This is a genomic window from Dehalococcoidia bacterium, assembly GCA_041653995.1.
Lineage (GTDB): Bacteria > Chloroflexota > Dehalococcoidia > GIF9 > UBA5629 > CAIMUM01.
In genome coordinates, this window is record JBAZEK010000001.1 from 1,211,102 (window position 1) to 1,268,772 (window position 57,671).

The 57,671-nt window shown below is 55.0% G+C and carries 51 protein-coding genes and 1 other RNA gene (2 of these 52 running past the window's edge); 16 read left to right on the top strand and 36 right to left on the bottom strand.

Annotated features, from left to right (window positions below):
- The 5 genes from WC359_05890 to WC359_05910 all read right to left on the bottom strand — a co-directional run.
- Window positions 1-59, bottom strand: partial view of a VTT domain-containing protein gene (locus WC359_05890; GenBank protein ID MFA5399948.1) — the 5' portion only. 541 nt of this gene lie to the left of the window's left edge; the window shows 59 of its 600 coding nt (coding positions 1-59); it begins with the start codon at window positions 57-59; its stop codon lies beyond the left edge, outside the window.
- Window positions 52-915, bottom strand: coding sequence for a 4-(cytidine 5'-diphospho)-2-C-methyl-D-erythritol kinase (gene ispE / locus WC359_05895; GenBank protein MFA5399949.1), 864 nt, complete (start codon window positions 913-915; stop codon window positions 52-54). The genes WC359_05890 and ispE overlap by 8 nt, the downstream gene beginning before the upstream one ends.
- Window positions 909-1,760: a 16S rRNA (adenine(1518)-N(6)/adenine(1519)-N(6))-dimethyltransferase RsmA gene (rsmA, locus tag WC359_05900; protein MFA5399950.1), complete on the bottom strand. Its 852-nt coding sequence runs from the start codon at window positions 1,758-1,760 to the stop codon at window positions 909-911. The genes ispE and rsmA overlap by 7 nt, the downstream gene beginning before the upstream one ends.
- Before the next feature lie 30 nt (window positions 1,761-1,790).
- An RNA gene (gene ffs / locus WC359_05905) (signal recognition particle sRNA large type) lies at window positions 1,791-2,052 on the bottom strand.
- A 41-nt stretch (window positions 2,053-2,093) separates the two neighbouring features.
- Window positions 2,094-2,825 carry a metallophosphoesterase family protein gene (locus WC359_05910; protein ID MFA5399951.1) on the bottom strand — a complete coding sequence of 244 codons (732 nt, stop codon included), beginning with the start codon at window positions 2,823-2,825 and terminating at the stop codon, window positions 2,094-2,096.
- Window positions 2,826-2,899: 74 nt separating this feature from the next.
- Here WC359_05910 and WC359_05915 point away from each other — a divergent pair, with 74 nt between their 5' ends.
- Window positions 2,900-3,307, top strand: coding sequence for a gamma-glutamylcyclotransferase family protein (locus tag WC359_05915; GenBank protein ID MFA5399952.1), 408 nt, complete (start codon window positions 2,900-2,902; stop codon window positions 3,305-3,307).
- 9 nt (window positions 3,308-3,316) lie between these two features.
- Here the strand turns inward: WC359_05915 and WC359_05920 are convergent, their stop codons facing one another.
- Together WC359_05920 and WC359_05925 are read right to left on the bottom strand one after the other, a co-directional pair.
- Window positions 3,317-3,946 carry a peptidylprolyl isomerase gene (locus tag WC359_05920; GenBank protein ID MFA5399953.1) on the bottom strand — a complete coding sequence of 210 codons (630 nt, stop codon included), beginning with the start codon at window positions 3,944-3,946 and terminating at the stop codon, window positions 3,317-3,319.
- Between the two features lie 101 nt (window positions 3,947-4,047).
- The gene (locus tag WC359_05925; GenBank protein MFA5399954.1) at window positions 4,048-4,416 is read right to left on the bottom strand and encodes a zinc ribbon domain-containing protein; all 369 of its coding nucleotides are present in this window, start codon (window positions 4,414-4,416) and stop codon (window positions 4,048-4,050) included.
- A gap of 38 nt (window positions 4,417-4,454) precedes the next feature.
- On the opposite strand from WC359_05925, the gene thiL reads away from it, so the two are divergent.
- The 3 genes from thiL to tsaB are packed head-to-tail and all read left to right on the top strand — an operon-like array spanning window position 4,455 to window position 6,699.
- On the top strand, window positions 4,455-5,525 hold the full coding sequence (gene thiL, locus WC359_05930; protein ID MFA5399955.1) for a thiamine-phosphate kinase: 1,071 nt from the start codon (window positions 4,455-4,457) through the stop codon (window positions 5,523-5,525).
- Between the two features lie 8 nt (window positions 5,526-5,533).
- Entirely contained in the window at window positions 5,534-6,034 is a 501-nt protein-coding gene (gene tsaE, locus WC359_05935) for a tRNA (adenosine(37)-N6)-threonylcarbamoyltransferase complex ATPase subunit type 1 TsaE (protein ID MFA5399956.1), read from the top strand.
- On the top strand, window positions 6,019-6,699 hold the full coding sequence (gene tsaB / locus WC359_05940; protein ID MFA5399957.1) for a tRNA (adenosine(37)-N6)-threonylcarbamoyltransferase complex dimerization subunit type 1 TsaB: 681 nt from the start codon (window positions 6,019-6,021) through the stop codon (window positions 6,697-6,699). The genes tsaE and tsaB overlap by 16 nt, the downstream gene beginning before the upstream one ends.
- A gap of 13 nt (window positions 6,700-6,712) precedes the next feature.
- Here the strand turns inward: tsaB and WC359_05945 are convergent, their stop codons facing one another.
- Complete coding sequence (locus tag WC359_05945; GenBank protein ID MFA5399958.1) at window positions 6,713-7,219, bottom strand: CvpA family protein; 507 nt, start codon at window positions 7,217-7,219, stop codon at window positions 6,713-6,715.
- A gap of 136 nt (window positions 7,220-7,355) precedes the next feature.
- On the opposite strand from WC359_05945, the gene ndk reads away from it, so the two are divergent.
- Window positions 7,356-7,805, top strand: coding sequence for a nucleoside-diphosphate kinase (ndk, locus tag WC359_05950; GenBank protein MFA5399959.1), 450 nt, complete (start codon window positions 7,356-7,358; stop codon window positions 7,803-7,805).
- On the opposite strand, the gene rsfS is transcribed toward ndk, so the two are convergent.
- A complete protein-coding gene (rsfS, locus tag WC359_05955) occupies window positions 7,795-8,145 on the bottom strand; it encodes a ribosome silencing factor (GenBank protein ID MFA5399960.1) in 351 nt (116 codons plus the stop codon). The genes ndk and rsfS overlap by 11 nt on opposite strands.
- A 296-nt stretch (window positions 8,146-8,441) precedes the next feature.
- Between rsfS and WC359_05960 the strand changes: the two genes are divergently transcribed.
- Window positions 8,442-8,915, top strand: a complete 474-nt coding sequence (locus tag WC359_05960; protein MFA5399961.1) for a MarR family transcriptional regulator — start codon at window positions 8,442-8,444, stop codon at window positions 8,913-8,915.
- Between the two features lie 175 nt (window positions 8,916-9,090).
- A complete protein-coding gene (gene ftsH / locus WC359_05965) occupies window positions 9,091-10,935 on the top strand; it encodes an ATP-dependent zinc metalloprotease FtsH (GenBank protein ID MFA5399962.1) in 1,845 nt (614 codons plus the stop codon).
- 6 nt (window positions 10,936-10,941) lie between these two features.
- On the opposite strand, the gene WC359_05970 is transcribed toward ftsH, so the two are convergent.
- Genes WC359_05970 through rsmI form a run of 4 tightly spaced genes read right to left on the bottom strand, consistent with a single transcriptional unit; the run spans window position 10,942 to window position 14,826 of the window.
- A complete protein-coding gene (locus WC359_05970) occupies window positions 10,942-11,904 on the bottom strand; it encodes a polyprenyl synthetase family protein (protein ID MFA5399963.1) in 963 nt (320 codons plus the stop codon).
- A complete protein-coding gene (gene metG, locus WC359_05975) occupies window positions 11,901-13,574 on the bottom strand; it encodes a methionine--tRNA ligase (protein MFA5399964.1) in 1,674 nt (557 codons plus the stop codon). The genes WC359_05970 and metG overlap by 4 nt, the downstream gene beginning before the upstream one ends.
- A gap of 26 nt (window positions 13,575-13,600) precedes the next feature.
- Window positions 13,601-14,038 (bottom strand): hypothetical protein, encoded by a 438-nt coding sequence (locus WC359_05980; protein ID MFA5399965.1) that lies wholly within the window; start codon window positions 14,036-14,038, stop codon window positions 13,601-13,603.
- A 2-nt stretch (window positions 14,039-14,040) separates the two neighbouring features.
- Complete coding sequence (rsmI, locus tag WC359_05985) at window positions 14,041-14,826, bottom strand: 16S rRNA (cytidine(1402)-2'-O)-methyltransferase (protein ID MFA5399966.1); 786 nt, start codon at window positions 14,824-14,826, stop codon at window positions 14,041-14,043.
- Window positions 14,827-14,904: 78 nt separating this feature from the next.
- On the opposite strand from rsmI, the gene WC359_05990 reads away from it, so the two are divergent.
- A complete protein-coding gene (locus WC359_05990; GenBank protein ID MFA5399967.1) occupies window positions 14,905-16,050 on the top strand; it encodes a GuaB3 family IMP dehydrogenase-related protein in 1,146 nt (381 codons plus the stop codon).
- Between the two features lie 47 nt (window positions 16,051-16,097).
- Here the strand turns inward: WC359_05990 and WC359_05995 are convergent, their stop codons facing one another.
- The 4 genes from WC359_05995 to WC359_06010 form a co-directional block, all read right to left on the bottom strand.
- Window positions 16,098-17,303, bottom strand: coding sequence for an MFS transporter (locus tag WC359_05995; protein ID MFA5399968.1), 1,206 nt, complete (start codon window positions 17,301-17,303; stop codon window positions 16,098-16,100).
- Between the two features lie 13 nt (window positions 17,304-17,316).
- Window positions 17,317-17,931, bottom strand: coding sequence for a LysE family transporter (locus WC359_06000; GenBank protein MFA5399969.1), 615 nt, complete (start codon window positions 17,929-17,931; stop codon window positions 17,317-17,319).
- A gap of 45 nt (window positions 17,932-17,976) precedes the next feature.
- Complete coding sequence (locus WC359_06005) at window positions 17,977-18,774, bottom strand: hypothetical protein (GenBank protein ID MFA5399970.1); 798 nt, start codon at window positions 18,772-18,774, stop codon at window positions 17,977-17,979.
- A gap of 81 nt (window positions 18,775-18,855) precedes the next feature.
- Complete coding sequence (locus WC359_06010) at window positions 18,856-19,776, bottom strand: hypothetical protein (GenBank protein ID MFA5399971.1); 921 nt, start codon at window positions 19,774-19,776, stop codon at window positions 18,856-18,858.
- A gap of 125 nt (window positions 19,777-19,901) precedes the next feature.
- Here WC359_06010 and WC359_06015 point away from each other — a divergent pair, with 125 nt between their 5' ends.
- Both WC359_06015 and WC359_06020 read left to right on the top strand, forming a co-directional pair.
- Window positions 19,902-21,593 carry an FAD-dependent oxidoreductase gene (locus WC359_06015; GenBank protein MFA5399972.1) on the top strand — a complete coding sequence of 564 codons (1,692 nt, stop codon included), beginning with the start codon at window positions 19,902-19,904 and terminating at the stop codon, window positions 21,591-21,593.
- A gap of 43 nt (window positions 21,594-21,636) precedes the next feature.
- Window positions 21,637-23,898, top strand: coding sequence for a PfkB family carbohydrate kinase (locus WC359_06020; protein ID MFA5399973.1), 2,262 nt, complete (start codon window positions 21,637-21,639; stop codon window positions 23,896-23,898).
- 26 nt (window positions 23,899-23,924) lie between these two features.
- On the opposite strand, the gene WC359_06025 is transcribed toward WC359_06020, so the two are convergent.
- The 17 genes from WC359_06025 to WC359_06105 all read right to left on the bottom strand — a co-directional run bounded on the left by WC359_06025 (window position 23,925) and on the right by WC359_06105 (window position 49,632).
- Window positions 23,925-25,613, bottom strand: coding sequence for an AMP-binding protein (locus tag WC359_06025; GenBank protein MFA5399974.1), 1,689 nt, complete (start codon window positions 25,611-25,613; stop codon window positions 23,925-23,927).
- A 45-nt stretch (window positions 25,614-25,658) separates the two neighbouring features.
- A complete protein-coding gene (locus tag WC359_06030; GenBank protein ID MFA5399975.1) occupies window positions 25,659-27,320 on the bottom strand; it encodes an AMP-binding protein in 1,662 nt (553 codons plus the stop codon).
- Window positions 27,321-27,408: 88 nt separating this feature from the next.
- Window positions 27,409-29,052, bottom strand: a complete 1,644-nt coding sequence (locus WC359_06035) for a long-chain fatty acid--CoA ligase (GenBank protein ID MFA5399976.1) — start codon at window positions 29,050-29,052, stop codon at window positions 27,409-27,411.
- Window positions 29,053-29,127: 75 nt separating this feature from the next.
- On the bottom strand, window positions 29,128-30,816 hold the full coding sequence (locus tag WC359_06040) for a long-chain fatty acid--CoA ligase (GenBank protein MFA5399977.1): 1,689 nt from the start codon (window positions 30,814-30,816) through the stop codon (window positions 29,128-29,130).
- A gap of 93 nt (window positions 30,817-30,909) precedes the next feature.
- Window positions 30,910-32,601 (bottom strand): long-chain fatty acid--CoA ligase, encoded by a 1,692-nt coding sequence (locus tag WC359_06045; GenBank protein ID MFA5399978.1) that lies wholly within the window; start codon window positions 32,599-32,601, stop codon window positions 30,910-30,912.
- Window positions 32,602-32,664: 63 nt separating this feature from the next.
- On the bottom strand, window positions 32,665-34,365 hold the full coding sequence (locus WC359_06050) for a long-chain fatty acid--CoA ligase (protein ID MFA5399979.1): 1,701 nt from the start codon (window positions 34,363-34,365) through the stop codon (window positions 32,665-32,667).
- A gap of 36 nt (window positions 34,366-34,401) precedes the next feature.
- Entirely contained in the window at window positions 34,402-36,108 is a 1,707-nt protein-coding gene (locus WC359_06055; GenBank protein ID MFA5399980.1) for a long-chain fatty acid--CoA ligase, read from the bottom strand.
- Window positions 36,109-36,251: 143 nt separating this feature from the next.
- A complete protein-coding gene (rlmN, locus tag WC359_06060) occupies window positions 36,252-37,301 on the bottom strand; it encodes a 23S rRNA (adenine(2503)-C(2))-methyltransferase RlmN (protein MFA5399981.1) in 1,050 nt (349 codons plus the stop codon).
- A gap of 436 nt (window positions 37,302-37,737) precedes the next feature.
- On the bottom strand, window positions 37,738-38,697 hold the full coding sequence (locus WC359_06065) for a glycyl-radical enzyme activating protein (GenBank protein ID MFA5399982.1): 960 nt from the start codon (window positions 38,695-38,697) through the stop codon (window positions 37,738-37,740).
- Entirely contained in the window at window positions 38,688-41,084 is a 2,397-nt protein-coding gene (locus WC359_06070; GenBank protein MFA5399983.1) for a pyruvate formate lyase family protein, read from the bottom strand. Before WC359_06070 ends, WC359_06065 begins: the two co-directional genes overlap by 10 nt.
- A gap of 32 nt (window positions 41,085-41,116) precedes the next feature.
- Window positions 41,117-43,762: an FAD-dependent oxidoreductase gene (locus tag WC359_06075; GenBank protein ID MFA5399984.1), complete on the bottom strand. Its 2,646-nt coding sequence runs from the start codon at window positions 43,760-43,762 to the stop codon at window positions 41,117-41,119.
- Window positions 43,763-43,809: 47 nt separating this feature from the next.
- On the bottom strand, window positions 43,810-44,610 hold the full coding sequence (locus WC359_06080; protein MFA5399985.1) for an enoyl-CoA hydratase: 801 nt from the start codon (window positions 44,608-44,610) through the stop codon (window positions 43,810-43,812).
- A 53-nt stretch (window positions 44,611-44,663) separates the two neighbouring features.
- Window positions 44,664-45,806: a nitronate monooxygenase gene (locus WC359_06085; protein ID MFA5399986.1), complete on the bottom strand. Its 1,143-nt coding sequence runs from the start codon at window positions 45,804-45,806 to the stop codon at window positions 44,664-44,666.
- 17 nt (window positions 45,807-45,823) lie between these two features.
- Window positions 45,824-47,524 carry an AMP-binding protein gene (locus WC359_06090; GenBank protein ID MFA5399987.1) on the bottom strand — a complete coding sequence of 567 codons (1,701 nt, stop codon included), beginning with the start codon at window positions 47,522-47,524 and terminating at the stop codon, window positions 45,824-45,826.
- Window positions 47,525-47,698: 174 nt separating this feature from the next.
- Complete coding sequence (locus WC359_06095) at window positions 47,699-48,529, bottom strand: arsenite methyltransferase (GenBank protein MFA5399988.1); 831 nt, start codon at window positions 48,527-48,529, stop codon at window positions 47,699-47,701.
- A gap of 33 nt (window positions 48,530-48,562) precedes the next feature.
- Window positions 48,563-49,270: an aromatic aminobenezylarsenical efflux permease ArsG family transporter gene (locus WC359_06100; GenBank protein ID MFA5399989.1), complete on the bottom strand. Its 708-nt coding sequence runs from the start codon at window positions 49,268-49,270 to the stop codon at window positions 48,563-48,565.
- Window positions 49,270-49,632: a metalloregulator ArsR/SmtB family transcription factor gene (locus WC359_06105; GenBank protein ID MFA5399990.1), complete on the bottom strand. Its 363-nt coding sequence runs from the start codon at window positions 49,630-49,632 to the stop codon at window positions 49,270-49,272. The genes WC359_06100 and WC359_06105 overlap by 1 nt, the downstream gene beginning before the upstream one ends.
- 218 nt (window positions 49,633-49,850) lie before the next feature.
- On the opposite strand from WC359_06105, the gene WC359_06110 reads away from it, so the two are divergent.
- The 6 genes from WC359_06110 (at window position 49,851) to WC359_06135 (ending at window position 57,057) form a co-directional block, all read left to right on the top strand.
- Complete coding sequence (locus WC359_06110) at window positions 49,851-50,279, top strand: MarR family transcriptional regulator (protein MFA5399991.1); 429 nt, start codon at window positions 49,851-49,853, stop codon at window positions 50,277-50,279.
- A gap of 52 nt (window positions 50,280-50,331) precedes the next feature.
- Window positions 50,332-51,510, top strand: coding sequence for a 4Fe-4S dicluster domain-containing protein (locus tag WC359_06115; GenBank protein MFA5399992.1), 1,179 nt, complete (start codon window positions 50,332-50,334; stop codon window positions 51,508-51,510).
- Window positions 51,511-51,618: 108 nt separating this feature from the next.
- A complete protein-coding gene (locus WC359_06120; GenBank protein ID MFA5399993.1) occupies window positions 51,619-52,626 on the top strand; it encodes a hypothetical protein in 1,008 nt (335 codons plus the stop codon).
- Window positions 52,627-52,774: 148 nt separating this feature from the next.
- Window positions 52,775-53,023: a DUF6504 family protein gene (locus WC359_06125; GenBank protein ID MFA5399994.1), complete on the top strand. Its 249-nt coding sequence runs from the start codon at window positions 52,775-52,777 to the stop codon at window positions 53,021-53,023.
- A 19-nt stretch (window positions 53,024-53,042) separates the two neighbouring features.
- A complete protein-coding gene (locus WC359_06130; protein ID MFA5399995.1) occupies window positions 53,043-56,210 on the top strand; it encodes a DNA polymerase III subunit alpha in 3,168 nt (1,055 codons plus the stop codon).
- Between the two features lie 52 nt (window positions 56,211-56,262).
- Complete coding sequence (locus WC359_06135; GenBank protein ID MFA5399996.1) at window positions 56,263-57,057, top strand: methyltransferase domain-containing protein; 795 nt, start codon at window positions 56,263-56,265, stop codon at window positions 57,055-57,057.
- 78 nt (window positions 57,058-57,135) lie between these two features.
- Here WC359_06135 and WC359_06140 read toward each other — a convergent pair whose 3' ends face one another.
- Window positions 57,136-57,264: a hypothetical protein gene (locus WC359_06140; protein ID MFA5399997.1), complete on the bottom strand. Its 129-nt coding sequence runs from the start codon at window positions 57,262-57,264 to the stop codon at window positions 57,136-57,138.
- Between the two features lie 296 nt (window positions 57,265-57,560).
- A protein-coding gene (locus WC359_06145; protein ID MFA5399998.1) for a hypothetical protein crosses the window boundary here: on the bottom strand, window positions 57,561-57,671 show its end. It continues 639 nt past the right edge of the window; 111 of the gene's 750 nt are visible here — the last part of the coding sequence; the start codon falls outside the window, past its right edge — the gene reads right to left on this strand; the stop codon is at window positions 57,561-57,563.

Below are 57,671 nucleotides of genomic sequence, written 5' to 3' on the forward strand. Positions count from 1 at the left end.
AGCCCCTCCTTGAGCCACTTCACCCACCAGCCGGTAGGCCTGGCACCCCCGTCAGCCAATCTCTTGCCTTTTTACTGACGTCACTATGTACGACTCCATATGACGAGACAGGAGATAGGCCTGGATATCGGATGCCTGCTTGCTGCTATCCAGCATGGTGAAAAGCACGGGCCCCGATCCGGCCAGATGTACCTCAGATACCCCCGTCCGGTGCAACTCCTCTAAATACCTGTCCAGACCCGGGAACGCCGCGAGCATCACTCTCTCAAAAACATTGAAGAGCGACAGCGGCCTTCTTTCAGCCCCGCTTTCGAATTGCCTTCGAACGGTTGTGGAGAAGGCGCCGTCGGAATAATGGGCCTGTTTGAGCAGGCTGTAAAGAGCGGCTGTCTTACACGACGATACCGGCACTTCAGGCCGGAGTAAAACAAACCAGGTCTGTTGCAGGTCGGCCAGGGGGGTAATCCGTTCACCCCTCCCCTCGGCCAGGCAGGTGCCCCCGTAAATAAAAAACGGTACATCCGAACCGAGCCCGGCCCCGATTGCCGCCAGTTTCTCTGACGTTAATCCGAGCCGCCAGAGGATGTTGAGGCCACGCAGCACGGCTGCGGCGTCGCTGCTTCCACCACCCAAACCGGACCCCATCGGTATATGCTTCTCCAGGCCGATAACAACGCCCCGCTTGCAGCCGGCAGCCTCGCCCAGCGTTCGAGCCGCCCGCAAAGCAAGATTGTCCCGGTCATCGACACCCGGCAGGCTGTATTTCAGTCCAATACGGTCGGAGGGCTCCAGGGTCAATACATCATGCAGGCTGACGGTCTGCATAATGCTGGATATATCGTGATAGCCGTCGCTTCGCCGGCCCAGCACTTCGAGCACGAGGTTAAGCTTGGCAAATGCCTTCAGAGTCAGCACTTTTCTCCTCCTGCCGCAAGGTAAAGGGCCGACCATTCCTCAAGCGAGAGCGATCCGGGGCGCCTCCCGGGATCTATACCCGATCTGCGCAGCATACTCTCCGCCTGCGCTGTTTCGATCTTCAGGCCGATGGCCAGCGAATTGCGGAGCTGTTTGCGCGGCGACGAGAATCCGCAATGAACCAGTTCGAAAAACCCGTCGATGTCGGCGATCTTCAAAGCCGGCACCGGGAGCATGTTGAATTTAACAACGGCCGAATCCACTTTAGGCACGGGATAGAACGAGGCCGCAGGCACTCTGAGTATGATCTCCGGATTGCTGAAAAGCCGCATACTGACCGCCAGGAAACCCATTTTCCCTTCCGGCGCAGTTACCTCCCTGGCCACTTCCTCCTGCATCATGATAATCATCAACTCCGGCCTTTTACCGGCTCGCGTGAAATAACGCAGGATGGGAGAGGTGATGTAATACGGGATATTGGCCACGACTTTGTAGGAGGAATCCTCTACCAGGCTATGCAAATCCTGTTTGAGGATATCCGCATGAACTATAGTTACGTTGTGATGAACGGCCAGCTTCTTCCTGAGCCTGGACACCAGCCCGTCGTCGAGCTCGACGGCGATAACGCGGCCGGCGCCGGCCGCGAGCATCTCCGTGAGCGCTCCCAGGCCGGGGCCCACCTCCAGCACGGTATCGTCCGCCGTAAGGGCGGCAGCTTCTATAATAGCCTCCCCGACGGAATCGACCACGAGGAAGTTCTGCCCGAGGCTTTTGCGTGCCCTGAGCCCCCGGCTTTTCAGCCGTCTCTGAAAACTGTTTCCGGTCTCTCTATACTTGTATGGCAACAGCCCGCTGCCTGTATGAAAAATAAAGGGCCGTGCACCGGCCTTCGATAGTGTCCTTCAGCTTGCTTCCGCCAGCCGGCTCCGGCCAGGTGACCCTGCGTCACCCGGAGTTCACTATTTACCGCTGCTTCCTTCCGGACCTGACGGGATTCATAGCCCTCCGCCGCGCAAGACCCAACCTTCAACACCGCTTAACAGTTGTAGTTCTGAAAAACAAAACCTCGAGCCGGGATTCAGCCCCGCTATAGCGGATCTCGGGTACAGGGCACCGCTGGTTCCCCGCCTAGCACGGCCCAACTCAAATACTACAATTAAAGAGCCTTCTTTTCAAGATTAAACGCCCCTGGCTATTCTGGCTATCAGGAATTCGGGCAGGCCCTCTTTTTCCATCTTGGCCTGCGTGGACTCGATATCGTAGGCTACTCTATAGTGGTAGATGGCGCTTTCTTCGGAATCATATATGGCGTAGCTGGCCCGAGGGTCCCGGTCGCGCGGCTGTCCCACCCCGCCTGGATTGACGATCAACCTGCTGCCGCCGAGCTTGAGGATATCTCCGTTTCCCATATATCCCTCATTGACCGATATCCCTTCCTGCTCAAATACGAAAGGGACATGTGTATGCCCCACCAGGCAATACCTGGTATCGAAGCATTCGAAATTGTCGGAGGCCGTGAAGGCGTGCGCGATATATTCCCACAGCGGCAGCCTGGGACTGCCGTGTACCAGGGTGAATTCATCACGCACCAGCACATCCGGAAGGTCGAGCAGGAAATCGCGATCATCATCGCTCAGCTGTCCGGATGTCCAGCGGTTGGCGCCTGCGGCCTCCGAGTTGAAATCACCTATATCGATTTTACCCACCGCCGCCAGGTCGTGGTTTCCGCACACGCAGGCCGGGTCAAGCGTCCTCAGCAGGCCGATGCAGGCCGAAGGATCGGGACCGTAGCCGACCACATCGCCCAGGCACCAGACATGGCCGAAACCCCCGTGGTTACAGGCGTCCTCAAGCACCGCCTGGAAGGCCTCGAGGTTGGCGTGTATATCTGCGATGACGAGGTATTTCATGAAAAACTGATTATATCATACACATGGCGGCCGGCCGGTTGTGCCGGAATATGCATGCAGTGTATATTAACAGCATGGCTATGTACTATTTCGCCTATGCCTCCAATATGAGCCGCAAACAGATGTTGGAACGCTGCCCCGACGCCAGAGCTGTTGCTTTAGCCACTCTGCCCAATTTCAAGCTGATATTCAGTGGCTACTCCCGTTTGCGCAAAGGCGCGGTGGCTACAATCAGAGGTTCGCAGGGCGACAGGGTCATCGGCGCAGTCTATGAGATAAGCGAAGCCGGGCTGCGCAAGCTGGACAAATACGAAAACTATCCGGTCGAATATAAGCACATGGAGGTGCGCGTTTATACCGACGGCGGCGATATGTACGATGCTATAACGTTCATTAAAGCCAGGCAGGAGGAGGAGGGAAAGCCTTCGCCCGAATACCTGGCCGTGATACAGCAGGGCTTCCGTGACTGGGGCATCATCTGAAACGCCGGATCAATTGCTCTCGGTGATCACCACTTCGATCATCTTGTCGCCGTTCACCAGATTTTTCAACACATCCATGCCCTGCGTAAGCTGCCCGAAAACGGTGTGCTTGCCGTTCAGGTGTGGTTGCGGCGTATAGCAGATGAAAAACTGGCTGCCGTTGGTATTCGGGCCGGAATTGGCCATCGATAATGAGCCGGCCTGGTGTGTTCTGGAACTGAACTCGTCCTGGAATTTATATCCCGGCCCGCCTGTGCCGTTGCCGCTGGGATCTCCGCCCTGCGCCATGAAATCGGGTATCACGCGGTGAAAGGTCAGCCCGTTGTAAAAACCCTTTCGCGCCAGCGTGACGAAGCTATTGACGGTGACCGGGGCGTCCTGGGGATACAGCTCCAGCGCCAGGTCTCCTTTGGCTGTCTTGATGAGGGCGGTATATTTCTTGTTAACATCGATCGTCATGGGAACCGGTGAATTATAGCTTTTAGGCTGTTGTGCGGGCATTTTAATCACTCCTGTTATAAACAACGTTAGAAATACTGCTATCAGCACCACCGCCGTGACCAGCGGTATCATGACGGACTTATTTTTGTACCAGGCCTTTTTTACAACTTTGGTTTTCTTGTTCCGTTTTTTTGACATAGCAGGTATCGCCATCCTTCACATTCAGTATTTACCCCTGTTATAAACAGGGTGCTGCCGTGCAGCAGCACCCCGGGTGATACATTACACAGATTAATATTCTACCAGCTTCCGAACACCGAAGTGTAGCCCAGCGCCAGCCTCACCAGCATATACACCAGGAAGATGACGCCCGAGACAAAGATCCACAGGCATAGCATACGCCAGAAAAGACCCCAGGCCAGGCCCCAGGTAGGTTTGACATCGAGTTGCCGGTGATAATGTGCGTCGGGGGCTACTGTTGGCGTCACCGGCTGCTGGGGCATCGACATGCCTGTGATCATAGGGGCAGGGGTAGCTATGCCGGTTACGATGGGCATATGGGGAATTTGGCGCTGGTTATTCCCCAGGTGCGATCCGCATGATACACAGAACTGCTGGTTGGCGGCATTCTGTGCGCCGCAATTCTGGCATGTTACCATCTGCTGCATATTTCACCGCCTGAGCTTTACTTTCCTGCATTATATACGTGGTGCAACACTATAGCAAGACCCGCCGCCTACCTGGCACAGGCCTGTGCTATAATCACAGCATGCGCATAGCGGAAATAGGCGAATTCGGGCTTATCTCAAAAATAGCGGCTCTTATCGATGAAAAAAGCGACGGGCAGTCGCCGGCCCGCAGGGATTTACTGTTAGGCATCGGCGATGACGCGGCTGCCTGGAAAAGCCCCGGCGGTATCGAGCTTATCACCACGGATATCCTTGTGGAAGAGGTGCACTTCGATTTCGCTTATACAGACTGGAAAAATTTAGGCTGGAAAGCCATGGCTATTAATATCAGTGATATAAACTCTATGGGCGGCAGGCCGCGCTATGCCCTGGTTTCACTGGCGTTGCCCGGTCGCGGCGAGGCCGCGGATGTACTTGATCTCTACCGCGGGATACTGGAGATATCCAATACCTACGGTATAGCTGTGGCCGGCGGAAATATCTCTGCTTCAGATAAAGTCGTTATCAATATCACTTTAACAGGGCTCGCAGATGGGAATATAATGACTCGTTCCTCGGCCCAACCCGGTGACCTGGTAGCCGTTTTCGGTTTCCCGGGCCTCTCTTCAGCCGGGCGTAAGACGCTCTCGCAGTTTATTGATCTGGATGCCGATGCGCTGCAGCTATTTAAGAACGCCCATCTCCGTCCTTCACCGGATTTTAACAGCGGCCCCCTGCTGGCCGGCCTCGGTGTCAAAACGGCAATCGATATCAGCGATGGGCTGGCAGCAGATCTTACACATATCTGTATGGCCAGTGGAGTGGCGGCCACCCTGCACTTAAATAATCTGCCCATCCATCCTCTGCTGAAAAGATATTTCGGCCGCGACAGCCTTAAAATGTGCCTGGCCGGCGGGGAAGATTACCAACTGCTTTTAACAGCTGCACCGGATGTACTGCAAGGAGTTAATGCCGCATTCGATCAGGCTCCTGTCGTTATAGGAGAGATAACGGAGGGGCAACCATACGCCGTATCTTTACTCGACGAAGGTGGAAATCCCGTTCACATCGATTTCAGCGGCTGGGATCATTACAAACATCCTAATTGACCATTGATATGCCAGGTTTTACAGTTACCACGCAAAGCCCGGAACAAACCCGCAGACTCGGCCAGGTCATCGGCGGACTGGCGCGGGGCAACGACCTTTACCTGTTGAAAGGAAACCTCGGGACAGGTAAAACCCACCTGGTTCAGGGCATCGCCTTCGGATTGGGCATCAAGGAGTACGCCTGCAGCCCTTCTTTCATGATAGCCCGTGAGTATCACGGCCGGCTTCCTCTCTACCATCTCGACCTTTACAGGCTGGACCTTATCGAGGAGATAGCCGGCCTCGGGCTGGACGAATATTTCCGTGATGACTCCGTCTGCGCCATAGAATGGGCCGAAAAAGGAGCGCCCGTTTTGCCCGGGGACAACCTGACCATCAGACTGAAGCACCTGCCGGGCGAAAGGCGGGGTATATCCTTCATCCCCCATGGCAAAAGATACGATGAACTGGTCGACCGTTTGAAAATCGCTCTGCGGAACGACGGGGAAGCTACATGGAACTTGCAGTAGACACTTCGACCTCCTGGGGAGGACTGGCGATCTCACTCGAGGGCAGCCCGGTTGCAGAGCTGACCTGGAAACCGGGCCAGAACCATACATCCGAGCTTCTACCCAACATCGGAAGATTGCTGCAAACAGTGAAATCGGACTTCAGGTCGCTGTCCGCGGTGTTCGTTGCCATCGGCCCGGGCAGCTTCAACGGGCTGCGCGCCGGCATCAGTGCGGCCAAAGGCCTGGCCTTCTCTCTTAACCTGCCGCTGGTCGGCGTCAGCACACTGGAGGCTGAGGCTGTTATGTTTGCTTTTACCGGCCTGCCGCTGTGCCCCGTGCATGATGCGGGCAGGGGAGAAATCGCCACCGCGCTTTACCGTTATGCCGATGGCTGGCAGCAGCTGAAAGAGGAGCATCTCACCACAGTTGAAGCGCTGTGCGAAAAAATCGGTCAAAAGACTCTGTTTTGCGGCGAGATTCCCCCCGCTGCAATTGAAAATATCCGTGCGTCGCTGGGAGATAATGCTTTGATTCCTGAATGGGAGCAGCGCCTCAGGAGGCCGGGAAGTATCTCTTACCTGGGTTGGCGTCGGCTGAAATCAGGGCAATCCAACAGCCCTGCTGCGCTTCAGCCCCTTTATTTGAGACAGCCTCCCATAACACAGCGCAAAAAGAAATACTGACTGCCGGCGCCCGTCAATATGTCCCTGTCATATGCATCAAATACAGGATACCCGAACCTGATATCGATACCAGCCAGTCTAAAATGCTCGAGGCTGCAAGCAGATCGTTCAACCAGCCGAGCACCGGATAAATTCCCAGCAGCAACACCATCAACACCAGTCCAAGTGCCGCGTTGATCACGCTGAAGATACCGCCCAGCGCACTCCAGAAAAATCCACCGCTCCATATCTTGTCCAGTAAGTGGCGCGGCAACAGCAGGGCCAGGTGCATGATGATCATTATTATGCCCATGGTAATCAGGAATGTTAACAACGACCGCCATAAATGATCCGAGGCAAAACTCATCCAGACAAAGACATAATTTGCAAAAGCGCCCGTAATAGACAGCGCGACGATAAAAGCCAGCAGCCCGCATAATTCCCTGGGCGCTCCCTGTTTCAAACCGCCAAGAAAACTGAAGACCAGTACCAGGGCCACTATGATGTCGATGATGACAGCCGCGTAAACAGGCACTTCCATACCGATAATCCCTATTTTTCTCGCGTAATAGTCTATATGATTGAGGCGCGGACAACAATCTGAGAATAGCAAAATAACTGCATTAAAGATAAAATAAGTATCCGCTTACGGGCAATAAATGAAGCTTGGAGAAGAAATGGAAAAAACACTGGTATTGGTCAAGCCTGACGGAGTACAACGGTGCCTGGCCGGAGAGATATTATCCAGACTCGAAAGACGCGGCCTGAAAATAGTCGCATTGAAGATGCTGCGCATGGACAGGGCGCTGGCCGAGAGGCATTATACCGTTCACAAAGAGAAGCCTTTTTTCAAAGACCTGGTAAATTTCATCACATCCGGCCCGATCATAGCAGCCGTGCTGGAGGGGGAGAAGGCGATCGAGTCGACCAGGCAGACCATGGGAGCCACAGACCCCAAGAAAGCGGCGCCCGGCACCATCCGGGCGGACCTGGGTATAAATATGGAGCATAACCTGATCCACGGTTCCGATTCAGCGGAGAACGCAGAAAAAGAAATAGTCCTCTTCTTCAAGCCGGATGAGATACTGGGTTATACCAGGGATATAGACAGGTGGCTCACTGGATAGTCAGCAGCCGCACGGCCTTGCCGTAAACGTTTTCCAGATCATAGAAATGGCGCATCTCTTTTGAGAAAATATGTATCACTGCGCCCAGATAATCGAGCAGTATCCAGCCTGAGTCGGAATCCCCTTCACTGCGATAGGGCGAAGCTGATTCTTTCTTGAGCGAATTCAATATCTCGCGGTGGATGGCGTCCACCTGGCGATCGCTGTCGCCGCTGCAGATAACAATATAATCCGTGAAGGAGCAGGCCTGCCTCATATCCAGCAACACCACATCCTCGGCCTGCTTATCCGAGGCCAACTCGACTGCCCTTCGGGCTATTTTCAGTGGCTCCAGATTTATCTCCTCTTTAGTACTATAGTACCGGTTCTATATCTCTATATCTGATTATAGCACAGGGAAGGCGTCCCCGGCAGCAGGGCAACTCATATCCGGGCCATAGCGTCGTAGTGATGACCACATACGTTTGGGAATGCAAGAAGGTCGGGTTTGACTTTTTCACAATAATTGTCATAATTAACTCAGGCTTATGGCCTTGATCAATCAGATGCTGTGCCAATATCAGTGCAAGCGCAAAATATGTTGGCTCTCGATAGTAAAAATTAGGATAGAAAACATCAACGGAGGTTGATTTAATAATGGTACAGCAGATTAAAGCGGACAAGGATTATACTCTTGTCACGCAGATTATGCAGGTAGCCGACATATTCGTGAAAGTACGGGAGAGGGAATTACTCCCCCAGAACCTGTCGGCAACCTCGGCCGCCATCCTTTTTCTCGTAGACGCTATGGGGAAAGATGTCACCCCCGCCAGGATTTCCCGCATGCTGCTGCGCGAGCCTCACTCCATATCCGGCATCCTCATGCGCATGGAAAAGCAGGGCTTGATCAAACGAACCAAGAACATGGAGCGTAAAAACTTGATCCGCATCACCCTGACAGCAAAGGGAGAAAATGCCCTGAAACAGGCCATGAAAAAAGAGGGGACCAAGCGCGTCCTGTACAAATTGAGTGCAGAACAGCAGAGGCAGCTCAAGGCGACTCTGACCATGCTTAAAGAGGCGGGCATGAAGGAGTTACACCTCAGTCCCAAAGCTCTGCCCTGGCCTTAACTTTGATTATACGATACAGCAGGCGCCCGCGCAGTATTAATTACGGCCGGGTGCTTTGCTGTAACGGCAAACATGTTGATAAAGGATGATCCCTATACCGTTCTTATACGATTTTTCCTTTATCATCCCTGTATCATTTGATATAATTAGCGTACTGTCTAAAATTAGGTAATATATGAAAGCAAGATGGTGGCAAGGTAGCCTTCTCTACCTACTGATCCTGGTGGCGCTGCTCGCACTGGCATTCAGCTTCTTCCCCATCAACAAAGGACCAAAAGAAGTTGATTTCTATACTTTCATCGACAATGCCAATAAAGGCCAGATCAATACCATCCAGCAGGACGGAAACTCAATCATAGGGCTCAAGGACGACAAGCCGGTGGTTAAAGCTGCCTATGTGGGCAGCACCAAGGAGTTGATGGACAGCCTGAAGGATGCGGGCGTCAAGCTGGGGGACGACGGTATTAAGTTCGATGTGAAAACCGGCGGCTTTGACTGGGGCAGCATCATGCTGAGCTTCTTACCCCTGGTGCTTTTCGGCGCACTGCTGTTCTTCCTCTTCCGCTCAGCGCGCGGCGCCAATACTCAGGCCTTCAATTTCGGTAAAAGCCGGGCCCGTCTGGCTTCGGGCGACAAGCCGACCGTCACATTCGCCGACGTGGCCGGCATAGATGAATCAAAGGGTGAGCTCCAGGAAGTGGTGGAGTTCCTCAAATCGCCGCAGAAATTCCTGGCCCTGGGCGCCCGCATACCGCGTGGCCTGCTGCTGGTCGGCCCGCCGGGCTGTGGAAAAACGCTGGTCGCCAAGGCCACTGCGGGCGAGGCAGGGGTGCCCTTCTTCTCCATCAGCGGCAGCGAGTTCGTCGAGATGTTTGTCGGCGTGGGCGCCTCGCGTGTGCGAGACCTTTTCGACCAGGCCAAACGAAATTCACCCTGTATCGTCTTTGTGGACGAGATCGATGCCGTGGGCCGTCACAGGGGAGCAGGCCTGGGCGGCGGCCACGACGAACGCGAGCAGACGCTGAACCAGATACTGGTGGAGATGGATGGTTTCGACAGCAACACCGGCGTCATCGTGCTGGCAGCCACCAACCGGCCGGACATACTCGACCCCGCCCTGCTGAGGCCGGGCAGGTTCGACCGCCATATCGTTATCGACCAGCCGGACATAAACGGCCGCAGCGCCATACTGGCAGTCCACGCCAAGGGCAAGCCGCTGGCCAAGGAAGCCAAACTTGAGGTGATCGCCCGGCAAACCCCTGGATTCAGCGGCGCCGACCTGGCCAACCTGATCAACGAGGCGGCTATTTTAGCCGCCAGGCGAGACCGCAAGGATATCGGGCAAAAAGAGCTGGAGGATTCCATTGATCGCGTCATCGCCGGGCCTGAGAAAAAAGGACGCGTTATAACCAGGAGTGAGAGGGAATTGATCGCCTATCACGAGACCGGCCATGCTCTGGCGGCCAAAATGCTGCCCAACGCTGATCCGGTGCACAAAATATCCATCGTGGCCAGGGGCATGATGGGCGGCTGGACCAGGTTCCTGCCAAGCGAGGAGCGCCATCTTGAAACCTACGAGCGCTTCAAGGACATGATGATCATCAGCCTGGCCGGCAGGGCGGCTGAACAGGTCTCACTGGGCGAATTGACCACGGGCGCGCAGAACGACCTGGAGAAGGTCACTCTGATTGCCCGCCGCATGATTACAGAGTTCGGCATGAGCCAGAAATTGGGGCCGCGCACTTTCGGCAAAAGGGAGGAGATGATCTTCCTGGGCAAGGAGATACACGAGCAGCAGAATTACAGCGACAAGATAGCACAGGAGATAGACGAGGAGGTGGAGTCCCTGGTCAAGGAAGCCTACACTAAAGCGCTGGAGATCATGACGGAAAATAAGCCCAGGCTAAAATACATAGCCGATTACCTGATTGAAAAAGAGACTATAGACGATCTAACCTTCGAAAAGCTGCTGAAGGACCCCCTCCCGGCGCCCGGCCTCGAGGCTGCGCCGGCTTCATGACGCCGCCTACTTATTTCTCTCGATAACGAAGGCTACTAGAGCTTTGAGCGACCGCCGCGCATCACAATCCGGCAGATTATTAAGTGAAAGGCTGGCCTTTTGTGAAAATCCCTGGGCGATGGACCTGCATTCATCTATGACCCCGGATTCGCGCACCTTTTCCACTGCGCCCGGCACAAGGTCTTTGCGGTGGTCCACGATAATGGCCTGGATCAGACTATTGTTTGGATGCTTCTCCGCATACAGGATGGACGGCAGGGTAGCGGCGCCCTCACTCAGGTCCGAACCAACAGGTTTCCCCAGCGATGAAGGATCTCCCACGAAATCAAGTATGTCATCGATGATCTGGAAGGCCAGCCCGAAATTGAGCGCATATTCTTTGAGGGCCTTCACCTGTTCCTCGGGACAGCCGCTCAGAACCGATCCGCACTCTGCAGCCATAACAAACAGGCAGGCTGTCTTGTCGCTGATCCATTTATAGTAGTTGTCCCTGGCGACGGCCATGTCGAAGGTATGACTGCCCTCCCTGAGCTCGCCCCCGGAGATAGTCATCAGTGTCTCGCTGAAACGCCTGATAACCCTGAGGTTCTCCGTGGTGGAGGCCAGGCTGCCCGCCCTGGAGAATAAATAATCCCCCAGCAACAGGGCGCTGTTCTGTCCCCAGGTGCGGTAAATAGCCGGCTTGCCGTGGCGCATATCGGCATTATCGATGATATCATCGTGTACCAGTGTGCCTATATGAAGCACCTCCGCGGCTGCGGCCATGGGGATAAGTGTCTCGAGGTCGTAATGGTAAAACTTGCCGCTGAGCAGTGTAAGAGCAGGTCTGACCCTTTTGCCGACTTTCAGAAGGGCATACTGGAGCAATTGCGCCAGCAGGGGTATCTCATTACCGGAGATCTCCTCCAGCTTCAATTCCACCAGATCGAGGCCGGGCCTGACCGGGGCATATATCTGATCGAGGTTCATGCCGTTTCGCCGCTCCCCAGCCTGGCCATCTCCTCCTCCACCAGGCTATCATCCAATTTGGTGAACAGCGCCTGGGGTTGAGGCAGAGCGCGGCCGGGTTGAGGAATCTGAAAGTCCCAACCTGCATCGCGTATATCCCCCTCGAAGCCCAAATAGGAGTGCAGCTTCTGCGATGTGAAAGGCAGGAAGGGATAAAGCATGGTTTTCAACGCCGATATGACGGCGATGGCTGTATATACCGATCTCCCGGCAGCCTGGCGGTCCTGTTTGATCATCTTCCATGGCGCGGCATCATCCAGGAAGCGGTTGACATCCTGCGCCAGGGCCATGGCGATTTTGAGACCCTCCTTGAAATGGCAGCGGTCAAGCTGGCTGCCGACCTGTTCCAGTGTGTTGCGGGCTTTCTGAAGCAGTGCCTTGCCGGCCTCATCCATATCACCCGGCTCAGGCACGGAGGCATTGAAATTGCGATGGTTGAAGGAAAGCACACGGTGCACCAGGTTGCCGTAGGTTGCCACCAGCTCGTCGTTGTTCTTGCGCAGGAACTCGTGCCATGAGAAATCCATGTCGCCCGTCTCAGGCATATTGATAGACAGGTAATAACGCAGAGGATCAGGATCGTAGCGCGATAGGAAATCGGGCACCCACACAGCCCAGTTGCGGCTGGTGGACAGCTTCTTGCCCTCGATTGTGAGGAACTCGTTGGCCGGTACATCGTAGGGCAGGTTCAGACCGCCATAGCCCATCAGCATGGCCGGCCAGATAATGGTATGGAAGGGGATATTATCCTTGCCTATAAAATAGTAGGCCCTGTTCTGCCCCGTCCAGAAACGTTTCCAGGCGTCGTTATCTTTCTGAGATGAGGCCCACTCACGGCTGGCCGACAGATACCCGATGACCGCCTCAAACCAGACGTAAATACGTTTTTTTTCAAATCCCGGCTGCGGCACCGTGACGCCCCACTCGATATCGCGTGTGATGGCCCTGTCCTTGAGACCTCCCTCCAGGAATCCCAGCGTAAATTTCTGTACGTTCTGGCGCCAGAAATCCTTATCTCCCACCCACTTCCTGAGCTGCTCCTCAAATACGCTCAGCTTGAAGAAAAAATGCTCCGAGTTCTCAAACCTGGGCGTGGATGAGCACGTGCGGCAGCGCACATCTATCAGGTCGCTGGGATTCAGTGTGTGGCCACAGTTGTCGCACTGGTCGCCCCTGGCAGCATTGAAATTGCAGTGGGGGCAGGTGCCCTCGACGTAACGGTCGGGAAGCGAGCGCTTACAACTGGGGCAATACGCCTGAGGCATTGAGCCTTTATAGATGTAGCCTTTCTCCAGCAATTTGAGGAAGATGTCGTGCGCAACCGATGCATGGTTGGCCGTATCCGTGGTGGTGAAAAGATCAAACGAGATGCCCAGTTGCTGCCAGCTCTCCAGAAATTCTTTGTGATATCTGGTGGCCAGCTCTGAAGGTGGAATGCCCTCCTGCTCGGCGCGCAGGGTTATAGGTGTCCCGTGCTCATCGCTTCCGGATACCATCAACACATTATTGCCGCGCAGGCGATGATAACGGGCGAAGATATCGGCGGGTAAATAGGCCCCGGCGACATGACCGAGGTGGAGCGGGCCGTTGGCATATGGCCAGGCTACAGCAACAAGGATGTTCTCAGGCAAGTAAATATCTCCTGTTTCGTATTGTATTATTTAAGCGTTTTCGATGGGAAAAAGGTGAAAACCTTGTCCCCCTTCTCCTTCTTTTCCATGCCGGCCTTTCGCTTCTCGCAGCAGGCCTGGCAGAAACGCAGCTCTTGAGATTCCTGAGGCGATTTCCTATATTCGGTTACGCAGCCGTAATTCTTTTTCCTGTATGCTTCGCCGCCCTTTTTCTTATAGCAGGCCGGACAATAGCACTTCTCGCTATCGCCATCAATGACGAAGAGGTATTCGTCACCGCTTTCTATCCTTTTGTCGCATTCCGAGCAATCCAGATCGTCGATATAAATCACCTCTTCCTTCAGTTTATCCGAAGGCTTCTCGTCGATAGCCAGATATACATCACCGTGATGTATGGTGCTGTCGCAGCCATTGCACCTGGCCGGTCCAATGGAAATTGCACCCCTGCGAAATCTTTCCTGCATGACTAAACTCCCATTTTAGATTTGTCCCTTGCCTTACACAAGGACTTTTTTACCTTACCGATGCCCTGTATAACGATCGTGAATTCACCGCGCGGCCTGTTGAAATGCCTGACTGCCGCGCTCAGCGGTCCGCGAAATATCTCCTCGTGCAGCTTGCTCATCTCCCTGCACACTGCTACGTTGCGGTCACCCATCATCTCCAGCATGGCCGACAGTGAATCGACCACCCTGTAAGGCGACTCGAAACAGATCATCGTCCTCGGCTCCAAGCTGACCGATCCCAGCAACCGCCTTTTCTCCCCCTTCTTGCGCGGTAAAAAGCCCAGGTAAAGGAACTGGTCCGACGGCAGGCCTGAAGCAGCCAGGGCAGTGATCACCGCCGAAGGCCCCGGCAATACCTCGACTTTAAATCCTTTCTCAATAGCGCCCTTGATCAGCTCGTAGCCCGGATCGCTGATGCCGGGAGTACCGGCTTCCGAGATAAGGGCGATGTCCTGTTCCTCCAGCATTTTCAGCAGGGCAGGCATCTTGCTTTTTTTATTGTGCTCGTAATAACTGGCCAATCCGGTCTTAATATTATACCTGCTGAGCAGCTTGCGTGAGGTGCGCGTATCTTCTGCTGCTATCAACTGCACTTCACCCAACACCCGCAGGGCTCTCAGCGTGATATCCTCAAGGTTACCGATGGGTGTGGCTACAACATACAGAACAGGCACAATAACGCAGTAATTATATCCCAGTTTACGCTTGGCGGTAAACTTTATGTCGTACTCGAGCGCAAATGGCATATATCGATATTCCTCCAGGCTTGACTTGAAACACTCCGTTTTGATATAGTTTCCGCTAATCACCCCCCGAGGCTTGACATGCCAATACCTAAATTCAAAGAGCTCGAACGAGCATATGGTTTCGATGAAGTGGCAATCGTGCCAGGGGACGTCACGGTCAATCCCGACCAGACCAACATCGAATTTAAAATCCGCGATATCACTTTCGCCATCCCGATAGTAGCCGCCGCCATGGACGCCGTGGTGGACCCCGATTTCGCCATAATATTCAACAAGGCGGGAGGATTGCCCATCATCAATATGGACGGAATTCAGGTCAGATATGACAATCCCCGCGCTGTACTGGATGAGATAATCAACGCGCCTCAGGGAGAGGTCACTGCCCTGATGCAGAAGATCTACAGCCAGCCCATCAAGGATTCGCTTATCGCACAACGCATTCAGAAGATTAAGAAGGCCGGCGCTGTCTGCGCCGTATCCATGATACCCGCCACGACCAAAAAGCTGGCCCCCGTAGCAGAGGAGGCCGGCGCCGACATAATTGTGGTGCAGACCACGGTAACCACAGCACGGCATATCTCCAAGAGCTATCGCGGCCTGAGCTTCTCGGACATGTGCAAACAGCTCCGCATCCCGGTGGTGGTGGGCAACGCCGTAACTTACAGTGCAGCCCTCGAGCTGATGCGGACGGGTATCGACGGCCTGCTGGTAGGTATCGGCCCGGGCGCCGCCTGCACGACACGCGAGGTGCTGGGCGTGGGAGTACCGCAGGTTACGGCCACCATCGATTGCGCCGCTGCGCGCAACGTTTATTTCAAGGAAACCGGCCGCTATGTCTCGATCATAACCGATGGCGGCATCCGCATCGGCAGCGATATGTGCAAAGCCTTTGTCTCGGGCGCCGACGCCGTGGTATTCGGCTCCATCCTTACCCGCGCCGGGGAAGCGCCGGGCAAGGGATATCACTGGGGTATGTCCCAGCCATCCGCCACGCTTCCGCGCGGCACGCGTATCAAGACCGGCGTCAAGGGTTCGCTTGAGAAGCTGCTCTTCGGGCCCAGCCACGTTACCGACGGGACGGAAAACTACGTGGGCGCTCTGCGCAACGCCATGGGCGTATGCGGGGCGCTGAGCATTAAAGAGTTCCAAAAGGTCAAACTGGTGATCGCTCCCTCCATAAAGACAGAGGGTAAATACTTCCAGTCCACTCAACAGAGCTGCTGACAGCGAATAACGCCCGCGGCCGGCGATCCACTACAACTGCAGAATTATCATATTTTACGGGCAATAAAGATCGTGACGATAGACGTGGCCAGGCTGATGACACCTACGATGAGAAAGACACTGGAGATGCCGGCCATATCCATGAACACACCATATACGGGCTGCAGCAGGCTCTGCCCCTGCTGCCCAATACCAAAATAGATACCGAAAACTATCCCGTGCATACGCAGCGGTGTTCTCTCCATCAGATATGTCTGGACTGCAGTTTCCCTCATTGTCCACACGATCCCGATGACAATCATTAACACGGCCAGGGCGGGAAAATAGTTAACTGTGGTGAAGAGCAGTATGGCCGGACCTATGGCTATCAATGTCAGCAGGACGGTCTGTCTGTTACCCCACCTGTCCGAAAGCCATCCACCCAGCAGACTCCCCAGAACTCCTGACGCTCTCAGTACGCTGGTCCAGACTGCAGCCATGGTTGCGGTAAGGCTGTAATGGTCGACAAGATAAAGCGGTATGAAAGGCAGCAGGGAGCCGGAGGTAAATGTGACCACGACCACCAGGATAATGACTGTAGATACCTTCTTCAGCACCTGCCAGAGCGACGGCGAATCGGCGCCGGCCTGTTTCCCCCTGCCTTCCGTAATTTCAGCACGGGGTATATCGGGTTCAATTTTACGCAGCCAGAAGGCAACGCTGAACCCTGCAACCAGGGCGGGTATAGAAAGCAGAAGAAAGGCCATGTGCCAGTTGATAGTTGCAGCGATAGCCGTGCCGATAAACGGGCCGACGCCGAAGCCTAATGCGCCTCCGATCATATGCAGCCCTATGGCCTTTCCGCGCCTGTCCTCGAACAGGCTGCTGATGGCGGGCACGGCCGCAGGATGGTAAGCGCCGGCAAAGATGCCCATAGATACCATGGCTACCAGCAATGATTCATAGGTCGGCATCAGGCCTGCGGCAATGCCGCTGATGCCTACTCCGGTCAAACCCATTGTTATCGATATCCACCTGTGCTTGATGCGGTCACCGACCCATCCACCCAATATCTGCGAAAATCCCGAGGTGACGCTGTACGCAGAGACCAGCAACCCCGCCTGAAAGTAATTAAGCATCATATCCTGCCGGATAAACGGCAGCATCGTGATAAGCAGGCCGGTCATCAAATCCTGGCTGAAGTGTGTAAAGCAGAAGAAGAGGCTTACACCACCTCCCCATTGATTGAGATGCTTTTTAAGCGTGTCGAACAATTTAAATATCCGCTTATATAAAGACCGATGCCCCATACCAGATGCCGAAACCTATCAACACCAGCGCGCAGATACTGAATACAATTTTCTGCACTTTCGGCGTCCATAGGTGTCTTGTACGGAATACGGTCATCGAAACGATCTGGTCCCAGGTGATGTCACAGGCAAGATGGACGACCGTAAAAAGCGCCAGGCCCATAATACCGAAGGTGACGGCGCCTGTTATCAATGCCACGCCTATGGTAGCCCACCAGAGATAGATATATGGATTACCGCCGGTCATCACCATGCCCGTCACAAGGGGACTGTACGGCATAACGGCCCCTCCCTCAACCGGTTTCTTGAAGGTAAAGAAGATAAGCAGCCCCATTATTATTAGCAGCGCTCCTCCGGCCAATCCGGTGACCGTTTTCACGACTGGATCGTTGAGATAGGAAGCAAAACCGAAATAAATGAGGGCGATTATAGGTATCTCAATGATCCCGTGTCCGATACCGATCATAGCCCCGGCGTTCCTGTCTTCATACCCTTTGGCGATGGTGGCGGCCGTCAGCGGTCCGGGCAACATAACACCTGAGAGTGATATACCGGCCGCGGAAAGCAAAAAGATCCACAGATTCTGGGTCATATTAATTGAACCTTATACGGGCACTAACGCAGAAAAAAGCTTTAATCAGTCATCATTATCGCCATCATCGTCTCCGCCGTCACCTTCGTCCTTTTTGGGCGCCGGTGACAGCCCCATCCTGGGTACGATAGCGATGCCCCTTTTGTCCTTCTTTTTTTCGGGCCTGGGCAGGGCGTGGATATCATCGATAAGCGAGCCTATCTCTGCCGCGCTTGAACCTGCAGGCAACACCAGACATTTGACCCCGGCCTCGCGCAAAGCCGTCAGTTCGGCCATTGTAAGTCCGGCGCCTGTCAGGGCTATAACGGGCTGGCCCGAGAAATCAGCCGCCCGCCGGCATTGCATCAGAGCTTCCACGGTAAGGGCAGGCACACGAAGGTCCACCATGACAGCCTCTATGGCAGGATGGAGGCCGTTCACCGCCCGCATCAGACCGGCCTCGATCGACATATCCAGCCTCAATACCCTGCCGACCGATTCCGGCTCATTTCCCGCCAGCGATTTGACCGGCAGGTTAGCATCGAACACCACGAAGTCGATATCGCTGCCTTCCGGCTTGGCCCCCGTGCCGGTTTTACCGCCGCTCAATACCAGGCCCACCGGTATATCAACCTTTGTTTTAAGGTATTTTACGATGGCAGCGCCTGTCAGGCCGGCAGGATCGAGTATGCCTGCACAGGCGCCTGTGGTGGCAACTTCCTTCAACTCATCCTCCGGTTTTCCGGCCAGTTCAACAGCAACCAGCATCGATACAGACCTGTCACCGCCGCTTCCGGCATGAAAGCCCATAGCAGGGGCCGCAGCCTTATTCAGATTATCTAATTTATCGATGAATTTACTCATGCGTCACCGCTCCCTTGGATATAAGATAAACATATTATCTCACGGAAAGGTCTAAATAATCTCTGCGGGAGACCGGCCCGGTTACCAGTATGGCGGGATATCTATGGACACCACCCTGCCCATGCTGGGCCAGCGCTGCATCTGGCCGGGCTGCGGGAAAATAGCAACCGGTTCGTATTCCTGGCCGACTTCTACATTGACCTGTTTGTCGGCGTAATAGCCCTGCGAAGAGGACGTCGTATCTATATATACCAGTCCCCTGTCCGTCGTCTGAAAAGCGTCTAAAGAATGGTTGGTGTAGCCTTCAACCATACCTGGTGGCAGTAGCTTGACGGCAACGATGGCCGCCCGTATACCGGCAGCCTCGGCGTTGTTATGCAGCAACTCGGAAAAGTCGCCGCAGGTGAACAGGCCGCTCATATAAGCACGGCGGTCGGTCTGGTCGGTTTGCAGGAAAGCCTTCAGCTCTTCCCAGCTCGGATTGCGGGCGGCCGCATTATTGCGCAGCACGATGTAATGACTGTCAGCCCCCACCATGATGGCTCCCTGAAAAAAAACGTAGGATTCGTTTTCCTTCAGAGCCGGCAACATATCGGCAGGGATATTCGACGGGATACCGTTCGAATCAACGGCCGGGCTGGAGGGAAGGCTGGCTGTTTTAACCACCGGCACGACATTGACAATGACGGAACTTACAACGGCGCCACCCTGGCTGACAGCCGTCAGATTATAGGCCGTTATCTGTGACGGCGTGACGCTAACCTCACCGCTTGCCTCGACCTGCCCGATCCCATGGTCGATGACGATGCTGTCGGCGCCATCGACGTTCCAGCGCAGCGTTGCAGCCGTGCCGCTATCTATCCTGGAATTGTCCGCCCTGAAAAAGAGAACCTGGGGTGGTTCAGCGGGAGCAGCAGCAGGCATGGACAGCAGCGAACCGGAGCATGCGCTCAGACCGAGGACAATAACGGCGGCCAAGCCGGCCATGAGCCTGATATTCATTTTCCCTGCTGTTACCTGCCTTGCCTTAAAAGTATAGCTTCAGGTGGTTTTGCAGGCAATTTATTTCGATTATAATTACTTTTACCTGCTATTAAAAAATGGCATGTGTCAGGAGGATAGTCGGTATGGCGAAGCAGTTGAAAATCGTGATTATCGGCGGCGGAGCCTGCGGTCCCAAGACCGCCGCCCGCGCGCGCAGGCTGGATGCATCGGCGCAGATCACTATGGTGCAGGATGAGGAACTGATATCCTACGCCGGCTGCGGATTGCCGTACTATATCTCCGATGTGGTCAAATCCCGCAACGCCCTCCTGGTACGCGATGCCGCCGCCTTTAAAAAGATCAGCAATGTGGATGTACTGACAGCCACCCGTGTGGACCGCATCGACCGGTCCGCACACAGGATAGACGTAACTGCACTGGCCGAGAATCGGCAATATTCCATCGACTATGACAAGCTGGTGATAGCCACAGGTGCAAATCCGGTGGTTCCACCTATAAAAGGCATCGACTTCAAAGGTGTGCACGTGTTGAAACGCGTCCCTGACGCGGATGAGATAAAGGTCCTCATAAATGAGTCGGCCTCTAAAAAGGCCGTTGTTGTAGGCGCCGGACTGATCGGAATTGAGATGGTCGAGGCGCTATCGGCACGCGGATTGAAGGTCAGCGTGGTCGAGGCGCTGGATAAAGTGCTGCCGGGCATACTGGACGAGGAGATCTCGGACCTGCTGGCCGACCATGTTAGAAGCAAGGGAGTGACTCTCAAGCTGGGGCAAAAAGTGGTGGAATTCAAGGGTGGTAACAATAGAGTAAGCCATGTCATCACGGACAAGGAGACGCTTGAGGCAGACGTGGTCATCTTCGCCATAGGCGTGCGCCCGAATTCAAAGCTGGCAAAGGAAGCAGGCCTGGAGATCGGTCCATTCGGCGATGTCGTTGTCAACGAGTATTTGCAGACAAGCGATCCCGACATCTATGCCGGCGGCGACTGCGTGGCCAATATCAGCATTGTCACCGGCAAGAAGGCATTCGTGCCCCTGGGCTCCACAGCCAACAAGCACGGGCACGTGATAGCGGCCAACATCACCGGCGGCAGCGAAAAATTCGCGGGCATCGTAAGCACCGCCTGTGTGAAGGTATTCGACTTCAACACCGGGCGTGTGGGACTGGGAGAGCAACAGGCGCGTGAAGCAGGTTTCGATGTGGTCACTGCCCTCATACCCAATCCGGATAAGCCGATGTATTACCCCGGCAGCAAGGAGGTCATCATCAAGCTCATCGTGGACAGGAAAACCCGACGTATACTGGGCGGGCAGGGCACCGGACCCGGCGATGTCATCAAGCGCATCGATGTGCTGGCCACGGCCATCACAGCAGGTATGATAGTAGATACGCTGGCCGACCTGGACCTGGCCTACGCTCCCCCCTACAACACGGCGCTGGATGTCCTCCACCACGCGGCCAACCTTGTGCGAAATAAGCTGGAGGGAAGGACGACGGGCATCAGATACGCCGAGGTAAAAAAAAAGATAGACGCGGGGCATGATTTCGTACTTCTCGATGTGCGAAGCAAGTACGAGAGCGATAATACCTGGTTGGAGACACCCCAGGTACATTTATTACCGCAAGCGAGACTGTACGACGAAATGGATAAACTTGACAAGAAAATCGAGACAGTGGTCTTCTGCCTGCGGGGCGGACGCGCCTACCAGGCCTGCTGCACACTCAAAGGCGCCGGCTTCAAGGATGTTAAATTCGTTGAGGGAAGCCTGACCTGCTGGTGCGCCGATGATATTTGCGGCGAGCCCGTGCTCTAAACGTGTATAATAGCTGTTAAACGGGCACGAAACTCATATCCTCATGGCAGCTGACAGTTCACATATACGACGGCAAGCTGCGCGCAGCGGATTCACTCTGTGCGAGGCTATAATACGGTCGTTCTCCCGGCTATCGATCAAAGAGGGCGCGCCCTGGCGCACACTGCTGGCCGTTTCGGCCAACTCTCAGGCCGTGGTTGAGGCGGCCCTGCTTGCGGCCAGGCAGGCGGAATGCCCCATATTTTTCGCAGCTACGCTCAACCAGGTCGACATCGATGGGGGCTATACTGGTTGGGATCATGCGAGCTTCGCTACCCTGGTACGGCGCACTGCCGGAAAAACGGATTTCAAAGGCCCCATTCTGCTCGGGGTAGACCATGCCGGACCCTGGCTGCGCGACAGGCACACCAGTGAAAAATGGCCTTACAGCCGTACAATGAAAGCGGTCGAAATATCTCTGGAATCGGCTATTGCAGCAGGATTCGACCTGCTTCATATCGATCCCACCGTTGACCGGGGCCTTCATCCCGGCGGAACACTGCAACTTAACACGATCATTGACAGGACCGTCCAGCTGATCAAGCACTGCGAGTCCTTCCGCATCAAACACAGACTGCCCCCGGTGGCATACGAGGTAGGCACCGAGGAGGTCAAGGGCGGGCTGGCAGATGAAAACATGTTCAGCAATTTCCTGTCTGGCCTGCGTATAAGGATGACGCAGGAAGGACTGAGCCGGGCATGGCCGTGCTTTATCGTGGGTAAAGTTGGAACGGACCTGGACACGACCCTGTTCAGCCCGCAGATGGCGCAGGAGCTTTATGATATCGCACGCCACTATAACCTGGTGCTGAAGGGACATTACACCGACAACGTGGAAAATCCGGTCGCCTACCCGGCCAGCAGAATGGGGGGCGCCAACGTCGGACCCGAATTTACCGAAGTCGAATGCGATGCCCTTTTCGAGCTTGAATCGAGGGAAAAGTCTGCCCATGTCAGGAACGCTGCAGAGCCTTCGATATTTAAAGAATCTCTCGCACAGGCTGTGATCCGGTCCGGCAGATGGCGTAAATGGCTTCACCCGGAGGAGGCCGGCAAGCCGTTCGACGCGCTACCCGCCGAAAGGCAAAACTGGCTGCTCAAGACAGGCGCGCGCTACATCTGGACGGACAGGAAGGTAAGGGAAGCGCGCAAACGCCTGTATGCAAATCTGGTAAAAGACGGTTTCGATCCCCACCGGTATGTGGTCGAGCGCATCTCGCAGCAGATATTGAAATACTTCCGCGCCTTCAACCTGTATGGCTCAATCCCCGTGCTTGAAAAGGAATTCGAGCGGCGCAGAAGGCTCCCGTTCTGGGACGAAGGGCAGGTGCTGGCCGCGGGAGAATTGATCGTAGAGATCATGCGCCCGTCGGTGGACATGCCTCTGGATACAACCGGACGATTCGTGGGGCCATTCCCCAGCGGCGCACCCGCCATCTTCGCGGATGCCTCCGCGCGTATAGGGAAACGGACAGGCTTTGTGGGTTCGCTGGGACAGGACGGCTTCGGCCGTCTGCTACTGAGTAGGTTCACGAATGACGGCATTGACCACAAACTCATAGCTTCAATCAAGGGCCGGCCCACGGGCTGCGCCTTTGTGGCCTATGACAGGGATGGCGGGCGTAACTTTATCTTTCACATCGCGGGCACCGCCTCCGACCGCCTGCCTTCTATCTCACGGGCCGTGAAATATGCAAGGTCTTTCCGCCACCTGCACCTTATGGGCTGCTCGCTCTCCATAAGCAGCGCCATAAGAGAAGCCTGTATGGCGATGGCGGAGGCTATCAAAGAGTCTGGCGGCAGCGTCAGCCTCGATCCCAATTTACGGCCGGAATTGCTCTCAGCCGGGGAGTGCAGAAACATACTGTTGCCCGTTGTTCGCCTGGCAGATATCGTTCTTCCCAGCGGGAACGAGGCCGGCCTGCTGGTGCATGAACCCGATATCGATACTGCCTGCCTCCGCCTGATCGAGTTGGGAGTGAAGATCGTGGTGCTTAAAAAAGGCGACAGCGGCTGCCGCGTGTTCACCCGCGAATCCACCTTCGACGTCCCAGGTTTCAAAGTAAATGCCGTCGACCCCACCGGCGCGGGCGACTGCTTCGATGCCGGTTTCATCAGCGGCTACCTCGATAATCTGCCGCTTTACGAGACAGCCAGACTGGCCAATGCCATGGGCGCTCTGGCCGCATCCAGACTGGGACCGATGGAGGGCGCCTTCAGCCTCAACGAGGTTATGAACTTTATAAAAAAACAGCGGCGGGATTAATAATCCCGCCGCCGTCCCTTCGGCGTTTATTTGCCCTTTGCCCGGTCCTCCTCCTGCAGCACGCGCCGCAGCACCTTGCCCACCATAGTCTTGGGCAGAGCATCGCGGAACTCCACATGCTTGGGCACCTTGTAGGCAGTCAGCTTCTCACGGCAGAAGACCTGTATCTCCTCGACCGTGCATGATTGGTCTGTTCTCAATACCACCCATGCTTTCACGGCTTCGCCCTGCGCGGCATCTGGCACGCCGGCCACACCCACCTCGAGCACGGCGGGATGCTGAGCGATGATCTCCTCGATCTCCACCGGGAAGACCTGATGGCCGCTGGGCTTGATCAGGTCCTTCTTGCGGGATGTTATAAAGAGATATCCGTCCTCATCCAGGTAACCTATATCGCCGGTATACAGCCAGCCATCGCGCAGCATCTCTGCAGTAGCTTCAGGACGGTTCCAGTAACCCTGCATGATGTGTGGCCCCCTGGCTATGATCTCGCCGGCGTCACCGGCCTGGAGTTCAGTTTTTCCCGTATCTATATCGACTATCTTGATGACGGTATCAGGGGTGGGCATGCCAACCGCCCCCTCCTTCCATTTGCCCAGGAACGGACCCATAGCGAGCACGCCCGATTCCGTAAGGCCGTAAGCTTCCACAATCTTGCCGCCCGTGACCACCTCCCACTGCCGCTTGGTCTCAGGCAGAAGGGGAGCCGCAGCAGCCACCGACGACTTCATGGTCTTGAAATCGATCTTGCCCGACTTGACCTCGGGCCTGTTCATAAGCCCGATGAAGATGGCCGAGATGGCGGGGAAGAAGGCCGGTTTGACCTTTTTAATCGTGGCCAGAACATCCTTTACCTCGCGAGGATTGGGGATAAGAGCCGTGGGATAACGGCCTGCGATGGCTGTAGACAGCAAAATTACATTGCCGTAAACATGGAAGAAAGGCATTAGCAACACGAGCACATCCGTCCAATCCGTTGCCAGCGGCTTGGACCAGGAATGTATCTGCCGGCCGTTCATGAATATGGCCTCATGGCTCAGCATCACGGCTTTGGGCGTGCCCGTCGTGCCGCCACTGAACAGCAGCAGGCCGGTATCTTTACCGCTCACCTTGACGTCAGGTTTCTTATCGCCGGCATGTTTCTTCATCAGGTCCTGCAGCCAGATGTCGTTTCCCTGCACCTTTTCCAGATATTGTCCCTGTTTTTTCTCCATCAGCAGAGTGAACATCAGTTTAATAAAAGGCGACAGGTATTCTTTGACGCTGGTAACGATAAGCAGTCGCAGCTTGGTGCGTCCCTGGATTTTCTTCACCAGGTCGTAGAATGCAGTCAGCACAATTGCAACTTCGGCGCCGCATTCCTTGAGCGCAAATTCGAGCTCCGCCTCGCTGTAGAGCGGGTTAACCGGCACGGCGATAGCTCCGGCTTTCCAGATGGCAAGCTGGCTAATGACTATATTGGGTGAGTTGGGCATCAGCATGACAACGCGGTCGCCCTTCTTAACCCCCTGAGCCGCAAGGCCGGCAGCCAGTATATCGCTCAGGTGGTCGACTTCCTTGTAGGTCATCCACCTGCCCTTGAACCAGATCATTTTATGCGCGGGCCTCTCCCGGGCAACATCCGCGACGTCTTCGAAAAGCTTCTTATCGGGATAGGGTTGTAAAGTTTTGGGTACACCCTTGTCGTAATGCTTGAACCATGGATAGTCTGCCATTAAGATCTCCTCCATTATTTATGTTTATTATTTATAAGTGTGCTGCTACGATGGTTTTTTAGCCTTTTCCTCCTCCTGCAACACCCTCCTCAGTATTTTACCAACGAGTGTCTTGGGCAATGCGTCGCGGAACTCGATAAACTTGGGCACCTTGTAGGCTGTTAATTTGTCCTTGCAGAAAGATTGAAGCTCTTCTGCAGAGACATTCTGTCCCGGACGCAGGATCACCCATGCCTTAACAGCCTCAACCTGTTTCGGATCCGGTATCCCCGCCACGCAGGCCTCTGCTACAGCGGGATGAGTGGTGAGTATCTCCTCCACTTCCTTCGGCCAGACCTGGTGGCCGCTGGGCTTGATGAGATCTTTCTTGCGCGAGGTCAGGTAGAGGTAACCGTCCTTGTCCATATAGCCGATGTCACCCGTATACAGCCAGCCGTCCCTGATCATCTCCGCTGTGCCTTTGGGATTGTTCCAGTAGCCCTGCATGATCTGCGGGCCTTTGCCGACTACCTCGCCTTCCTCGCCGTAAGGTAACTCCTTATCAGGATCCGCGACATCTACGAATTTAATTATGACATCGGGCAGGGGCAGGCCGACCGCGCCTTCCTTCCATTGACCCTTGAGCGGGCCGACAGTAAACACAACTGTGGATTCTGTAAGGCCATAGGCCTCGAGAATGGGGGCGCCCGTCATAGCTTCCCAGCGCTGCTTGGTTTCGACCATCAGCGGTATGGCCCCTGAGAGGCAATATTTCAGGCAGGTGAAGTCCACCTTCCCCGCCGCGACTTCAGGGTGCGCCATCAAGCCGATGAACAACGTAGGCACACCGGGCATAGAGCCGGGCCGAACCTTCCTGATGGTGTCGATCACGTCATCGAGGTCACGCGGATTGGCCACAACTGCCAGCGGGCTGCGAACACAGAGGGAACTGGCGATAACCCCGTTAAAGCCATAGGCATGGAACAGGGGCATGAGCGCCATCGTGTAGTCGTCGTGAGTTATCAGGCCCTGTTTGTTCCAACTATTGGTCTGAAGGCCGACCGCCGCCATGTTCCTGAAGGAAAGCATAGCGCCCTTGGGAGCACCGGTTGTTCCGCCGCTGAACAAAATGATAGCGGTATCATCCATCCTGGGTTTTACAACAGGAGCGGGATCCTTGGCGTGTTTGTCCATGAACTCGTCCATCCACACATCGCCCTTCTCAAGCTGCACGGTATGCGGCTTCTTTGCTTCCGGAAGCATGTAGTCTTCGAGCGAGGTGGCGATAACCTTTTTCAGCTTGGTGCGCGACTGTACCTTCTTGATATTTGCATACAGCAGGTCCCAGACAATGATTATCTCCGCATCTACAGTGGTCAGCGCATGTACCAGTTCATCCTCGTTATACAAAGGATTAAGCGGAACAAAAATGGCGCCGGCCTTCATAGTGCCGAAGGCGGCTATAAGCTGCTGAGGTGTATTGAGTAACATGGTGGCCACGCGGTCTCCCTGCTTCACGCCGTTGGCGATCAGCGCCGAAGCCATTATCTCGAAAAGCCTGCTTGCCTCCTTGTAAGAGAAATACCTTCCCTTGAAATACATGAATGTGTGATCCGGCATCTCGCGGGTTGTGTCCGCTATGACATCAAGTAAAGTGATTTCCGGATATGGCGCCAGGGAATGGGGCACCCCTGCATCGTAAGATTTGTACCATGGATAATCCGCCACTTTAAACCTCCTCAAACAATATTTACGGCATATTTTAAACGCGCTGCTAATTATACTAAATTAACCGGGCGCTCTATATCCCCGACTTTTACTTGCTTTTCTCCTCATCCTGTAGAATTCTACGCAGTACCTTACCCACGAATGTTTTGGGCAGCTCTTTACGGAACTCGAAGTGCTTGGGAACTTTGTAGCCGGTGAGTTTCTCCCTGCAATATTTCTGCAATTCCTCTGCAGTCACGCTTTTCCCCTCTTTCAGCACGACCCAGGCCTTGACGGCTTCCATCTGTCTGGGATCAGGTATCCCGCCCACACATACTTCAGCCACGGCCGGATGCTCCTGGAGAATCTCTTCCACCTCACGCGGCCAGACCTGGAAGCCACCGCATTTTATCAGGTCCTTCTTGCGAGACGTCAGAAAGATATAGCCATCCTCATCCATGTAGCCGATATCGCCGGTGTAAAGCCAGCCGTCCCGCAGAATCTCTTTGGTCTCTTCCGGCCGTTTCCAATAGCCCTGCATGAGCTGCGGCGCCTTGATAATAATCTCTCCCGGCTGCCCGACAGGCATACCTGAAGACCCGCTGTCTATATCAACGATACGTACAATGGTATCCGGCAGGGGCAGGCCTATGGAGCCCTCCTTCCATTTACCCTTGGCAGGAGTGGTAAGCATGGCCATGCCGCTCTCAGTGAGTGCGTAACCCTCGGTCAACCGGCCGCTGATATGCTTCTCGAACTGCTCCTTGGTCTCACGCATCAGCGGCGCTGCGCCCGATGTAGCCATGCGAATGGTTTTGAGATCACCCATTTTGAGATCCGGATATTCCAGCATGGAGATGAACATGGTGGGAGCGGCCCCCATATTAGTAATACCTTGATTCTTAATAGTTTCAATCATGCCCTTGATATCACGCGGATTGGCGATGAGCACCGAGATATTATGCTGAACCAGCGCCATCCCGAAGCTGGCATAGATGCCGAAAGCATGGAAGAGCGGCAGAGGCACAAGGAATTTTTCGTCCCACCAGAGTGAAATCTCGCGGAACCAGGCCTCCACCTGCATACCTGTGATCACCAGGGACTTATGGCTCTCCATAACACCCTTGGGAGTGCCCGTGGTGCCTCCCGAGAACAGGATCAAGGCTGTATCGTCCGGCGCCACTTTTACGCCGGGGACCGGTTTTCCTGCATATTTCCTGCTAAGGTCGAGCCACCAGTCGTCGCCTGGCTCAATAGCGGTCGCCGCCTTCTCTTTATTCGGCACGGTGTAATCATCGAATTCAGCCAGGATAACGTTGCGTACGCTGGTTTTCTTCTGCAGCCTTTTGACCATGGGATACCACAGGTTTAGCACCACCGCTGTTTCAGCATCGATATCATTTAACCTCGCTTCCAGTTCGAACTCGGTGTAGAGTGGATTGAGCGGCACCACAATAGCGCCCAGCTTCCAGGCCGCGAAGAAAATAATATACTCCTGGGGGCAGTTAAGGAAGAGCACGGCTATGCGGTCACCCTTCTTCACACCCATGGAAGCCAGCGCCGCAGCCATAGCATCGCTCTCACTGACGATCTCTTTATAGCTGAGCTTCCTGTCCTGGAAGATGATCATGGGATAATCAGGACGCTCGTTTTTAGCTTCCAGCAAGACATCCATAATGGTCTTACGGGGGTATGGCTCAAGAGAGCGGGGTACGCCGGGATCATAGCTTTTGTACCATAGATGTTCGGTCAACTCAGCATCCTTCAGACCGGTCCCGGCAGCCGCCGGGACCGGTCTTCATTATTTTTAAAATTTAAAAATAACCTGCTATTTTGCTTTGGCTTTCTCCTCCTCCACCAGTACCCTTCTCAGCACCTTGCCCACCATAGTTTTGGGCAACTCGGTTCGGAACTCGACAAATTTAGGTATCTTGTAGGCCACCAGCTTCTCCTTGCACCAGGCCTGTATCTCCTCCGCTGTAGCGGTCTTGCCCGCCTCCATCACCACCCAGGCCTTAACCGCCTCACCCTGCTTGGCATCAGGTATGCCGGCCACGCAGGCTTCGGCCACATCAGGATGTGCAGCTATGACTTCCTCGACCTCCCGCGGCCATACCTGGAAACCGCTGGGCTTGATCAGGTCCTTTTTACGCGAGGTGATGAAAAGATAACCATCCTCATCCAGATACCCGATATCGCCGGTGTAGAGCCAGCCATCCCGCAGCATCTCCTTGGTCTCCTCAGGCCTGTTCCAGTATCCCACCATGAGCTGCGGCGCCTTAATAACTATTTCGCCTTCCTGTCCGGCGGGTAAATCGCCCTCACCCGTCTCCAAATCGCCGATCCTGGCAATCACATCGGGCAGCGGCATGCCGGTGGAACCCTCCTTCCATTTGCCCAGGTAAGGTGTAACGCAGGAGGCCATGGTAGCCTCGGTCATGGCATAGCCTTCGACTATCCGGCCGCCCGTCAATTCCTCAAAGCGTCTCTTGGTATCGGCCAGCAGCGGAGCGGCGCCGGACACACAGAACTTCATCGATTTGAAATCGACTTTCCCGGCTTTGACCTTGGGATGCTCCAGCAGAGCAATATAAAGGGCGGGAACTGCCGGGAAGAAAGTCGGTTTATCATGTTGAATAGTAGCTATCAAATCTTCGCGGTCGCGAGGATTGGGAACGAGGGACAATGTCACATGGCATACTATGGCGGTGCTCATAACACCATAGGTCGCGTATACATGGAAAAGCGGCAGGCAGGCCATGATGACATCCTTGTAGCTCTCGATCATGCCACCGAACCACGCAGCATACTGCAGGGCTGTTATCACCATGGAATGATGCGTGCCTACCACGCCCTTGGGGGTGCCCGTGGTGCCGCCGCTGAACAGTATGAGTGCAGGATCCTGCGGTGCAACCTTCACATCCGGCCGCCCGGCGCCGGCATACTGCTTGATCAGGTCCGTCATCCACAAATCTCCCTGCTCCAGTTCTACATAGTGACCTTCCTTTTTCTCCTTGACCAGCGTGAACAACACCTTAAGCACCGGCGGGAGGTAATCCTTGATGCTGGTAGCTATGACCAGCTTTACGCTGGTGCGCGGCTGTATCTTCTTAAACTGCTTGTAGAACATGGTCAGAACGACTACAGTCCCAGCCCCGCAATCTTTGAGGGCGTGCTCCAGCTCGCTTTCCGTATACATGGGATTTAAATGCACCAGTATGGCGCCGACCTTCCAGGCCCCCCAGCGGCAGATAAGCGCCTGCGGGCAGTTGGGCATGAGAAGCGCGACCCTGTCGCCTTTCTTGACGCCTTTGGCAGCCAGGGCAGCCGCGAATTCATCGCTCAGCTTCTGAAACTCAGCATAGGATATCTTCCTCTTCTTGAAAAGCATCATGGGATAGTCGGGTTTCTCTTTGACTGCCTCATCCACGTAATCTATGAGGGTTTTCTGGGGATATGGTTCCAGTGTGTGGGGTACACCGGGATCGTAATTCTTTAACCAGCGATATTCTGCCATGCAATCAACCTCCAAATCAATATATTCTAATGCCGTGACTATATGTTTAAGCAGTCCCCGGCTGTGCAGCCGGGGACTGCCTCGTTCACAGACTTACTTCTTGCTTTTTGACGCCTCTTCCTCCTGCAGAACCCTTCTCAGCACCTTGCCGACCATTGTCTTGGGCAGGTCGCTGCGGAACTCCACGAACTTGGGTATCTTGTAGGCGACCAGCTTCTCCTTGCACCAGGCCTGTATCTCCTCCGCCGTAGCCGTCTTACCGGCCTCCAGCACTACCCAGGCTTTCACAGCTTCACCCTGCTTGGCATCGGGAATACCGGCCACGCTGACTTCCGCCACCGCTGGATGGCTGCTGATTACCTCCTCGACTTCCCTCGGCCATACCTGGAAGCCGCTGGGCTTGATCAGGTCCTTTTTACGCGATGTGATGAAAACGTAACCGTCATCATCCATATAACCTACATCGCCCGTATAGAGACAGCCGTCACGCAGCATCTCTTTAGTCTCCTCAGGCCGGTTCCAGTACCCCTTCATCAGCTGCGGGGCCTGGAAAACGATCTCCCCCTCCTTGCCGGCTGGCATATCGCCTTCGCCGGTCTCAATGTCGCCGATCCTGATTATGACGTCCGGGAGCGGCATCCCCACAGACCCCTGCTTCCAGGTTCCGCGATAAGGCGTGCAGCAGCAGGCCATGGTAGACTCGGTCAACCCGTAGCCCTCAACGATACGGCCGCCGGTGAGGTCTTCGAAACGCTTCTTTGTCTCGTACAGCAACGGGGCTGCGCCGGAGTTGCAGCATTTCATTGAGCTGAAATCCACCTTACCTGTTTTGACTGCCGGATGCTCCAGCAACGCTATGAACATGGCAGGCACGGCGGGGAAGAACGAGGGCTTATCATGATTGATGGTAGCGACCACATCGTCGCGGTCGCGGGGATTGGGTACCAGAGACATCGCCGCATGCCCGACGATGGCCGTGCTCATGACCGCATACGTGGCGAACGAGTGGAAAAGCGGCAGCACCAGCATCATCACATCTTTGTAAGGTTCGACTATCTCACCGAACCAGCTGCTGAATTGCAGACCTGTGATTACCTGCGAATGGTGCGTGCCCACTACACCCTTGGGTGTGCCTGTCGTCCCGCCGGAGAAAAGAATGAGGGCGTCGTCGCCCGGCAGCACTTTCACGTCGGGCCGTTTGGCTCCGGCCTGGGCTTTAATCAGGTCGGTCAGCCAGAAATCGCCGGGCTGCAACACGATGCGATGGCCTTCCTTTTTCTCTTTGACCAGTGTAAATAGAACCTTGAGTACGGGCGGAAGGTAATCCTTGATGCTGGTCGCTATAATCAGCTTCAGTTTGGTCCTCGACTGTAATTTCTTAACTGTATTGTAGAACAGGGTCAGCACCACTACAGTCTCTGCGCCGCAGTCCTTAAGGGCATGTTCGAGTTCGGACTCTGTATACATGGGGTTCATATGTACCAGGATAGCGCCCGCTTTCCAAGCGCCCCAACGGCAGATAATGGCTTGCGGGCAATTAGGCATGATCAGGGCTACGCGGTCTCCCTTTTTTACGCCTTTGGCTACCAGCGCAGCCGCAAATTCATCGCTGAGCTTCTGTATCTCAGCATAGGACATCTTCCTCTTCTTAAAAAGAACCATGGGGTAATCGGGATGTTCTCTCACGGCATCATCCACATAATCTACAAGCGTCTTCTGGGGATAGGGTTCCAGCGTGGCCGGGACCCCTTTGTCATAGTTTTTTAACCATCTTTTGTCGGACAAGATAAGAACCTCCTTAGATTTGTTATTATGATTAAGCTTTCAACGCCTAATTACCTCGAAGTACTACTTCGCCGCTTTTTGCCTTGCTATTTCCTCCTCAACCAGTACACGTTTCAGGATCTTGCCCACCAGTGTCTTGGGTAACTCGGCCCTGAATTCCACGTGCTTGGGCACTTTATAGGCTGTTAGTTTCTCACGGCAATGCGCCTGTATCTCTTCAGCTGTCGCGGTCTCCCCCTGACGCAGCACGACCCAGGCCTTGACAGCCTCGACCTGGTAAGCGTCGGGGATACCCGCCACTCCTACTTCCGCTACCTTTGGATAGGTGCTGATACATTCCTCTACCTCGCGCGGCCAGACCTGGAAGCCGCCGGGCTTGATCAATTCCTTCTTGCGCGACGTGATGAAGAGGCAACCTTCCTCGTTGAGATAGCCGATATCACCCGTGTACAGCCAACCATCGCGAATCATCTCCGCCGTGGCCTCCGGCCTGTTCCAGTAACCCACCATGATCTGCGGGCACCTGGCAACGATCTCACCCTCCGTCCCCAGCGGCATGTCTTTCTCACCGGTCTCAACGTCAACTATTCGCAGAATAACGTCCGGCAGGGGAATGCCGGCCGATCCGGGCGTCCACTTGCCCTCCACCGGGCCCAGGGTAATGGCCGCGGTCACCTCGGTCATGCCATAGCCCTCGATCAGCTTGCCGCCTGTCAATTCCTCAAAACGCCGCTTGGTCTCAGGCAGCAGCGGCGCCGCAGACGCCACGCAGAGCTTCATAGATTTAAAATCAACCTTGCCCGCCTTTACAAGCTTATGCTCCAGCAGTGCAATGAACATTGTAGGGACGGCAGGGAAGTATGCAGGTTTCACCTTGTTTATGGTCTTCACCACATCGTCACGATCTCGCGGGTTGGGGACAACTGCAAGTGTATTATGCCCCATGATGGATGTGCCCATCACCCCGGCAAATCCATAAACATGGAAGAGCGGCATGATCATCATAACCACATCATCCCATTCCGTCAGAACACTATCGTTCCAGACCTTGAGCTGCCAGGCCTCTGCAACCAGGCATTTATGTGTGATGATTACACCCTTGGGAACGCCGGTAGTGCCTCCACTGAAAAGCAGCAGCGCAATATCTTCGGATACAGGCTTGTGGTCAGGAATAGCATCACCGGCGTGCTTGCTCATGAGCTCGGCCATCCAGAGGTCGCCTGGCTGGAGAGTAATTCGGTGGCCTTCCTTCTTCTCCTTGAGCAGCGTAAACATAGTCGCAAGGAACGGCGGAAGATATTCCTTGATATTGGTGGCAATGACCAGCCTGAGATTTGTCTGCGGTTGTATCTTCTTGACCGTGGCATAAAAAGGTGTCAACACGATGGCAACCTCGGCCCCGCATTCCTTAATCGAGTGCTGTAATTCATGCTCGGTATACATCGGATTGAGCGGCACAGGTATAGCGCCGGCCTTCCAGGCTGCAAACGAGCTGATAAAGCCCTGCGGGCAGTTGGGCAGGAGTACGGCAACGCGGTCGCCTTTCTTAACTCCGTTAGCCTTGAGGGCAGCGGCAAACACCGAATAGAGCCTCACGAGCTCGCTGTAGCTGATGTTCCTGTCTTTGAAAATCATGAACCTGTGATCGGGCCTCTTCTTGGCGGCCTCCTCAACCACGTCTAAAAAGGTGACCTGCGGGTATGGTTCCAGGCTGTGCGGCACCCCCGCATCATAGCTTTTAAACCACTGATATGATTCTGTCATCAATTCAACCTCCCTGCATAATTATTACTGTGGCAGCTATGTGTGATTGGTTTCCCCTCCCTGTTTGCTTGTCTCTTCCTCGATCAATACCCTCCTCAGAATCTTGCCTATCTGGGTTTTAGGCAGATTAGTTTTAAACTCGATATATCGCGGCACCTTATAGGCCGACAGTTTGGATTTGCAGTGCTCCCTGAGCTCCTCCGCCGTACAGGTCATTCCTGCATTCAGCACCACCCACGCCTTCACTGCTTCGCCCTGGTACTGATCGGGCACTCCGGCCACACTGGCCTCCATAACCGCCGGGTGCTCATGTAATATCTCCTCTACCTCGCGCGGCCAGACTTGAAAGCCGCTGGTCTTGATTATATCTTTCTTGCGGCTGTGCAAGAAGAGGTGACCATCGTTGTCCAGATAACCAATATCACCGGTATAAAGCCATCCATCCCTGAGCATATCGGCCGTTTCCTGCGGTCGCTTCCAGTAGCCCGCCATAAGATTCGGCGCCTTAAAACATATCTCGCCGAGCTCGCCGGCTTTCATATCGCCGCGGCCGGTCTCGGAATCCACTATCTTAATGACGACATCGGGCAACGGCATGCCAACCGAGCCTTCCTTATTAACGCCCATAATAGGATTGAGCGTTGCGGCCTGCATGGTCTCCGTCATGGCATAGCCTTCCAGGAGCCGTCCGCCTGTCATATTCTCAAACTGTTTCTTCGTATCCGCCATAAGCGGGGCTGCACCCACAATGCATATCTTCATGCCCGACAGCTTTACCTTGCCCGATTTCACCAGAGGATGATTCATAATCGCGATATAAAACGTAGGAACGCCGGGCATGAAGGCCGGCTTATACTTTTGGATACTTTTAACCACATCGGTGACATCGCGTGGATTCGGGATAAGGATGCAGGAAGAACGGTTGATCATAGCCGTGCCCAGCGCGCCCGCACATCCAAAAACATGGAAGAGCGGCATAGTCAGGGCCACCCTGTCCTCCCATTTCTCCAGTACAGGACCGAGCCAGGCGTTAATCTGCATTGCAGTCATTATGAGGGCGCCGTGAGTACCCACGGCGCCCTTGGGAGTGCCGGTTGTACCACCGCTGAAAAGTATCACGGCCGCATCCTCCGGCCTGACTTCAATATCAGGCCTGGGATCGTTCTTATGTTGTCGCAGCAGCTCCTGAAACCACACATCCCCCTTTTGCAGGGAAATCCTGTAGCCCTCCTTCTTCTCCCTGGCCAGCGTGAAAAGCAGACCGAGATGCGCCGGCAGATATTCCTTGATACTGGTGGCGATAACGGTCCGGATAGTGGTATCGGCCTGAATATTCTTCACAGCCTGGTAAAAAGGATTAAGCACGATCACAGCAGAGGCGTCCACCTCGGTCAACGCATGCTTCAGCTCGTGTTCGGTATAAAGAGGATTGATAGGGACCGCTATTGCCCCTGCCTTCCAGATGCCCTGGAATGCCAGTACCATCTGCGGTGAATTGGGAAGGAGCAGGGCTACACGCTCCCCCTTTTTTATTCCGAGAGCAACCAGGCCTGCGGCCAGGGCGTCGCTCTGCCGCACAAAGTCGTGATATAGAAGCCTGTGTCCTTTGAAATAGAACATGGCGCGGTAGGGTTTTGCTTTAGCCGACTCATCGACCACCTCGATCATGGTCGTTCCTGGATAAGGCATAAGTGTGCGAGGCACACCTTCATCATAATTCTTAAACCAGGGGTAGTTATCCATTTCGACTCCGATCCGCATCATCAGCGGGCGAGGTGTTCCCGTTTATGGTCAATCGTTAATTGACCGGTCAATTTTAACATAGTTACTCGTAAAGTCAAATTTGATAGCAGCATGGCAACGCGTTTGACAATCCGTATGTCTACTTATTTGGATACCGACTGCTGGCGCAATTGCCCGCAGGCCGCCTGTATGCCCGCGCCCTTTTGTTCCCGCTGTGTCACAGTTATACCGGATTGCTCAAGCACGCGGCGGAAAGACATGATGACAGACGCCTCGGGCTGCCTGTAATCGCTTCCCGGAACCTGGTTGAATGGAATGAGGTTTACATGGCAGTTCAGCCCTTTGAGCAGTGAGGACAGCGCGGCCGCCTCAGCAGGGCTGTCGTTAATCCCTTTGAGCAGGCAATACTCGAAGGTTACACGCCGGCCGGTATGGTTGCTGTAATGGTGGCAGGCTGCGATTATATCCTTCAGCAGGTAGCGCGACATACCCGGCACCAGCTTTCTGCGCAATCCGTCTGCGGCGGCATGCAGCGAGACAGCCAGCGTAAGTTGCAGCCGCTCAGCGGCCAGACGGTATATGCCGGGAACATAACCGATCGTGCTCACTGTTATATTGCGCATCCCGACCTTGAGTTCATCGTTGATCAGGCGCACAGCAGCCAGTGTAGCATCGTAATTGAGCAGCGGCTCTCCCATTCCCATGAAGACAACGTGGCTGACCCTTCCGTCCGCAGCAAGTATCTTTTTACGTACGGCGGCCTCGCCCACGGTTAAAACCTGATCGACCATTTCACCCGCCGCAAGATTGCGTTTGAAACCTCCGGCGCCCGTGGCGCAGAATGCGCAACCGACCGGGCATCCGACCTGAGTGGATATACAGCAGGAGAATCGTTCCTCGTAAGACATGCCCACGGTCTCCACCAGCTCGCCGTAGTAAGGCGACAGCAGCAGCTTGTACGTGCCGTCCCTGCCTGTGCTGATCTCCTTGACAGAGGATCTCCCGACCGCCCACAACTGGTCCAGTTTTATCCTGAACGGGACCGGGAGATCGGTCATGTCATTGACCTGCCGGCATCCGCGCCTGTAAATCCAATCGGCCACCTGTTTGCCGCGGAATTTCTTCTCCCCGAGTTCGGCCGCCAACTCTTTCAACTGGTCGCCATTAAGACCCAGTAACATTTTTTTCGACATCATGTCTCTCCCTGACTACAACATTATGTAGCACCGTCAAGCAGGCTGCAAGCCGGGCTCAATACAGTTTGACCACCCCGCTTATTAGTAGTAGCATGAAATTGTGGGGCAGTCAGACAGAGTAGCCCCAAGGGAGGTCGGAAATGGTCAAGAAACAGGCCATGTACGTAGAATGGCACTTTCCTCGAGAGTGCTCTCCCCTGCCGGAGGAGCAGAGATAGACTGCGGACGTGCAAAAGGGGAGAGCCAGTAAAACTCCTGAGCTCTCCGTTAAGTAGCAAAAAGGCTACGAAATATCAAGGATAAGGCACAGTATTGAGGCTTACCTCTGTGGGAGAGTAGGGAGGAGCGCGGATCTGAAAGATCAAGGGGCTTCGCTTTGGCGAAGCCCCTATATTTTCTGCGGATTCTTGTTATGGGCTGTCTGATACCGCTATCAATACCCGGCGGTAGCGTCCAGACCGGCAGACTTGAATATGTCGACGATCTCGTTGATACGCTCACTGCCCAGCGGCTGGCGGCCGCTGAGCTGATAAGCCTTGCCCAGCGACTGATATTTGGGACGTCCAAACTCATGATATCCCAGTACAGACACTTTCTCTGCCTTCATCCCGCTCAACTTGCCGGCCAATTTTTGCATATATTCATTAGAGTCATTGTATCCGGGTATTACAGGAATCCTGATCCATATCCGGGACTTACCGGAACTCATGGCTTTATCGAGGTTGGACAGAATCAGCTTGTTGTCCGCGCCGGTGCCATCACGATGCTCGTCGGCATCCAGATGTTTTATATCGAAAAGCACCAGGTCGACAATATCGAGCGCCCCGTCCAGCACGCTCCACGTTACCTGTCCGGAAGTATCCAGTGCGGTGTTATAGCCCAATTCTTTACACCTGTTCAGGAGGGCCAGGGCAAAGTCCGCCTGCAATAGTGGTTCGCCCCCTGAAAGTGTTATGCCTCCACCGGAATTACGATAGAACGGCTCATCCCTGCGGCACTCTTCGACAACTTCGTCGAGGGTCATAAACCGCCCCGCCACCTCTATGGCGTCTTCCCAGCATGCGTCTATGCATTTCAAACAAAGGTCGCACTTCTCCCTGTCCAGCCACAGACCAGTAGAGGCCAGCGATAAAGCTCCAGGGGAACATACATCTATACAGCGGCGGCAACCGTTGCACCGGGTTTCCCGTACCAGTATTTCAGGCTGCGGACTGATAGACTCGGGATTGGAGCACCACCTGCAATGCAACGGACAACCCTTGAAAAAGACCGTCGTTCTTATGCCGGGTCCATCGTGAATACTATAGCGCTGGATATTAAATACCAGCCCTTTGAGGTCCTTTTCTGCTTTGCCGTCGCCCGTTGCGCCGGCCTCCCGGGAGTTTAAAAGCACTGCGGAGTCCTGGCTATGATGGAATCCTGGATGCTCCTGTCGAGGTCGATGAAGTACGCAGCGAAGCCCGCCACCCTGACCATCAAAGTGGGATATTTCTCGGGGTGATCCTGCGCATCCTCCAGCGTCTCCCTGTTGACCGTGGAGAACTGGATATGGTGTATGCCCATGTCGGCAAAGGTCTTCAGGTATTGAGCAAAGACCTCGGCATTATGGCCTACCAGGAACTGCGGCATGAAGCTCTGATTGAAGAGGTGATTCCAGCTTTCCAGCGGGTCTACTTTCGCCACGGACTTCAGGACCGCAGTGGGACCTTTCTTATCGCGTCCGGCCATGGGCGAGATGGTACCATCATTAAAGGGATCCCCGCTCATCCTTCCATCCGGGGTCGGACCGCATACGCGGCCGAAGCTCCACCAGGCCGTGGCTGCAGTGCCGTCCACATGCACCGATGTGCCCCAGTTGGTCTTGCACTTACTGGTCTCCTCTTCGATCTTGCGGGCAACCTTGTCGGAGATCAGATCGGCATAATCATCGTCATTGCCGAACTTGGGCGCGCGAAGGCATAACTGGCGGATCTCTTCGTAACCTTTCCAGTTGTTCTTAAGCGCTTCCACGAGTTGCTTCATGGTGACTTTCTTGTCATCGAAAACCACTTTCTTAACGGCAGTCAGGGAATCGGCCACGGTGTTAAGGCCGAAAAGGGTAACATCGCGGTAATCGGGCATATAGTTCCAATCGCGCACATCCTGCGCCCTCTCGATACAATCATCGATAACCGATGAGAGGAAGGGGCGGGGCGCCCACTCTTTGTAGAGGGCGTCGGCGATATTGGCGATGCGCACCAGGCGATGAATCACTAGCCGGTAATTTTCCGCAAAAGCCTCAAACAGCTCTTCCATTGAGCCGATCTTCTCAGGGTCGAGCACTTTATTGCCGGCTTTCTTGTAGATGGCAAGCGGATCGATGCCCAACGCCTGGTTCAGGCAAAGAGGCGCCGGCACACCGCTGGCCCAGGCCGAGATGTGGCTGAAGTTCTTGCCGGGTATGGTTGGAACCATACAGTTGTTGATCGAATAATTACGGGCATCCTCGATTGGAGTGCCCATGTTGACCATCCGTAATACCACTACCTTGTCATTGAAGATAGCCGGCTGCGGCATACCCGATGCCAGGCATTCGATGGCCTTGTCCACCAACTTTTTAGGTATACCGTCATGCCAGCGCAGGGCCAAAGGCGGCACGATGGCGCGCACTGTCCTGGTAGCATCGAGGATGATAAGGCTCATCTCACTGGTGACGTCCCGGCCCCTGGAGTCCACACCGCCTATAGTGACGGTTTGGAATCCCAGCGCTCCACCGCCGAACCCGGACCAGATGGGAGCGTGTAAAAAGCCGGTCTCCTGGAATTTAACGAAAAGAAACTCAACCAGCTCCTGAGCCGATTCACGGGTAATCTTGCCCGCCGCCAGGTCCTTTTCATAAAACGGATTGAATACCATGTCGAAGCGTATACCGGAACCCACCTGCGGGATCTCGAGGAAATTAACCACCAGGTGGACGAACCAGTAGGACTGGATGGCCTCATGCAGCGTGCGGGCCGGCTGCTCCGGTACACGATCACAGATCGCGGCGATGTTCTCGAGCTCCACCTTCCTGAGGACTTCCTTCTCGGATTTGGCCAGGCTGCGAGCCAGCTCGGCATATCTCTTGGACCATCTGCAGACGGCCTCCAGAGTAATAATAGTGCTCTCAAGGAAATCCTTCTTCCTGACGAAATCGATGCCGTTGACCGTTTCGTCCATGTATTCACGGTCGAGCTTGTTCAACCTCTCCCTGGCTTCCTCCAGGATACCCTTCAAACCCATGGAAAGTATCTTGTCGTAGTTGGGTGTGGCTGATTCCCAGTTGAAGATCCAAAAGGCATCCTTAAGCTCCGGCGGAAGGTATTTCTTGCTCATGTGGTGGATGGAGCGGTTACCCCAGTACTCGCCGATCTCCTTGAGCTCTTTCCTGCCCTCATCGCTGAGCATGCTCTCATAGACCTGTCCCGGCGCCGTTTCCCTGGCTATCCACTTCCAGGCCAACTCCGGGTAAAAAGGCACGGAGTCGCTGTTGGAGGCATAGTTGCCCACGATCATTTCGTCAGGCCGGATGTAGACCGTCATATTGTCCAGTATGTGCGCCAGGGCCCTGGCCCGGCGCAGGGCTATGGGTTGGCCCTCCGTCATTTTATATGATTGCGTTACCAGCCTGGCCCTTTCAAGGTCCAGGGACCAGATGAAGCCGGGCCTGGTCGCCCTGGCGTCGGCGCTCAGATAATCCAGCGCCACCTGCTGCGCCTTAATGGGTGTTTTCACCATTAGATTCACTGTTCTTGTAGTCATTGTCTGCCTCCTTAGATACTCATAATTTACTTTTACACTTTGATGCGCAGATCGTCAAGAGGATAGCTCATGCAGGGATGGATATACCCCGATTTCTTGTCCGCCTGCCGGTGATGCACACGGGAGGGGGTGAAGACCTTACCGGAGATCAACCTGGTGCGGCAGGCCGTGCACTCGCCCGAGCGGCATATCGCCGGGACCACGATTCCGGCCCGTTCGAGCGAATTCATCAGAGGCTCGCCGGCTTTGGCTTTGGCTTTCTTGCCGCTCCTCATCTCGATCACTTCAAATTCCCTGGATGCCGCTATACCGGGCCATGCGGGCTCTTTGGTGATATCCTGCGGCGGCCCGTAAGCTTCACGCTTGGTCCGCCTGGCAGGCACGCCCAGTTTAGCCAGCGCCGGTCCGCAAAGCTCGTACATGAGGGCCGGGCCGCAGACAAACACAGTCTTGCCTTTCAGATCGCCCGCCAGCTTTGAAATCACCTTGTCATCCAGGAAGCCGGCAGCGCCTTTCCAGCCTGCCGGAGGTTCACTCATAACGTAGTCAACTTTGATGTTCTTGTTCTTGGCGGTGATCTCTGTAAGCTCTTTCTCAAAGATTATGTCATCAGGTTTGCGGCTGCCGTAGATCAGCTGTATCTTCAAAGCTGATTTCTTTTCAACAGCCTCACGGATTATGGACATGAAGGGCGCCGCACCGCTTCCGCCCGCCAGGAAAACGAGGTCGGATGAATCCATCAACGACTCATAATAGAAATAACCGTTGGGGCCGGTGGATTCAAAGCTGTCACCCACCTTGACGCTGTCAAGCAGGTAATGCGAAACGAAACCACCATCCACGCGTCGGACCGTGATGTCATAATACGGTTTGCCCGGCGTCGACGATATACTGTAGGGACGTGATGTCCTGACGCCCTTGATATCGACAAAGAGATTGATATATTGTCCGGCGCGGAAAAACGGCAGGCGCCCGTCTTTGGATTCCAGTCTGAAGGTTTTGGCGCTGGCCGTTTCTTTTATGATCTTCTTGACCTTGAGTTGCAGCCTGCGTGGATGAATGTTTTTAACAAATTTTTCTTCAGGCGTGATGGTATCTTTCAGTTCATGCGGCTGCACTTTTTGCTTTTCCAGTGAACCCTGCATTTTAGTTATCTCGTCGGCCTCCCAGCCTCCCTTCTCCATATCCCGCAGCACCTCGCGGGACGCCATGGCGCCGGAGGCGATACAGGATTCAAATCCGCCACCGATATTAACCCAGGCATTGGCGAAATACAGCCCCTCCAGAGGCCCTCGCATGGGTATGCGCAGGAACCCGGTGCCGGTGAAGTTCTCGTCGAACCCGATTATGCTGCCGCGCGGATTTCCCGTGTAGCGTATGTTGGTCAATGGCGTGGCAACCTCGATTACTTCGATGTGGTCCCTCAGATTCGGGGCCGCTTTTTCCGCCAGCTTGATCACCTTCTCGGCCATCCTGTTCTTGGCCTCAACATAGTCCGACGGGGACAGTTTCAGCCACGGATCCGCATAGGCGATCTGAGTTATTACACACGATGCCGTACCCTTGGGTGATACGGTCGGATCGACCACATTGTAAGCCACAATGGCATTGCCGTCCGGCTCATAATCGAGCGAGTTACGCATGTTTTCATATTGTGCGTCCAGGTCATAAGTCTTATTAACGAAATTCTCGTGGACCTTGAGCCCGACATCCTGGCATGGGCAGTCCAGGCCTACATAGATGTTGAAGGTACTGGCGCCACCGCTCCATCCACCCAGCCGGTTGAGGTACCAGCCCGGCATACTATCGCGACCTACCAGCTCCAGGCTGGTGGTTACAGGATTAGCGCTGCACACAACGTGCTGCGTCGCGATCTCGGTGCCGTCCTCCGCCAGCACTCCGCGCACCTTGCCGTCCTTCACTATTATTTTTTTCGCGCCGTTATTGAACCAGACCTCGCCGCCGTAGGACTCCATCGTATCGATAAACGCCTGCGAGAGGTTTTGCGAAGTCCCCCTGACATGGGCCGGGCCGAACCTGATGTAGCTGACAAGGCCAAGGGCATAGATCAGGAAGGCCATCTTGGAGGGCGGCTGGCAGAAGTAGCCCCATAGTTGCCCGATAACGGCACGGGCTTTCTCATCGGAGACCAGGGGATTGAGCACCTCGGACAACGTCTTGCCGAAGTTGCCGACCAGCTCGGGGTATTCGGATGGATTCTCCATAACCGCTTTCATCCCGACCCGCATGGAGCGCATAGCCTGCCTGGCGAACTCGAACATGATATTGGAGAATTTTTTAATGCCCTCGGCCTCCCTGGGGAACTGGCTGCACAGGGCATCTTCGTAGTTCTGCCTGCCTTTGGGAATCTCAATTGTGAAGTCAGGGAAAATACTGCGGTACAGATCCGGGATATGCAGTATATCTACCCGGTCGGAGACACCATTGTCATGCAGGATTTTCCAGATGGGCCCCTTATCTTCCTCTGTCCCGTAACCCGAAAGCTGATGAAGCGCAATCTCAAATTCAAAGCGTCCCCTGAGAAACGAGGTCGCATATCCGCCCGGGACATTATGTTTCTCCAGAATCACAACCTTCTTCCCCGCCTTGGCCAGGTAGGTAGCAGCGGATATTCCACCCAGGCCCGCTCCCACCACTACGGCATCGAAGTCTTTCATCGGGTGTTCCTCCTATTCCTGTTATATATTGTTTATTTTAATCGCTGTCAGCGTCCTTTGAACTTCGGCAGCCGCTTCTCTCTGAAGCAGTTAAGACCCTCCCTGAAATCTTCGCTTCCCATCAGGTTTTTCTGCGCATAGGTCTCTATATATAGCTGCTGTTCCAGGGTGTTGTGCAGACCGCTTTGAACGGCGCGTTTGATCTGCTTGAAGGCCAGTGGAGGACCCTGCACTATCCTGGCTGCCAGGGCTTCCGCCTCCTCCATCAGCTTCTCATGCGGCACAACCCTGTTAACCAGGCCGATGCGCTCCGCTTCGCGCGCGTCGATGGATTCTCCCGTATACATGTATTCGTAGCAGCGTCCGGTGCCCAGCAACCGCGGCATAAGGTAGGTACAGCCGCAATCGGGTATCAAGCCCCGCATGACGAAGGCCAGGTTGAACAGAGCCTTCTCTGAAGCGATCCTGATATCGGCCAATAACGCCAGCGACACCCCCCCGCCTGCAGCAACGCCGTTGACAGCGGCGATGACCGGCTTCTGGAGATTATATAGCCCTAATACGAACGCTCCACCGATGGTCTGGCCGCGAGGCTCGAGCAGCTCCTGCAGTCTCCCTTCCTCAGCCGCCTGGTTGAAAATAACAACGTCGGCGCCCGTGCAGAATCCCTTACCCGCGCCGGTTATGATGAGGGCGCGTACGCTGTCGTCGTCCTGTAAATCCCTGAATATCTTCGGCAAATATTCGTTGCTGATCTCACCCGTCAGCGCATTCAATCTGTGCGGTCTGTTCATGGTCAATGTAGCCACGTAGTTTTTCTTTTCAAGTATCAGACCTTCATATTCCATGTGTATATCCTTCATTTTCTCCGGTTGACTCTCTTGCTGCCATATGCCGATGCTCAGGCTTTGATCGTCACTTCTTCCGGGAATTCTTTTTGCATTATACTCACGGCCCCGCCGATGATGTCGTCCATAACTTCCTGCGTGCTCCTGATCTTTTTAATCAGTCCGGTGACCTGGCCGGCAAACATGGGATAGTATTCGGCTTCGCCTTTCTCCATCATGCCCTGCAGAAGATCGGAGACCAGCATGCTCTGCAGCGGCATGGGCAGGGTCTTGAGTCCGGATTTCTCCCAGGCCTCGTTAAGCTTATTTTTAAAGGCCCTTGTGGTCTTTCCGCTGTAGATGCGTGTAATCTGCTCCTCTTCCTCGTCCGATTCGACCAGCTTGCGATAGTAGGCGTCTATAGTCGGTTTGTTGAGCATGCCCAGCTCGATGAAGTCGACAAAACATTCGTGGGTGGCCAGGAAAGCAGTCCCGCACCAGGCGCCGATGGCGCCCAGAGCCAGCGCAGCCACCAGGCCACGTCCGTCGGCTATGCCGCCGGCGGCCACCACGGGTGTGGGCGCCACTGCGTCTACTACCTGCGGAACAAGGGCAAAGGTACCTATCCTGCCGGTGTGTCCGCCGGCGTCGTGTCCCTGGGCGATGATGATGTCAGCCCCCATCTTTTTAATCCGGACGGCATTGCGCACGTTGCCGACCAGCGAAACGATCTTGATGCCCGCCTCATGCGCCTCGGGGATCAGCCAGTCGGGGGTGCCGAGGCCGAGGGCGAAGAAAGGCACCTTCTCCTCTTTCACCACCTGGAACTGGCTCCGCCCGAACTCTTCGGAGATGGGCCATTCCTTCATCTTGGCGCCTTCGACGCCGAAATCCCTGGCCATCTTCCGGATAAATTCCGTGTGCTCCGGAGGTATATAGTCCTTGAGCTTATCCAGGTCGAAATCCTTGGGTATGGCGGCCGGCAGTAATATGTCTACGCCGAATGGTTTATCTGTCAGAGAGCGAATTTTTCTGATCCATGATCTCAGCTCTTCAGGCCATAAGAACGTGGCGCCGAGCATTCCCAGGCCGCCGGCGTTGGAAACCGCGGCGGTCAACGTGTAACCGCCCGCGGTCCCCATCCCTGCCAGCATCACCGGGTATTCGACACCAAGGATATCGCAGAGTTCGGTGCGGAATACGGGACGCTTTTTCATTTCTTCTCCTTAATCAATTACTGGGGTTTCTGGGTCATCATGGTTCGCAGCTCCCTCTTCAGGATCTTGCCCACAGCGCTGGTCGGCAGCTGATCGTAGAACTCTATGCGCTTGGGGACCTTGTAGGGAGCAACCTTGCCTTTGAGGTATTCGATAATCTTGGCTTTCTCCGCATCGCTTTTCTCGATGCCGGGCTTAAGTATGATGGCTGATGCGACGATCTCGGAACCGGGCCGGCTCGGATCCTGGATACCCACCGTTGCGCCCATATCGACATCGGGATGCTCGCAGATAACATCATCCAGCTCCCTGGTGAAAACCTTGAAGCCCGATACGTTGACCATGTCCTTGAGCCTGTCCACGATGGTAAGGAATCCTTCCTCGTCCATCTTGCCGATGTCTCCGGTGTGGAACCACCCGTTCCTCAACGCATTGGCCGTCTCCTGCGGCTTCTTGAAATAGCCCTTGGTGAACACCTGTGGGCCCTTGACCGCCACCTCTCCCGGCTCGCCGAAGGGAAGCTCCTCTCCCGTCCCCGGATCGACTATCTTAATCAGCGTATCCGGGAAGGGTATACCGACCGCACCGGGCTTCTTTTTTCCGTAGCGCGGATTGGCGGTGATGATGGGGCTGGTCTCGGTCAGGCCGTATACCTCCACCAGCTTGCTCTCACCCACAATCTTTTCGAAGTCCTTGATATATTCCGGAGGGAAGGGAGCTGCGCCGCTGGCGAAATACTGGACATCGCTGAAATCGTAATCGCGGAACCCGGGCTGCTTCATCAACTCCAGGTATACCGTCGGAACGTTGCCGATGACGTTCGGCCGATGCTTTTTCATGTACTTGATGATGAACTGCTGGTCGCGCGGATTGGGCACAGCTATTAGGGTAATAGCCTTGGACATCATAGCCATGCAAACCAGCAGGCCCGCGATATGGAAGAGCGGGAAGGCGGTCATGCCAACCACACTGCCCATTTTGGTGTCCAGCCAGGTGGTGACCTGGAACATCTGGCTTACCATATTGCGGTGGGTCAACTCTGCGCCCTTGGGCAGGCCGGTGGTGCCTCCCGTATACTGCATAATGCAGGTATCATCCATGCTGACCTTCTCGGCCACGGGAGTGGCCGGCATGCTCTTCATAACATCCTTGAAATGGTATATTTCAATACCGGGTATCGGCAGCACCTTGCCCGTGGGTATCTTCTTAAGCATTTTCCCCATGGTCGCTATCACCGGCGACAGGTAATCGGCTATGCCTGTGAAAACTATGGCCTTGAGATCGGTCCCGCCTATGCCTTTGATCACCCTCGGGTAGAGGGCGTCGAGGGTAACCAGCACCTTGGCGCCGGAATCCTTGAGCTGATGATTAAGCTCCTCCGCCGTCAGCAGAGGGCTGACGCCGGTCAGAACGCAGCCGGCCTTCTGTACGCCCAGCAGGCCGATGTAATACGCGGGCAGATTGGGAAGGTTTATGCCCACTGTGTCCCCTTTTTTCAGGCCTACTTTCTTGAGTAGATTGGCGAAGCGGTTGGACATTTCGTCCATTTGCTTGAAAGTGAACGGCGTACCCATATAGTACAGGCCCACGCGTTTGGGATCATGCTTGAATGCCGGTTCCACCGTTTCCCAAAAAGTTGTGTTGGGATACTGCAACGTTGCAGGCACATGCTTGTCGTAAAATGCGAGCCAGGGTTTTTTTTCGTAGATGTCCGCCATGTAACAACCTCCTACCAATTTATTTTTATATAAACGTGACCGCTTATATTTCGTCCCGGCAATGCCCTAACAGGTTACCACAGCAAAAATTATTTTACAACAATATTATAGCAGAATTGAGAGTAAATTACGTTACCTGACCGGTCAATCAATATTTTAAGAAAGCGCGGCCGGTTAAGCCGGCCTGTTCGCGCTGACCTTTATGCTGCGGACCGCCCTGCCGACTTTTTTAAGGTCGACCTCGCTGATATTGTCAGCGGACAGCATGGCCTTCCCGGTCGGATCGTTGCTTATATATTCTGCGCCGAAGCCCGTCTCATCGATTAATTCAATGTTTTGAAAACCGGATTTTGCGATTGATGCCAGGTATGTCTCTTTGAGCGCTGCTCCTGCCAGGCAGCCGATATAGGCGGAAACAGACTTCTGCACAGACTCGGGCAGCGGCTCCAGCAGGACTATATCCGAGACCATCAGCCGCCCTCCCGGTTTGAGCACCCGATAAGCCTCGCTGAAAACCTGCTGCTTGTCGGGGGACAGGTTGATAACGCAGTTAGATATGATGATGTCCACCGAGCGATCGGCGACGGGCAGATTTTCGATCTCGCCCAGCCTGAATTCCACATTATTAAAGCCGCCCTTTCGCGCGTTCTCGCGGGCTTTCTCCACCATCTCAGGCGTCATATCAACTCCGATAACCTTGCCTGCGGCGCCCACTCTGGATGAGGCGAGAAAGCAGTCAAATCCGGCGCCGGACCCCAGGTCGAGTACCACCTCCCCCTCTTTTAAGGTCGCCAGCGCCACCGGATTACCGCAGCCCAGCCCGAGGTTTGCCCCGTCTGGCACCGACGACATATCCGCCTCCGAATACCCTATGCCTTTACTGATATCACGGGCTGTGTTGGTACCGCAGCAGCCGGTCGTCTGTGGCCCGCAACAGGATCCGCCGCCTTTTGCCACCTGTGCATAACCCTGCCTGACCGTTTTTTTAATTTCTTCCTTGCGCATGTGTATCCTCCTTAATTTATAAAAAAATAATGCTCAATAAGGATTCAGCCACAGCCATATATAGAAAAAGCCGATCAGAATGAAAAGTGCGGCCATGACTACTCTTATGTATTTCTCGGCCCTGCTGATGGCATTTATCCACTTTGCGGCGCCGACCACGCCCAGCGAGAGGAGTGTGCCGAACAACAGCACGGGAAGGCCGGTGCCCAGCGCAAACAGGGCGGGCAGTCCCACACCACCCTCAGTCTTGAACGCCAGAGGTATGAGAACACCGAAGAAAAGAACAGCGCTGTAGGGACAGAATGCCAGGGCCAGGACTATGCCCAGCGGCAGGGCGCCCAGCATGCCCATGTCGGCCAGTCTGCCGGCGGCATTTGCCACAGTGCTGCCATGCTCACCCAGAGATATCCTGTCAAGGAAGAGCATAACCAGGCCTACGATTATCAGCAGAGGGCCCGTGGCCTTCTCACCAAAGTACTGCAGGAAGTTGGCGATCGCCGGTATGCTCAATCCGGCATAAATGATCAGCATCCCCAGCACGGAGTAAGTAATCATCCTGCCCAGCGTGTACAGGGCCCCGCTGGTGACGGCGAACCTGCGGTCGGATATCCTGCGGCTGATATACGCCAGTGCAGCCAGATTGGTAGCAAGCGTACATGGCCCGATGGCTGCCATCACTCCCAGCAGGAATGCGGAAAAGCCGGGCAGGCTTACATCGCTTAAAAGTCCCTGTATATCCACTATCCGCACCCGGCCGACCCGAAGCATGAAGGAATAAGCCTCTGCGCAGCATGCAATTTAACTAAATCGGAGCGCGTGGTTTCATCACCTCCCAACCCCTCACGCACAGCCTTCAAAATATCAATGGCGTAATATTCAAGGTTCTCTCGATCGATGGAATAGAGCGAGTATATGCCGACACGCCTCATTTTAAGTAATCCGGCATTGTACATAGCTCCCAGGTGGTGAGAGGCACGCGGCTGCGATATATTAAGGACATCGATAATCTCGCAGACACAGCATTCACGCTCATACAACATGTTAAGTATGCGCAACCTGGTTTCATCCGATAGCGACTTCAATATCCTGACCAAATAACGCATAACTTGCCTCTATCCTATCAACATATAATGATATCTTTATATGTTATTAATAGTAGTATGTTGTTTTGCATGTGTCAATTTACATTCGCCGGGACACGTAAATCCTCAAGCAGGCAGCAGCCGGTGGACATAACAATTATATTGACAAACTCCGCTTGACAAATATCCCTGGAATTTTTATATTGTATACAAATATTTTGTGCTAAAATTATTCGATTATGGTAAATGAACTGGAAGAGCACATCTGCTTCAATGTCGGTCGTGTCATGCGCCGTGTTTATGAGCACTATGATTCGCGGCTTTCGCCTTTCAACCTGACCACGCCGCAGTACATGGTTTTCAGCGCCCTCTGGATAGGCGACGGGATAACGATCGGCGAACTGGGGCAGCGCGTGGCTCTGGACGGTTCAACCATCACCGGCATACTCGACCGCATGGAAAAAAACGGTTACGTGGAACGCAGGCCGAATGCAGAGGACCGCAGGTCAGCTCTGGTTCACCTGACACAAAAGGCAAGGGAGGTCGGGCCGCGCATCATCGGCTTTGCGGACGAGCTGAACGCCGCCATCCGCAAAAATTTCCCGGCGCAGGATATAGCGGTCTTTGAACGTGTGCTGCGCGATCTGGGCCGTTCGCAGATAAGCTGATCTAATTGGACCCGCATCCACAGCCAACATAAGTACGCCCCGGGAGGATTATATGAGCCAATCCGACGCAGTTCTTACAGACCCGGAAATAAACGTTTACCTGAAATTCATCGAGTGGCAGAAGAAGAGCTGGTACGGTGTCCCGGGCGGGGAGAAACTGCTGGCCGTCATATCGGCAAAATACACGCCCGCCGACGCTGCATTCCTCACCGGCATACCGTTCTCTCCCAAAAGCCTCGAGGCATTAGCCGGGATAAAGGGCATGGATCCCGCTGCGCTGAAAATCAGGCTGGACGAACTGACCCGCAAGGGATTCCTCTATAAATTCGTACGTGATGGTATTCCTCATTACATGCTCAATGATATTTTTATGCTCATGCGCACGACAGGATGGCCGGGTAGAACCGACGAGCACAGCAGGCAGTTCGCAGTGCTGTCCGACAACCATTTCCCGACCTTCATGCAGCCCTGGGAGACCGTCAAAGAAAAAGGCCTGCGCGTGCTGCCTATAAACGCCGCCATCGAGGACAAGCAGGCCATACTGCCGTATGAGGAAGTAAAAAAGCACCTCGATTCCTACACTTATTTCAGCGTCAGCTACTGCCCCTGCCGCGTGAAAAAAGGCCTGGTCACGGGCACACCTGACAGATACCAGCTTGAAGTATGCCTGCATTTCGATCGCCTGGGCCGCTATGCTGTGGAGAATGGTTTCGGGCGCCAGATTACGCGCGAGGAAACCGAGCGTATCCTTCAGCAGTGCGCCGAGGCCGGCCTCATACACGCCATGTCCAACCAGCAGGAAAGCCCGGATACCATCTGTAACTGCTGCAGTTGCTGCTGCATGTGGTTTGAGGCGGTCAAGCGCATGAAGCATTCAGGCGGGCTGGTGCCCTCCAACTACCATGTCAAAGTAGAACAGCAGACCTGCACGGGTTGCGGCTTGTGTGTCAAGCGCTGCCCGATGGAAGCGCTTCGTCTCAAGGAGTCACCGGATGCCAGGGGCCGCAAGACTACTGTCCGTGAAAAGGATGGACGTGTTCGTGAACTCACCAACAAATCCGGCAAGGTATCCCAAGTCAATGCCGAACTCTGTATCGGATGCGGAGTCTGCGCCTATAAATGCCAGTCCGGCTCACTGTCCCTGGTGCGCAACGCTGAGGAGCATCATCCACCCCGCACCATGCGAGACTGGGCGGTCGAGTTCATCACCACGCGCAAGCCAAATCCGTAGGGGCGTACCTTCAGGTGCGCCCGATTGAGCCTGAGCATATTTGCCAATATTCAACTCTGCAATTATACTTTTCAGAACAAGATACTGCGCACTCAAGGAGAGATCAGCATGTCCAATTTCAAATCGCTTAAATTGCTGTGCCTTATCGGCCTGCTGGCATTGTCGGCTTCATCGTTATTTGCCTGTACTGCTCCGGCCGCCACATACCAGCCCTCGGGTCTCGCGGAGCTGGTGGCTTTTACCTCCGACCGTGACAGCCAGGTTCACATATATACAATAGATCCCGACGGGACGGACCTGAGGCCGGTGTCAACGGATAACCGCACAGTCGACGGCACACCCGATTGGTCGCCGGATGGCCAGAGGATCGCATTCAGCTCAAATCAATCTTATAATTATCAGATATGGAGCATGGACGCTGACGGCAGCGACCGCAGGATGCTCAGTGACGTAAAGGGGCGCAGCGCATTACCCAAATGGTCGCCTGACGGCTCCAAAATAGCATTTACTTCCCAGGTTGTTAACAAGGAAGGCATATTTGACCTTGAGATCTTTGCAATGAATTCCGACGGCACAAACGTCCGGCAACTGACCTATAGCTCTGCCGAGGAAACCCATGAAGATCCGGCTTCCGAAGCAGATGAGGATGAACACAGTCACAGGGCAGGCTGGAACAGTGCGCCCGCCTGGTCGCCGGACAGCTCCAAAATCCTCTTCGCCTCCAACCGCGATGAAAACAGTATCAGTCCCATGCTTTACACCATGAATCCCGATGGCAGCGACCAGGAAAAGTTCGGACTGATCTTTGACGTGGACGGCTCCGAGCCGGACTGGTCGCCGATCACCAATAAGATCGTCTGGGTCAGGGGCACCGCCGCCAAAGGAGATATCTGGGTCATGGACGCTTCATCCCCCTTCCCGCTAATGGTAGCCAAAAAGATCACAGACGATATCAACGACAACCGCAGCCCGGTATGGTCGCCCGACGGAACTCAAATAGCCTTTGTCTCCGATGCCAACGGCAACAAAGATATATTCATTATGAACGCTGACGGCAGCAATATCCACCGCCTGACCTACGGCGAATTCAACAACTTCAGCCCGACCTGGAGATAACCGCCGTCCGCACAGCCGATCGCAGCATCAACAGGACACCACAGCCGATGCCTTCGAAGGCATCGGCTGTTTTAATGCCATCCCGATTTGACATTAGAACATTTGTTCTATTATAATTCCTGCACGCCTTTCGGAAGGGGGGAGCGTGGTGTCCAGACAGATTGATGAGCCGATCACCGTCCATATCAGCCGGGAATCCGTTCCGACCGCCTTCATCTGGCGCCGGCGTCTTTACCGGGTGGTGGAGATACTGTCCTGGTGGAGGGAAGCTTCGGAATGGTGGAACGGGGGGCAGGTGCGCATTCTCATCCGTGTCACCGCCGAGCGGCGGGGCGCCGGCATTTACGAACTGTGCAAGAGCGACTCGATCTGGCTCCTGCACCGCGTGCTCGACTGAATGAGAGGGGAACATCGCCATGTCCTTCGTACATCTGCATGTTCATTCTTACTATAGCTTCCTGGACGGCGCCGCCGGACCGGCTCAACTGGCGGATAAGGCAAGCCATTTCGGAATGCCCGCGCTGGCGCTGACCGACCATAACCGCCTGACGGGCGCCGTCAAGTTCTACCAGAGCGCTAAGAAATCCGGTGTTAAGCCCATCATCGGGGCTGAGATAGACCTGGAGGGGGGCTATCACCTCACCCTGCTTTGCAGCGACAGGACGGGTTATTCCAACCTCTGCCGGCTGCTCACCGCCATGCATTGCAAGAGGCACGGGGAGAAGCCGGCCGCCACACGCGACCTGCTGGACAGGCACCGTGCAGGACTCATCGCCCTCTCCGGCTGCCGGCTGGGCGAGGTACCCGCGCTGCTGGCTGCCGGACAGAAGCGCGGCGCCGCCCTGGCGGCAGGCTTCTACCGCGATGTCTTCGGCGACGGCTTCTTCATCGAGCTGACCCGTTATCCCGCCAGGGAAGATTCGTCCCTGTGCCGGTTGCTCTACGACCTGGCCCGCGAGCACGGCATGCCTGCGGTAGCCACCAACAATGTACACTACCTCAGCATGCGTGACTACCGCATCAGGGAACTGCTCAACTCCATCAAGCATATCGTGCCGGCCTCACAGCTTGCCGGCCCGCGCACGGTGGAGCAGTATTTCAAATCACCCGCTGAGATGGCGCGGCTCTTCAAATGTTTCCCCGGCGCCGTCGAGACGTCCCTTGAGATCGCCTCGCTCTGCAACCTCGATCTCGAGCTGGGCAGGCCTCGTTTCCCCGGGTTCGATTTACCCGCAGGCGAGACCGCCCCCGGAGTCCTGCGCAGGCTGGCTTACGAAGGCACGGAACGTAGATACGGCAGTCTGACGCCGGAGCTGTCCGCCCGCCTGGAGATGGAGCTCACTACCATCGAGAAGCTCGGGTTCTGCGGCTACTTCCTGATAGTATGGGATATAGTGCGCTGGGCCCGGGAGCGCGGCATACGCTGCCAGGCCCGCGGCAGCGCACCAAATAGCCTGGTGGTCTACGCGCTGGATATCAGCATTGCCGATCCCGTCCATTACGACCTGCTCTTCGAACGCTTCATGCACCCATTGCGCAACGAGCCGCCCGATATAGACCTCGATATAGACCGGAGGCGGCGGGGGGAGGTGCGCGATTATGTCATCGGCAAATACGGGGAGGATAACGTCTCCTGCGTTGCCACCATCAATACCTATCTGGCGCGCGGCGCCATCCGTGATGTCGGCAAGGCGTTGCAGGTGCCGCAGCCCGTTATCGAAGAGGCCTGCAAGGGCATACACTGGCTCTCCGCATCCAGGCTGATGGAGAAGGCGGACACGCTGCCCGAGCTGAAGGGCAGCACCGTTTACAAAAGGCCCGAGCTCAAGGAATTTTTCGATTTGTGCGCCGCCATCGACGGCTTCCCCAGACACCTGTCGGTACACCTGGGCGGGCTGCTCATAGGCGAGGGGCGGCTCTCCGACCTCGTGCCGCTGGAGCCTTCCAGCGGGGGGGATATCATCAGCCAGTACGACAAGGACGACATCGAAAGGCTGGGCCTGGTCAAGATGGACCTGCTGGCGCTGCCCACCATAACAGTTATCGAGCAGGCCGTGCACAGCATCAGGAAGAACCGTGGACTTCAAATAGTTATCGATGCAATACCGCGCGACGACCCGGTGGCCTTCGCCATGCTGCGCGCGGGCAAGACCATCGGAGTCTTCCAGCTCGAATCGCCGGCGCAGAGGGAAATGGCGGGACGCCTGCTGCCGCGTACCTTCGACGACATCATCGTCTCGCTCTCGCTGGTGCGCCCGGGCCCGCTCAAATGCAGCATGGACAAGGTTTATCTGGCCCGCCGCCACGGTCAAGAGCCGGTGAGCTACCCGCACCCCTGCCTGGAAAGCGCCCTGGGGGAAACGCTGGGCGTGATACTCTACCAGGAACAGGTGCTCCGTGTGGCGCATGACCTGGCAGGCCTGAGCTACGCCGAGGCTGACGGGTTCCGCCGCGCCATGACCCACGACCGCACACACGAGGAGATGGAGAAGATGCGACTCTCTTTCATCAACAGCGCCATGCGGAGGGGTGTCAAGCGCGGCGTCGCGGAGGAGGTCTTCGAGCATCTCGCTGCTTTCGCCGCCTACGGCTTCTGCAAGGCGCATGCGGCAGCATACGCCGTGCTCTCCTACCAGTCACTCTGGCTGAAATGTCATTACCCGGCCGAGTTCTTCGCAGCCATACTTTCCAACCAGCCCATGGGCTACTATCCGCCGCGCGTGCTGGCCGCCGAGGCCCGCCGCTGCGGCGCCGCCGTCCTTCCGCCCGATGTAAATAAATCTTCCGACCTTTACACGGTGGAAGGCAACGCCATACGTGTCGGCCTTTGCCAGGTGAAGGGCCTGAGCAGCGAAGCGGTATGTTCCATCATCAGCCAGAGGAGCAGGCGGCGCTTCGCCGCCCTGGGCGACTTCGCCCTGCGCGTGGAGGCCAGCCAGCCCATGATAGAAAACCTGGTTAAAGTGGGTGCGCTCGATTCATTCGGCAGCAGAACAGAGATGCTGGCGGAGATACCCGGCCTTCTACAGCTCAAACGCAGGAAAACAGCAGGGGCGGAACTTCCGGATACTCGGGCGGGTTTAAAAACCCGCCCCTACAGCGATCCAAATACCGAGATACTCGTAGGGGCGGACCTTCAGGTCCGCCCGGATACTCGGGCGGGTTTAAAAACCCGCCCCTGCAGCGATCCAGGCAAGAAAGAGAACCTGCTGGATGAGCGTGAGCTTCTCTCTCTCGACCTCTCCGCCCATCCCCTGGACTTCTGTATCCTGGGCGAGGGTTTCACCAGCATCAGCGACCTGCCATCCCTTCCCACCGGGGAGCTTGTGAAAATCGCCGGGTCGGTCATCCGCTACCAGACACCACCCACGCGCACCGGCAAGCGCGTGGTCTATATCATCCTTGAGGACGGCAGCGGCGTCGCCGATGTCACGGTATTCAGCGACGTGCAGGAGAGATGCGGCAGGGTGCTCTTCCGCTGCGCATGGATGGAAGTGCGAGGCAAGATCCAGCGCAGGGGTCCGCAGTCGCTTTCAATCATTGCTACCGAAATAAGGCCGCTGAAATCGATCGCTGAAATATGATGGCGCAGCCCGGGTTAAGCAAACTTATTTCCAAACATGTTAAACTCATAACATGCACAAATGGGATGCGCATGATTACCAAAAAAGCTCGGCAGCCCAGTTTAAACTGGGCTGCGAACTGATAGCCAAACTCGAACTCAAAGGCAGCGAGAGTGTACTGGATATAGGCTGCGGCGACGGCAAGGTCACTGCCGAGATTGCAACACGCCTGCCGCATGGATCAGTAACCGGCATCGACAGCTCACAGGAAATGATAGATCTGGCCTGCCGGACCTTTCCTCATGCTGAATTTCCCAACCTGCGCTTCATCCACAAGGACGCCTGTCAGCTCGATTTCCATCAAGAGTACGACATTGCTTTCTCCAATGCCGTACTACATTGGGTGAGAGACCACCTCGCCGTCCTGAAAGGCATATATGCGGGACTGAAAAATCCGGGCAGGCTGCTGCTCCAGATGGGCGGGCGGGGCAATGTTGTCGATATGACCGGGGTGGTGCTCGGCATTGCCGCCCGGCCTGAATGGTCCTCCTATTTTAAAAGCTTCATTCCGCCGTATAACTTCTTCGGAATTGAAGAATACAGTAAATGGCTGCCCGAAGCCGGTTTTGAACCTCTGCGGATAGAGCTCATTGCCAGGGATATGGCGCAGCAAGGCAAAGAGGGACTGGAAGGCTGGTTCCGCACAACCTGGCATCCTTTTGTACACAGGGTACCCCGGGCTATGCAACAGGCCTTCATCGATGAAGTTGTCGATGAATATCTGCGGCAGTACCCTCCTGATGCTTCTAACATAGTGCACATAGCCGCAGTAAGGCTTGAAGTCGAGGCTGTTAAGGACAACGTTTAGCAGGTGGCGCAGGGATAAAAAAAGCAGGGGACGCCCGAGTGCCGGCGCCCCCCGCGTTTGGGAGGAGAACCGCAAACTTTAAAACATGCGGGCCACTATCACCACCGCACTAATGATCAACATCCCGCATATCACCATAGACCAGAAAAGAGCCTGTGCTTTCCAATCCGTTTTGACCGTCCCTACTATCGATTTCATCGCGCTCATCTCCTTTCTCCTGGTCTTTTTTCCCTACTCATCAATTCTATGATGCATATTCTACCAATACAATAAGGCATCGGTACTGGTTTGTCTGTGACCTTAGTACTATGTCTTATATGCCCTTATTATGCCGCACTGCAGGCCGGCTTAACACGGTCACAAGTATGGTATTGGCCAACTGCAGGGTATGATTCGCTGTAATAAAAAAGTAGTAGCCCGTATAGGTAACGGGCTACTACTAATGGACGATCTTGAGGGAGTGGCAAAGATGCCGCTTCATTCAGAGATACGTTGTACCCGGCCTATGGCTTATACCAGGTAAAGCTCAGCCTGACCGTATCTTTCTGGTAGCCGGGGATATAGCGGTTGTACATGATTGTTTCACCGGGCGGTATGCTGGCAGCGATTTTGAC

Coding starts and splice junctions, on each gene's coding strand:
- WC359_05910 (MFA5399951.1), bottom strand. CDS start 2,825: ATGAAATACCTCGTCATCGCAGATATACACGCCAACCTCGAGGCCTTC.
- WC359_05915 (MFA5399952.1), top strand. CDS start 2,900: ATGGCTATGTACTATTTCGCCTATGCCTCCAATATGAGCCGCAAACAG.
- WC359_05920 (MFA5399953.1), bottom strand. CDS start 3,946: ATGTCAAAAAAACGGAACAAGAAAACCAAAGTTGTAAAAAAGGCCTGG.
- WC359_05925 (MFA5399954.1), bottom strand. CDS start 4,416: ATGCAGCAGATGGTAACATGCCAGAATTGCGGCGCACAGAATGCCGCC.
- tsaE (MFA5399956.1), top strand. CDS start 5,534: ATGCCAGGTTTTACAGTTACCACGCAAAGCCCGGAACAAACCCGCAGA.
- tsaB (MFA5399957.1), top strand. CDS start 6,019: ATGGAACTTGCAGTAGACACTTCGACCTCCTGGGGAGGACTGGCGATC.
- WC359_05945 (MFA5399958.1), bottom strand. CDS start 7,219: ATGGAAGTGCCTGTTTACGCGGCTGTCATCATCGACATCATAGTGGCC.
- ndk (MFA5399959.1), top strand. CDS start 7,356: ATGGAAAAAACACTGGTATTGGTCAAGCCTGACGGAGTACAACGGTGC.
- WC359_05960 (MFA5399961.1), top strand. CDS start 8,442: ATGGTACAGCAGATTAAAGCGGACAAGGATTATACTCTTGTCACGCAG.
- ftsH (MFA5399962.1), top strand. CDS start 9,091: ATGAAAGCAAGATGGTGGCAAGGTAGCCTTCTCTACCTACTGATCCTG.
- WC359_05970 (MFA5399963.1), bottom strand. CDS start 11,904: ATGAACCTCGATCAGATATATGCCCCGGTCAGGCCCGGCCTCGATCTG.
- WC359_05980 (MFA5399965.1), bottom strand. CDS start 14,038: ATGCAGGAAAGATTTCGCAGGGGTGCAATTTCCATTGGACCGGCCAGG.
- rsmI (MFA5399966.1), bottom strand. CDS start 14,826: ATGCCATTTGCGCTCGAGTACGACATAAAGTTTACCGCCAAGCGTAAA.
- WC359_05990 (MFA5399967.1), top strand. CDS start 14,905: ATGCCAATACCTAAATTCAAAGAGCTCGAACGAGCATATGGTTTCGAT.
- WC359_06000 (MFA5399969.1), bottom strand. CDS start 17,931: ATGACCCAGAATCTGTGGATCTTTTTGCTTTCCGCGGCCGGTATATCA.
- WC359_06005 (MFA5399970.1), bottom strand. CDS start 18,774: ATGAGTAAATTCATCGATAAATTAGATAATCTGAATAAGGCTGCGGCC.
- WC359_06010 (MFA5399971.1), bottom strand. CDS start 19,776: ATGAATATCAGGCTCATGGCCGGCTTGGCCGCCGTTATTGTCCTCGGT.
- WC359_06015 (MFA5399972.1), top strand. CDS start 19,902: ATGGCGAAGCAGTTGAAAATCGTGATTATCGGCGGCGGAGCCTGCGGT.
- WC359_06020 (MFA5399973.1), top strand. CDS start 21,637: ATGGCAGCTGACAGTTCACATATACGACGGCAAGCTGCGCGCAGCGGA.
- WC359_06025 (MFA5399974.1), bottom strand. CDS start 25,613: ATGGCAGACTATCCATGGTTCAAGCATTACGACAAGGGTGTACCCAAA.
- WC359_06040 (MFA5399977.1), bottom strand. CDS start 30,816: ATGGCAGAATATCGCTGGTTAAAGAATTACGATCCCGGTGTACCCCAC.
- WC359_06050 (MFA5399979.1), bottom strand. CDS start 34,365: ATGACAGAATCATATCAGTGGTTTAAAAGCTATGATGCGGGGGTGCCG.
- WC359_06055 (MFA5399980.1), bottom strand. CDS start 36,108: ATGGATAACTACCCCTGGTTTAAGAATTATGATGAAGGTGTGCCTCGC.
- rlmN (MFA5399981.1), bottom strand. CDS start 37,301: ATGTCGAAAAAAATGTTACTGGGTCTTAATGGCGACCAGTTGAAAGAG.
- WC359_06070 (MFA5399983.1), bottom strand. CDS start 41,084: ATGACTACAAGAACAGTGAATCTAATGGTGAAAACACCCATTAAGGCG.
- WC359_06075 (MFA5399984.1), bottom strand. CDS start 43,762: ATGAAAGACTTCGATGCCGTAGTGGTGGGAGCGGGCCTGGGTGGAATA.
- WC359_06080 (MFA5399985.1), bottom strand. CDS start 44,610: ATGGAATATGAAGGTCTGATACTTGAAAAGAAAAACTACGTGGCTACA.
- WC359_06085 (MFA5399986.1), bottom strand. CDS start 45,806: ATGAAAAAGCGTCCCGTATTCCGCACCGAACTCTGCGATATCCTTGGT.
- WC359_06090 (MFA5399987.1), bottom strand. CDS start 47,524: ATGGCGGACATCTACGAAAAAAAACCCTGGCTCGCATTTTACGACAAG.
- WC359_06095 (MFA5399988.1), bottom strand. CDS start 48,529: ATGCGCAAGGAAGAAATTAAAAAAACGGTCAGGCAGGGTTATGCACAG.
- WC359_06105 (MFA5399990.1), bottom strand. CDS start 49,632: ATGCGTTATTTGGTCAGGATATTGAAGTCGCTATCGGATGAAACCAGG.
- WC359_06110 (MFA5399991.1), top strand. CDS start 49,851: ATGGTAAATGAACTGGAAGAGCACATCTGCTTCAATGTCGGTCGTGTC.
- WC359_06115 (MFA5399992.1), top strand. CDS start 50,332: ATGAGCCAATCCGACGCAGTTCTTACAGACCCGGAAATAAACGTTTAC.
- WC359_06120 (MFA5399993.1), top strand. CDS start 51,619: ATGTCCAATTTCAAATCGCTTAAATTGCTGTGCCTTATCGGCCTGCTG.
- WC359_06130 (MFA5399995.1), top strand. CDS start 53,043: ATGTCCTTCGTACATCTGCATGTTCATTCTTACTATAGCTTCCTGGAC.
- WC359_06135 (MFA5399996.1), top strand. CDS start 56,263: ATGCACAAATGGGATGCGCATGATTACCAAAAAAGCTCGGCAGCCCAG.
- WC359_06140 (MFA5399997.1), bottom strand. CDS start 57,264: ATGAGCGCGATGAAATCGATAGTAGGGACGGTCAAAACGGATTGGAAA.